Here is a 45,747-nt window from a genome sequence, read left to right on the forward strand (position 1 = left end):
ACGCACCCGTAGCTCAATTGGATAGAGTACTTGACTACGAATCAAGGGGTTAGAGGTTCGAGTCCTCTCGGGTGCATTTCGGGAAGTAGCTCAGCTTGGTAGAGTACTTGGTTTGGGACCAAGGTGTCGCAGGTTCGAATCCTGTCTTCCCGATAGAAACAAAATTATGGGGCCTTAGCTCAGCTGGGAGAGCGCCTGCTTTGCACGCAGGAGGTCAGCGGTTCGATCCCGCTAGGCTCCATTTTTATTAATAACGCGGTGTAGCTCAGCTGGCTAGAGCGTCCGGTTCATACCCGGGAGGTCGGGGGTTCGATCCCCTCCGCCGCGATTTTATTCGAGCCAGGACCTTTAGCTCAGTTGGTTAGAGCAGACGGCTCATAACCGTCCGGTCGTAGGTTCGAGTCCTACAAGGTCCATAGTGACTCTTTTGTGGAGGATTACCCAAGTCCGGCTGAAGGGAACGGTCTTGAAAACCGTCAGGCGGGTAAAACCGTGCAAGGGTTCGAATCCCTTATCCTCCTTTTTAATATTATTATCGCGGGATGGAGCAGTCTGGTAGCTCGTCGGGCTCATAACCCGAAGGTCGTAGGTTCAAATCCTGCTCCCGCAATTAAAAACTAAAAATTACGGTTCCGTGGTGTAGGGGTTAACATGCCTGCCTGTCACGCAGGAGATCGCGGGTTCAAATCCCGTCGGGACCGCCATGCGGGTGTAGTTTAGTGGTAAAACCACAGCCTTCCAAGCTGTTGTCGCGAGTTCGATTCTCGTCACCCGCTTTAGTTTTTAAGAAGGGCCTATAGCTCAGCTGGTTAGAGCGCACGCCTGATAAGCGTGAGGTCGATGGTTCGAGTCCATTTAGGCCCATTAAAATTATGGCCCGTTGGTCAAGCGGTTAAGACACCGCCCTTTCACGGCGGTAACACGGGTTCGAGTCCCGTACGGGTCATTATTTTTTATTTGGAGGATTACCCAAGTCCGGCTGAAGGGAACGGTCTTGAAAACCGTCAGGCGGGTAAAACCGTGCAAGGGTTCGAATCCCTTATCCTCCTTTTTAATACTATTATCGCGGGATGGAGCAGTCTGGTAGCTCGTCGGGCTCATAACCCGAAGGTCGTAGGTTCAAATCCTGCTCCCGCAATTAAAAACTAAAAATTACGGTTCCGTGGTGTAGGGGTTAACATGCCTGCCTGTCACGCAGGAGATCGCGGGTTCAAATCCCGTCGGGACCGTTTCTGGCTCGGTAGCTCAGTTGGTAGAGCAATGGATTGAAGCTCCATGTGTCGGCAGTTCGATTCTGTCCCGCGCCATTAATAGCTTGTTTGCGGGTGTAGTTTAGTGGTAAAACCACAGCCTTCCAAGCTGTTGTCGCGAGTTCGATTCTCGTCACCCGCTTTAGTTTTTAAGAGGGGCCTATAGCTCAGCTGGTTAGAGCGCACGCCTGATAAGCGTGAGGTCGATGGTTCGAGTCCATTTAGGCCCATTAGAAATATATTTTTGGTTTTTTGGGGAAGTACTCAAGTGGCTGAAGAGGCGCCCCTGCTAAGGGTGTAGGTCGGGAAACCGGCGCGAGGGTTCAAATCCCTCCTTCTCCGTTTTTTATTGTTATGGCCCGTTGGTCAAGCGGTTAAGACACCGCCCTTTCACGGCGGTAACACGGGTTCGAGTCCCGTACGGGTCATCCTGAGACGTTTAAAAACGTCTCTTTTTTTTTGTTTTTAGAATGTTTTTGTAAATTACTACTTTTCTTTAAAAAATTATTAGTAACAGGTGGTATTTTTCTGTTATAATCGAGTCGTTGCAAGTTCCCGATAGGCTCTGGAAGCCCAGAGATTCCTTGTAACCGAATAAAATTTAGGGGGAATATTTATAATGGAAGAACGTCGTTTATTTACATCTGAATCTGTTTCAGAAGGACATCCGGATAAGGTTGCTGATCAAATCAGTGATGCAATTTTGGATGCGATTTTAGAAAAGGATCCAAAAGCCAGAGTTGCTTGCGAAACATCTGTAACAACTGGGCTTGTTTTAGTTTTTGGAGAAATATCTACTTCAGCGTATGTAGATATCCAAAAAGTAGTACGTCAAACAATTAAAAGAATTGGTTATACTGATTCAAAATTTGGTTTTGATGGGGATAATGTTGCTGTTTTAGTCGCAATCGATGAACAATCACCAGATATTGCTCAAGGTGTGGACGATGCCTTAGAGACTCGCGGTAAAGAAGATTCATTCGATGATATCGGTGCTGGAGACCAAGGTCTTATGTTTGGTTTTGCGGTGAACGAGACACCTGAATTGATGCCGTTACCTATTTCATTGAGTCATCACTTAGTCAAACGCTTAGCGGATTTACGCAAGTCTGGAGAAGTTGCTTATTTTGGACCAGATGCAAAATCACAAGTAACAGTAGAGTATGATGAAAATGGAAAACCGTTGCGAGTGGACACAGTCGTGATCAGTACTCAACACAACGATCAAGTTGAAAATGAGACGATTCAAAAAGATGTAATGGAAAAAGTGATCAAACACGAAATTCCTGCAGAGTTACTAGATGAACAGACAAAGTATTTTATCAATCCAACTGGCCGTTTTGTAATCGGCGGACCTCAAGGGGATGCTGGTTTGACTGGACGGAAAATTATCGTTGATACTTACGGTGGTTATTCACGTCATGGTGGCGGTGCTTTTTCTGGTAAGGATGCGACGAAAGTTGACCGTTCAGCTTCTTATGCGGCACGTTACATTGCGAAAAATATCGTAGCTGCCGGTTTAGCTGAAAAAGTTGAAGTCCAACTGGCCTATGCAATCGGCGTAGCACAACCAGTTTCTATTTCAGTCAATACATTCGGTACAGCAAAAGTTTCTGAAGAAGCATTGATTGGTGCGATTCGCGAAAACTTTGATTTGCGTCCAGCGGGTATTATTGAAATGCTCGATTTATTACGTCCGATTTATAGCGATACAGCTGCGTATGGTCATTTTGGCCGGACAGATATCGATTTAACTTGGGAGCATACCGATAAAGTTGCTGCGTTGAAAAAAAGTTTGAATTTAGGATAAATCGTACAGACATAAATTATTTATGGAGTTCACGAGGCGGTTTCGATTGGTCTTTGATCAATGGGACCGTCTCTTTTTGTTAGTTTGATTTATGCAGATCAGATAGGAATTTGGAGGGGAAAATGAAGCGGAAAACAAATGTGAAAGTTGTGACTGCCGGAATTTTTATCGCGACATTCATGTCAGCGATTGAAGGAACAATCGTGACGACTGCCATGCCGACGATCGTGGGCAGTTTACATGGGATCGAGATTATGAATTGGGTCTTTTCTATTTATTTACTGACCAATGCTATGATCACACCAATCTATGGCAAGTTAGCCGACAAAATTGGGAGGAAACCAATTTTTATTGTTGGGATTTTATTGTTCGTATTAGGTTCTGCGTTGTGTGGAATGTCCAATGAGATGTTGACGTTGATCATTGCTCGCGCGATTCAAGGGATTGGTGCGGGAGCAATCATGCCGGTCTCATTAACGATTATTGCGGATCTCTATGATCTTGAAAAACGAGCGAAAGTTTTGGGTCTGACGAGTGCTGCTTGGGGAATCGCGAGTGTCTTTGGTCCATTGGCTGGTGGGCTGATCGTGGATACAGTCGGCTGGCATTGGATTTTCTTTATCAATGTACCGATTGGCTTAGGCTTGATCGGTTTATTGCAGTATTTTTTTGTGGAAGAAAAGAAAAGCCATCAAGCTAAAAAGATGGATATTTTAGGCAGTTTATTTTTAATGTTGACGTTATTAAGTTTGCTATTAGGGTTTCAATTGTTAGGTGATGAAGGTCTGTCATTGTCGGTAGGAGCGTTATTCATTGCGAGTGTTCTTTCGTTAGTCTTTTTCATCCAAACAGAAAAAAGAGCGGTTGATCCGGTGATAAACTTAAAATTATTCAGCAATCAAACTTTTGCCAGTGTGAATATCGTCGCGGCGTTAATCAGCGGTTTTTTGATGGGACTAGATGTTTATATCCCGATGTGGATGCAAGGTGTTTTAGGCAAGCCAGCGGGGGTAGGCGGCTTAGTTTTAGCACCGATGTCGATCGTCTGGATGTACGGGTCTTTCTTATCAGGTCGTCTGTTGCGTAAGTATTCTGTTAAATGGATCTTGATAGTTGGATTGGCTATCATTTTATTAGGTGGCGGAACATTGCTAGCCTTACCACAACAAAGTCCATTTTGGTTGTTCTTCATCATTACGGGCGCATTAGGTGTCGGTTACGGGCTGTCTATCACAACAACGACAGTGGAGGCGCAAGCCAGTGTACCAAAAGAAGAAATCGGTGTCGCGACTTCATTTAATACGTTATCGCGGACGATTGGGCAAACAGTCATGGTCGCACTTTTTGGAATCATTTTGAATGTTGCTAACAGCCGCCAGTTAATAAAAGCGGGGATCACTGATCTTGATATCATGAATCGTTTGATCAATCCGCATACAGCGATCCAAATTGAGTTGGAACTGCGGATAAAATTGCATAAAATTCTTTTTGACAGCTTGCATTGGGTCTATTTGGCAGGGCTGTTGCTGATTATTTTTGCACTGATTTTTAGTTTTATGGTTGGGAAACCAGCTAGACGTGTTAAACTAAATGAAGAATAAGGAACTGGAGGCTTTAGCTGAATGGCTTTTTTACAGGTAAATGTCTATTCAAACATTTTACAAATGGAAGTAATGCTGAACGTAATCTTGCCGCAAACGACACATAAAAAAATCGGGACAGCGACGACTGGTGCGGCAGAAGATGTTTCTGTCTTGTATTTATTACATGGGATGGGCGGCAATCATAGTGTTTGGGAACGGCGGACGTCGATCGAGCGCTATGTTGCAGAGTATCAGATGGCGGTAGTGATGCCTTCGACAGATCTTGGTTTTTATACGAACACAACTTATGATATGAATTATTGGACGTTTGTTTCTGAAGAACTCCCTGAAATCGTCCATGAACTCTTCCCGCAGATCACTGACAAACGGGAAAAGACGTTTGCTGCAGGACTATCGATGGGCGGTTATGGCGCGTTGAAATTAGGGTTAGCAAAGTCAGAAAATTTTGCGGCGGTCGCTTCTTTGTCAGGAGCAGTTGTTTTGAATGATGTGAAGAGTCTGTTGGCAGTGCGCAACGAGGCGTATTGGCAAGGGATCTTTGGACCGTTGGAACAGATTCAAGGTTCAGAAAATGATCCGCTTTATTTGTTGGAAGAATTGGTGAGCAGTCAAAAACCTGCTCCGCGCTTTTTCTTAACTTGCGGGACAGAAGATGAACTGTATCCGGCCAGTCAATATATGGCGCATAAACTGAAAAAAAAAAAGCTAGACGTGACTTTTGAAGAGGGACCGGGAAAACATGATTGGGTATTTTGGGATACTTGGGTCAAACGTGTTTTAGAATGGTTCAATGAAAAGAGCGACTGATCAATCAGTCGCTCTTTTTTTCTACGCACAATAAAATCGGCGGATTATTTTTTTGGTTGATGAATTGATAATTCAAGACACTGAAGGTTTCTTGCGGCAAGTCTTGGCAGAAATGCAAAACGTCATTTTTTTCGGCTTCACCGCCAGCATGCCCATAATAGATCACAAGGATCATTCGTCCGCCGATCGTTAAGCGTTCTAAGATCGCCTGCATCGCTTGTTTTGTTGTTTCAGGCAATGTGATGATCTGTTTGTCGCCCTTTGGCAAATAACCGAGATTGAAAATTGCTGCTCGGATCGGTTGTTTGGCTGAAATTTTTTCAGCGATCGTTTCGTGACCGGCAAGATACAAGGTAGTGCGATCTCTATAGTCGGCTAATTTTTCGCGAGTATTCTGGACGGCTTGTTCTTGGATATCAAAGGCTGACACATGACCGGTCGCTCCAACGAGTTTCGCCAAAAATAAAGTATCATTGCCATTGCCCATCGTTGCATCGATCACATGATCGCCAGCCGTCACTACTTCTTCCAACAGTTGGTGACTAAAGCGTAAGGCTGTCAGCAGCATAGCCAAAGTCCTTTCGCAAAGCAAATTTTCCTTGATACGAGTCACGTTGGATCAGTTCTTGATCGATCGCGTTCAAGACTTCCCATTTTTTCAAACTCCACATCGGTCCAATCAATGAATCCCACGGCGCGTCGCCAGTCAGCCGATGGATGATGATCTCTTGCGGAATCATTTCCAGTTGATCGCAGATGACTGAGACATAATCGGCTTTACTCATTAACTGCAGCCGACCTTCGGCATAGTCGCGCAACATTTTTGTATTGCGCATCAAGTGAAGAAGATGAAGCTTGATACCTTGCACATCGGAATCCAAGATTGTCCGGCGTACGTTTTCCCGCATCATCTCTAATGTTTCTCCCGGCAACCCATTGATCAAATGAGTACAGACATGGATGTCGTGTTTCCGCAAGCGTGCCACGGCATCTACATAAGTTGGGTAATCGTGGGCGCGGTTAATGCTTGCACTCGTCGATTCATAAGTCGTTTGTAAACCTAATTCTACCCAAAGATACAAACGCTGATTAAGTTCGGCTAAATAATCGACAACTTCCGGCGGCAAACAATCAGGCCGAGTGCCAATCGATAAGCCGACTACGCCGGGCAGATTGACGACTTGTTCAAAACGTTCGCGAATGACTTCGACCGGCGCGTGCGTATTAGTAAAGTTTTGGAAATAAACGATGTATTGTTCCACATGGGGCCATTTTTGATGCATCATGTCGATCTCTTTTTGAAACTGTAAAGGCAGCGGATCACTTGGCGCCACAATCATATCGCCAGAACCAGAGACACTGCAGAAGGTACAGCCGCCATGTGCCACGGTTCCGTCACGATTGGGGCAATCGAAGCCGCCGTCGACAGGAACTTTAAAAATTTTTCCGCCAAATTCATGGCGCAGCGCATAATTCCATGAATGATAGCGCTTGGTTTTGTCGTCACTATATTGAAAGGTCATCTGTTTCTCCTAATCGCTTTTAGATCATAAGCTAATTTTTTCTGTTTGTAATAAGGATAAGTAAAAAGCAGCCAGCTGCTGCCGAAAAACATTCCGCCGAGTACATCGCTTGGATAATGGACACCCAGATAAATCCGGCTGATCATGATACTAAAGATCAACAATCCTGCAATGATCTGAGCAATCAATCGCGGCGTTTTTTCTTTGAAGAACAACGCCATGACAGCAATCAAGGTGCCGTATAACAAAGTACTGGCTGTCGAATGGCCGCTGGGAAAACTAAAGCTGTGTTCAACTACCATATGGGGCAAAATCGTTGGTCGTTCGCGTTGGAAGAACAGCTTCAGCAGATGGTTGCCGACGCCGCTGACTAACGCCATAGTAGTTACCAGCCACAGTGCGGTGATTTTTTGTTTATTGAAATAAAATAAACCAGCGAAAACAAGCGTCAATAAGACGATCGTAGTCAGATTAGCGAATTTTGTCACCCATAAAAAATAGCCATTCAGTTGCGGATAAAGTTGATGGACTGCCCGAATGATCCCACGGTCAAAACCAGCGAGTGTTTCCGGATAAAAGCGGACGATGTAACAAAGTGCCGCAAAAAAAAGCAGGGTGAAACTGCCGATCAATTGATAGAGTGATTTATTTTTCATTGTTTTGTCTGACTCATCCTTTCTAAACAGAAGTATTATATCATGTTTCAGCGGCGGGACAATTTTTTCCGTGATTTCTTAAAGGGAATTCAATTGAATATTATTTTGGAATCTGCTAAGATAAAACTACTTTAAATATTGTTGCTTGGAAGAGGAGTAGTAGAAACGAACGCATTTTAGAGAGCGCACGGTGCTGGAAGTGGGTATGCGGGACATTCGAACTTACCTTGGAGCATGATCGATTGATCCGGCTAGAGACCGTTATTTCTTTTGAGGTCTGTTTTCTGGCAGATAAAAATAGGTGGTACCACGTTAATTACGTCCTATGAAAGTTTCTTTGAGCTTTCGTAGGACTTTTTTTGCTAGGTCCGCTTCAGCCCGGCTTTTTGCTGTAAAGTTAGCTGAGTGCTGAAGTTAAGACCGTTTTTCCTAGTTTGAAAAATGATTTTTGGAACCTGGGTTAGCTGTCAATTCTATATCATCAAAAAATAAGTTTATCTAAGTAGGAGGAACAACATGAGTTACGATCACAAAGCGATTGAAAAAAAATGGCAAAAATATTGGGCAAAACATAATGTTTTCAATACCCAAGATGACCCTGAAAAACCAAAATTTTATGCATTGGATATGTTTCCTTATCCATCTGGACAAGGCTTGCATGTAGGCCATCCAGAAGGTTATACGGCAACGGATGCAATTTCACGGATGAAACGCGCGCAAGGGTATAATGTCTTGCATCCAATGGGCTGGGATGCGTTTGGTCTGCCTGCAGAACAATATGCATTGGACACAGGAAATGATCCAGCAGAATTTACTAAGAAAAATATCGAAACATTCAAACGCCAAATCAACTCATTAGGATTCAGCTATGATTGGAATCGTGAACTGAATACGACGGATCCTGAATATTATAAATGGACACAATGGATCTTCGAACGGATGTATGAAAAAGGTTTGGCTTATGAAGCCGAAGTTCCAGTCAACTGGGTACCTGAATTAGGAACCGTTATTTCAAATGAAGAAGTAATCGATGGCAAGAGCGAACGAGGCGGCTATGACGTGATCCGCAAACCAATGCGTCAATGGATGTTGAAGATCACCGCTTATGCGGATCGTTTGTTGGATGATTTAGAGACCGTTGATTGGCCGGAAAGCATCAAAGAAATGCAACGAAATTGGATCGGCCGTTCTGTCGGTGCAAACGTCAGCTTCAAAATCGAAGGCAGCACGGAAACATTTACTGTTTTCACGACCCGTCCGGATACTTTATTCGGTGCAACGTATGCGGTCATGGCACCAGAATTGGCTTTAGTTCAAAAAATTACTACTGCTGAACAAAAAGCCGCGGTAGATGCCTATATCGAAGAGGCATCAAAAAAATCTGAATTGAACCGAACAGATTTAGCAAAAGAAAAAACAGGAGTCTTTACCGGCGCATATGCGATCAATCCGGTTAATGGTGAAAAAATGCCGATCTGGATCGGCGATTATGTCCTAGCTTCTTATGGAACTGGGGCGATCATGGCAGTTCCTGCCCATGATGAACGCGATTATGAATTTGCTAAAACATTTGGTTTGCCGATCATCCCCGTCCTTGAAGGCGGCGATATCGAAAAAGCAGCCTTTACCGGCGACAGTGTGCATATCAATTCTGAATTTTTAGACGGCTTGAACAAACAAGAGGCGATCGATAAAATGATTCCTTGGTTAGAAGAACATAATTGCGGGAAAAAAGAAATCAGCTACCGTTTGCGTGACTGGTTGTTCTCTCGTCAACGTTATTGGGGCGAACCAATTCCAGTCATCCACTGGGAAGACGGGACGACTGGCTTAGTTCCTGATTATGAATTGCCATTGGAATTACCAAAAATAACAGACATCAAACCAAGCGGGACCGGTGAATCACCATTAGCCAATATCGAAGAGTGGGTCAATGTAGTCGATCCGGTCACTGGCAAAAAAGGTCGACGCGAAACCAATACTATGCCGCAATGGGCCGGCAGTTCATGGTATTACTTGCGCTTTATTGATCCTCACAACAAAGAAGCGTTGGCAGATTACGATAAATTAGAACGCTGGATGCCGGTTGATCTATATATCGGCGGAGCAGAACATGCCGTGCTGCATTTATTGTATGTTCGTTTCTGGCATAAATTTTTATACGATATCGGTGTTGTTCCAACGAATGAACCGTTCCAAAAACTTTATAATCAAGGAATGATCCTAGGTCAAAGTTTCCGCGATAGCCGAGGAGCGCTAGTTCCAACCAATCAAGTAGAGAAGCGCGATGGTAAATGGTTCAACGTGGAAACTGGTGAAGAATTGGAAGAAGCACCGGCAAAAATGAGTAAATCATTGAAAAATGTCGTGAACCCTGACGATGTTGTTGAGCAATATGGGGCCGATACATTGCGGATGTACGAAATGTTCATGGGTCCATTGGATGCTTCGATCGCTTGGAGTGAAAACGGATTGGAAGGTTCGCGAAAATTCTTGGATCGGGTATGGCGTTTAATCGTTGACGAAGAAGGCAAGATGCGTGATCACATCACGAATTTCAACGACGGTTCATTGACTAAAGTCTACAATCAAACAGTCAAGAAAGTAACGGAAGACATGGAGCAGTTGCATTTCAATACTGCAATTTCCCAACTGATGGTCTTCGTAAACGATGCTTATAAAGCAGAAGCGCTGACTTATGAATATGTCGAAGGTTTCGTACAATTGTTAGCACCAATCGCACCGCATGCCGCTGAAGAACTTTGGGCGATCTTAGGGCATGAGGGAGGCATTTCACATGTGGCTTGGCCAACTTACGACGAAGCGGCGTTAATCGAAAATGAGATCGAAGTGATCTTGCAAGTAAATGGAAAAGTCCGTTCAAAAGTAATGGTCGCTGTTGATTTAGCAAAAGACGAATTAGAAAAACTTGCGCTGGAAGATGAACTTATCCAACGCAATATCGAAGGCAAAACGGTTCGTAAAGTGATCATTGTACCGAATAAATTGGTTAATATCGTAGCAAATTAACCTCTTAGAATTAAATATATGCTGGGGGCCTGTATTATCAAGGCTTCTAGCTTTTTTATTTTATTTTTAGTTTGAAATGAGGTAAGATAAGCAATTAAATAGAGTACTGAATTATCATGGGGGCTTTTTAGGATGGCGAATAAAAAAATTACGGTCATGGCGGGGACACCGGTAGATACAGAAATGGGCTGCCGATTGTTGCAAGCAAATTTCACTTTGGACCTCGATTCAATCGCTGTGGCGGATACACCTGAGAAACAAACCGTTTTCCAAACAAGTGATCCTGCGGTTCGCGCAAGGATCGTTAAGTCAATGATTGCGTCAGCCATTTCTCGCGGCAGCGAATTGATTTTTGTTTATTGCAACTCATTAAGCGCCACGGTAGACTTTGCAGCAATCTCGCATGAATTGCGGATCAAGATTATTACACCATTCAAAGCATATCAGCAAACAGCCAAACAATGTAAAAGAGTCGGCTTGCTGACGGCCAATGCACAAGGAGCGTCAGGAATTGAAAAAGAGCTGGTACAAACGAATGAAGAGCTAAAACTTTATTCCATCAGCAATCTAGACTGGGTCAATAGTATCGAAAATAAAGAAGATGCAAAAACGATCTGCCAAAACTATGGACTGCCTGAATCAGTGCAGTTTTTTGAAACAAACAAAGTAGAAAAAATAATTTTCGGCTGTACTCATTTTCCATATTTCATGGAGGAGTACCAAAGAATGACCGCGATAGAATGTCTGAGCCCGGATGAATACATGCTGGATGAAGTCGTTAAAGCGCTCGAACTTGCAAAAATAAAGACGGAAACTCTGTAAATAGTTACGGAGTTTTTTTGTAGTGAAGAAACTAACTTGTTTTGTTAGTGTGAAGAGTCGGTTTAAACGTAAAAAAGACCGTAGATCAGCGAGATCACGGTCGATGAATGAAATGAATTATTAGTAGTAATTTTTAAGTCAGGACAGAATCACAGAGCAATGAATTTTTCAGCCAATTGATAATCGCCTTCATAAGGCAGATTTTCATCGTTGATAGTCATATATTGATCCGTTCCTTTTCCGGCTAAGACGATAGCGTCGTTAGGACCAGCAGCTTGGATCGCTGCTTGGATGGCTTTTTTACGATCGATTTCAAAGCGCACGTCCACCTGAGGATTTTTGATTCCTGCTTGGATCTCAGCAGCGATTTTTTGCGGATCTTCAAAGTTTGGATCATCGCTAGTCAAAATTGCGGTATTGGCGTATTCGCCGATGGCTTGGCCTAAGCCCGCGCGGCGAGATTCGGCTTTGTTCCCCGTTGATCCAGTGATAACTACGAGCGCACCAGCGGGATGCTGTTCTTTGGCGAACGCCAGCAACGATTTCATGCTTAAATAATTATGAGCGTAGTCGACGTAAATGTGAGCACCGTTTGATTTCAAGAGCAGATTCATCCGTCCAGGAACTAATGCTTCAGCTAATCCTTGTTGCCCGGCTTTTTGATCTGCCCCGACCAGCGCGCTGGCCAGTAAAGCGGCAGCGGCGTTTTCTTTGTTGAAGTCGCCGGCTAACAAGATCTCATACTGTCCATTTAAGGTGAGACGATCAGCTGAGCTTGTTAAGGAAAAGGTAAGCGGATGTGCTAATGGCTGTACGCAGTAATCGGCTTGCTGATTTCCGTAGGTGATGACAGGAATATTTTTTTGTTTGGTTAATTCCAGCAAAAGATCAAAGTGATCGATTTCGTGCTGCAAGATGACTTGCCGAGAATTAGCGACTAGCTGCCGTTTGCAATAGAAGTAATCTTCAAAAGTCGGATGTTCGATTGGCCCGATATGGTCGGGTGAAATATTAAGGAAAACTCCTACATCAAAAGTCAACCCGTAAACGCGGGCGACTTTATAAGCTTGGGAAGAAACTTCCATGATAAGATGGGTCATTCCGTTTTCTACAGCTTCGGCCATCATCCGGTACAAGTCCAATGATTCCGGCGTCGTAAGTTTTGATTTGAAAAAAGTCACGCCGTCAACTGTCGTGTTCAATGTCGACAAAAGGGCGGTTTTTTGATTGGTAGTGATGTCCAAAATTTGTTTTGTGAAATAAGCAACGGTCGTTTTGCCTTTTGTGCCGGTGATCCCGATCAGTTTTAATTTTCTTTGGGGATAATCGTAAAAAGCCATACTCAAAACAGCCAGTGCTTTGCGAATATCCGTAACGATAATTGCTGCTTCGGCAGCGACTTCGTAAGGCTGTTCCGCAAGATAACAAGTCAACCCTTTTTCCAAGGCTTGTTCTAGATAGCGTTGTTGAAAATTATTGCCTTTACAGAAAAAAAGCGTATCCGCATCTGCTTCACGTGAGTCGTAAGCGATTTTGTGAAAATTTTTGTCAAAAGGCACGGTCAACGTCCAACGCGTTGGCGTGATAAACTCCCGTAAAAGGTTTTCTTTTTCAAGGATCTGTTGGATTTGGGTAAGTGTCAGCATGTTGAGACCTCCAATATATAGTCTAGGCTATTATAGCATAGCTCAGTAAGAGAAAAAGTAAAGAGTGATTGTCAGAAGCGTGATTTCGTTTTACTATAAAGATAACAAGTAAAGGAGAAGATTATGGATAAATTCCGATCAAGCGAGCTTTCTTATCAAGAAAAAATGATCCAAGGATCGGCTTGGCTGTCAGTAGGCAATATCTTTTCACGACTGCTGGGTGCGATCTACATTATTCCATGGTATGCCTGGATGGGAGAAAATGCCCGAGCCGCCAATGGATTGTTCAATATGGGCTACACGTTTTATGCATTGTTCATGATGATCTCCACAGCAGGCTTGCCGGGTGCGATTGCCAAACAAGTCGCACGCTACAATTCAATGGGCGAATATCAGACTAGTCGGCGTTTATTTATCAAAGCGTTACAAGCGACCGCGATTTTAGGAATCTTCTTTGGCGGAGTCATGTTTTTGACCGCGCCTTTATTAGCCGGTTTATCCGGCGGCGGAGCGGCGCTGATCCCTGTGATCCAAGCGTTGAGTGTCGCCGTAGTCGCTTTTCCTTGCATGAGTGTCTTGCGCGGTTATTTTCAAGGACAGCAAGACATGCGGCCTTCAGCTATCTCGCAATTAGTTGAACAGGCGCTTCGTGTTTTGTATATGTTGTTAAGCGTCTTTATTATTATGAAAGTGATGAAAGGCGATTATTTGAGTGCCGTGATCCAATCGACCTTTGCCGCATCTTTTGGCATGATCGGTTCTTACGGTGTATTGCTTTTTTATTGGTTCAAGGAACGTAAAATCAGTGACCAGCAATTGAAATACAGTTTGAACAAAGTGACGATCGATACGAAAAAATTATTATTCGAAACTGTCAGACAAGCGATCCCATTCATTTTGCTTGGCGGCGGGATCACGTTTTACAAACTGATCGATCAAGCGACGTTCATCCATACAATGAAAGCGAATACGAATTACAGCCATGCTCAACTAGTAGATCTGTACGCGTTATTCAGTGCCAATCCCGATAAACTAACGATGGTCGTCGTGACTTTAGGGACTTCGCTTGCATTAACGAGTTTGCCGATGCTGACAGAACTTTTTACGCAAAAACGCCGACCAGAGTTGGCTAAATTGGTGAATACCAACATCCAACTTTTTGCCTTTATTATGTTTCCCGCAGTTTCCGGTATGATTTTATTGGCGTATCCGTTGAATACAGTTTTTTATTCAGCCGATGCTTTAGGCAGTCGTGTACTGATTGCTGCTTGTTTGGCGGGATTTGTTTCAGCCCTGTTCATGATGGTATCCACTACATTGCAAGGAATTTCCCATAGTCGGATCGCAGTAAGGTATTGGCTGGCAGGACTGGTCTTAAAAGCGGTGATCCAAATTCCGCTGATCAAATTACTGGAGGTCTATGGTCCATTAGCGGCAACATTTATAGGACTGAGTCTGACCTCTGCCTTGTGTCTGTGGAAGTTGCGAAGAGTCGTTCAAGCAAATTACCGGCTGGCATTTCGTCGTTGCCTCTTGATTTTGATCTTAACGCTCTTGATGTTGGGAGTTGCTGTGATCGTGCGGCAAACAAGTTATCTGGTACTTGATCCTGCCGCCCGCTTTTCGGCCATGTTGATTTGCTTGCTGACAGCTGGGATTGGTGGAGCCGTTTATGTTTATCTGAGTTTGAAGCTGCGATTAGCAGATCAATTAGTCGGAGCGCAAGCAAGAAAATGGCGGCAACGTTTAAGGATCAAATAAAAAAACTTCGACTCTGTTAAATAGAGCCGAAGTATTTTTTTGCGCTCATTCAGACTTAAACAACCAAATTTTTCAAAAATCGTAGTCTAGACTTCTTTACAAAAAGATTTCAATATTTCTGAAAATGATTTTTATAACACAAAAATAAAACAGTTCCAATTACTAGAAACGCTATAAACAGTGAGTTTTATTTTGTAATCGAAAAAATTCCATATTTCAAAGTGACACACTTACGAGTGTTTTGTTACATTGTTTTATCGGATTGTAATATACTGTTACATGATTATTACCCATGAAATACAAAAGGATGATAAAGTATCTCTCGTAGTCAATAAGACAAAAGAAAAAGACAGAAGAAAATTCGGGGGAAATTACATAATGAAATTAGGGAAAACAGTTCTTTTTAGTACAGTATTAGCAGCCGGTGCAGGATTAGCGATGGGTGCTACAGATGCACACGCTTCAGAAACATACACTGTTGAAGCAGGCGATACTTTATCAAAAATTTCTCACAAGTTTGCTGGCAACGACAGCCTAGTTGATAAAATTGCTAAAGCAAATAAAATTTCGAACGTAAACATGATCTTTGCTGGTCAAGAATTAACAATTGACGGCGAAGCTAAAACAGAAACAACAGAAACAACTCAAGCAGCTCCTGCACAAGCAGCAGCAGTTCAAGAAACAGCAGTTCAAGAAACAACTCAAACAGCACCTGTACAAGAAACAGCTGCTCAAACAACAACTACAACCGCAGCAAGCACCAACTCAGCAAAAGAATGGATCGCACAACGCGAATCTAGCGGTTCTTACACAGCTACCAACGGTCAATACATCGGACGTTACCAATTATCAGCTTCATACTTGAATGGTGACTACTCTGCAGCAAACCAAGAACGTGTTGCTGACCAATATGTAACTTCTCGTTACGGCTCATGGGAAGGCGCGCAAGCTTTCTGGCAAGCAAACGGTTGGTACTAAAATTAAAATGAATTCTAAGCTAAGATCCTTGTGATCTTAGCTTTTTTTTATACTAAAAATTACCATCTAAACGGCTATTTTTAAAAATAAATGAAAAAAGTATTGACAAAACCTATATTAAATGTGATTATAGTGAACAAATAATGAAGCTTTGAAGAGAAGAGTAACTGATAAGTAACGAGTACAGAGAACCCGGTCGGTGAAAAAGGGAATTGTAAAAGTCAGTGAAGATGAACTCTGAGCAATTTGGTTTGTTCACGCAAACTAAACGGGAAGTGACCGATATATCACCGGGTATCAACTGGTACCGTTGAGGCATTATTCGCGAGGATAATGTAAATGAGGGTGGTAACGCGAAAACATTCGTCCCTTTATCTATTGCACTGGCAATAGGTAAAGGGATGGGTGTTTTTTTTGTTTTTCATCACCTTTTCTTAAAAGCTAAAAAATGGAGGAATTTTATTATGACAAAACGTACAACATCACCATTTCGCTATGACATCGTGGGAAGTTTCTTACGACCTGATAAATTAAAAACAGCACGGACAGCATTTGAAGCAGGCGAGCTTACACAAGCAGAATTAACAAAAGTTGAAGATGAAGCGATCATCGATTTGATCAATAAACAAGAAGCGGCTGGACTGAAAGCTGTGACCGATGGAGAATTCCGCCGCAGCTGGTGGCACTTAGATTTCTTCTGGGGGTTGCAAGGAATAGCGTTCGCAATTCCAGAACACGGCTACTTTTTCCACGGTGAAGAAACACGACCAGGTACAGTTATCGTCACTGGAAAAGTTTCTGGTGAAAATCATCCGTTTGTTGAACATTTTAAATTTACACGTGCTCATACTAGCGAAGGCATCGAAGTGAAACAAACGATTCCAGCTCCCGCACAAATCTTAGTGGAATTACTAAGACCGGATGTCATCGAAAAAGTTCGTGAAATCTATCCAACCAATGAGCTTTTGATCGCCGATATCGTCACAGCTTATCGCCAAGTGATCGCTGATCTATATGCCGCAGGCGCACGCACAATCCAACTAGATGATTGTACATGGGGTGTTTTAGTCGCACCGTTGCCAGAAGGATTCATTGTAGAAGAAGAGAAAGATGAAAAAGAAGTTCGCAACGAATTGGCGCAATTATATTTAACAATCAATAACGCAGTCTTAGCTGATCAACCAGCAGATTTGATCTTAAACACACATGTGTGCCGCGGAAATTACCATTCAACTTGGGCAGCAGCCGGCGGTTACGATGATGTGGCAGAGCCATTGTTTACCTCTGAAAATGTCCATGCATATTATTTAGAATATGACACTGAACGTTCTGGCGGTTTTGAACCTTTAGCAAAAGTCAGCGGTGACAAACAAGTTGTTTTAGGCTTGATTACTTCTAAAGACGGCAACTTAGAAGATCGTCAACAAGTGATTGATCGGATCAATGAAGCGGCACAATACTTACCGTTGGATCGTTTATCATTAAGCCCACAATGCGGCTTTGCTTCAACTGAAGAAGGAAATATCTTAACGGAAGAACAACAATGGAACAAGATCGCATTGGTTAAAAGTATTGCAGAAGAGGTTTGGCCAGAAAAGTAGGGATAGAGATGGAAGAACAGAAACAACCAGTTATTGAATTACAAGACGCTGTCGTCACCTTCAAACGTAATCAAGAATCGATCACCGCGTTAGACCATGTGTCTTTAGCAATCGAGCAAGGAGAAATCTATGGAATCATCGGCTACTCTGGTGCAGGAAAAAGTACATTGATTCGGGTGATCAATCATTTGCAAGTCCCGACTTCGGGAAAAGTGATCGTGAATGGTCAAGCGCTGGAAGATCTGGATCCGCATCAGTTTCAAAACGCTCGGAAAAAAATCGGGATGATTTTCCAACATTTTAATCTGATGAATTCCCGCACGGTTTTAAACAACGTAGAGTTCCCTTTACTAGGCGAGAAACTTAGTAAAGCGGAACGGCGGGAAAAAGCTTTGGGTTTGTTGAAACTGGTAGAGCTTGAAGAACTTGCAGGAGCGTTTCCAGATCAATTATCCGGTGGACAAAAGCAGCGGGTAGCGATCGCTAGAGCGTTAGCGAATAATCCGGATATTTTAGTCAGCGACGAAGCGACTAGCGCATTGGATCCAAAGACGACTTTATCCATCTTGAAATTACTTCAGCGCTTGAATCAACAGCTTGGATTGACAATCGTATTAATCACACACGAGATCCAAGTGATCCAAACGATTTGTCACCGAGTTGCTGTCATGGAAGCCGGCGAAATCATTGAGCAGGGGAAAGTTGCGGAAGTCTTTATGCGACCGAAAAAACAGCTGACGAGAGAATTTATCGATACGTCGATCAATGTCCAAGAAGCGTTGAAGCGGATTCGTCAAAGCAATTCACAAGATCTTTATGTCCTGAAATTTGTTGGAGACACGACGAATCAAGCGGTGGTGACCGAAATGGCACAAAAATTCCAAGTAGCAGCCAACATTCTTTTTGCCAACGTCGATCAATTCGATAATTTGACAGTCGGAGTCATGATCCTAAACTTGAACGGTGAAGTTTCAGCCGGTGTCGATTACTTACGGCAGCAAGGTGTCGATGTTGAAGTAATCAAAAAGGAGGTGCGGCCATGAGTCAATTATTTCCTCACGTGCTGACCATGCAAGGAACGATTTGGCAAGCGACTTTGGAGACGTTGTACATGACGGTCGCTTCAGCGGTGATCGCCGGCGTGATCGGTCTGCTGACTGGTCTGCTCTTAGTCGTGACCCAACCGGGCGGGATCATTCAAGATCGCAGTTTCTACAGTGTGCTGGACAAAGTGGTCAATGTTTTACGAAGTGTTCCATTTATTATTTTGCTAGCAGTCATTTCACCGTTGACCAGTTTTCTTGTCGGGACAACCGTCGGAACGACAGCTGCACTAGTCCCTTTAGTGATGGGAATCTTTCCTTTTTATGCGCGTCAGATCCAAAATGCGTTGCAAGAAGTCGGTCAGGGAGTGGTCGAAGCCGCTCAGTCGATGGGCTTGAGTAATTGGGAGATCATTTTCCGAGTCTATTTACGGGAAGGATTGGCAGACATCATTCGCGTGTCGACGTTGACGGTGATCAGCTTGATCGGGTTGACGACGATGGCTGGAGCAGTTGGAGCTGGCGGTTTAGGAAATGTGGCGATCAGTATCGGCTATGCTCGTTTTCAAAACGATGTGACTTTTGTCTGTATGATCATCTTATTAATAATGGTATTTGTGATTCAATTTATCGGGGATCGGCTCGCGAGTCGGTTTACTAAGTTTTAATATCGGGTAGGAGAGAAAAGTATGAAAAAATTATTAGCTCTTTTGGGCGTAGTGGTGGTATTGGTAGCCGCCGGTTTTGGGATTCATCAAGTAAGTGGTCAGTCGCAAAAAAAAGAATCGAAAACGATCGTTGTCGGTTCGCAAGGTTCTGATTTCCAAATTTGGCAGCATATTGCTGACAGTCCGGAAGCTAAAGAAGCCGGCTTGAAGATTCAAGTCAAGGAGATCACTGACGGAGTACAATTAAACAAGGCGACAGCAGACGGCAGTGTCGATGTGAATGCCTTTCAGTCGTATTCGTATTTCAAAGCGTTCAATCAAGATAACAAGAAAAATCAATTGGTGAATTTAGGGACAACTTATTTGGAACCATTAGGGATCTATTCTGAAAAAGTTCAATCATTGGATGACCTTGCTGATGGTGCGACAGTTGCGATCGCCAATAATCCAGCGAATACAGCCCGTGGCTTATTATTATTACAAGAAGCTGGCTTGATCACATTGAGCGATGATTTTGGTCCATTGAGCGGAGTGGAAGAAATTGCTGAGAACCCTAAAAAATTGGTTTTCAAACAAATTGATGACACGACGGGTCCACGCGTATTGAAATCGGTCGACGCAGTGTTGATCTCTAATACAGTCGCTTTAGATGGCGGTTTGAACGTATTGGAAGATTCTATCTATCATGAAAAAGTTGATCAAAGTACAAAAAACAATATCAATATCTTGGCGACGGCTAAAGATAATGAAGACAATGCCAACTTCAAGAAATTAGTGAAGTTGTACCACAATAAAACGATTCAAAAATATATCGAAAAAGAATTCAACGGAACTAAAATCGAAGTTGTTAAACCAGTAAGTTATTTAGAAAACTAAAAGGAGTGTTTCAAACATGGCAGAAGTAGAAAGTTTCACATTAGATCATACAAAGGTAAAAGCACCTTATGTACGTTTGATTGCTAAAGAAGACGGCGCAAAAGGCGATGCGATCACAAATTTTGATTTACGTTTTGTTCAACCTAACGAAAATGCGATCCCAACAGCGGGTTTGCATACGATCGAACATCTATTAGCCGATCTATTACGCGATCGTTTAGACGGCGTGATCGATTGCTCACCATTTGGCTGCCGGACAGGGTTTCATTTAATCGTTTGGGGCGAACCGACTGCTCATGAAGTTGCGGTGGCGTTGAAAGAGTCATTGGAAGAAATCGCTGAAAAAACTCAATGGGAAGACGTTCAAGGAACGGATATCATCAGTTGCGGAAACTATCGCGATCATTCACTATTTTCTGCTAAAGAATGGTCGAAAAAAGTCGTTGCCGAAGGAATCAGCGATGATCCTTTTGAACGCCATTTGGTCTAGGTGAGAAAATGTTTCCAGAATTAAAAGAAAAAATCGTATTAGTGATCGGCAGCAGTCAGGGGATCGGTAAAGCGGTCGTTGAGACGTTTTTAGAAAATCAAGCGACTGTGATCGCTGCAGATATCGCCTACGATTTTACAGAACTGCATCCGGCAGATCAAAACTATTTTCAAATACATTTGGATATCAGCCAAGAAGCCGAAGTTTCGGCGTTGAGTCAGCAGCTGATCGAATTGAATTTAGTTCCTGATACCGTCGTGGATGTGGCGGGAATCTCAACGATGGATTTTCTAGTAGAAAGCAAAACGAGTGATTTTGACAAGACCTATCAAGTCAATACTCGTGGCACGTATTTAGCAGCCAAATATTTTACTCGCGCGATGATCGACCACGGTAAAAAAGGGCGACTGATCGTGATCGCTTCGCAAGCCGGTAAAAACGGCTACCGCGGAATGGCGGCGTATGTTGCTTCCAAACATGCGGTACTAGGTTTAGTAAAAACGTTAGCCATTGAAGTTGCACCAAAGCAAATTTTAGTCAACGCTGTTTGTCCAGGAATCATTGAGACAGAGATGAAACAACGAGAAAGAGTTGAAGGCGGTGCGCTGCGAGGATTGAGCGCAGAAGAGATTCGGCAAGAAGACATCAGCCAAGTGCCGTTAGGTCGAACAGGAACGCCGCAAGATGTTGCCAACGTCGTTTTATTTTTAGCAAGTCCGTTGGCAAATTATATGACCGGCCAAGCACTTAACGTTACTGGCGGGATGACGATGCATTAGAAAAGGTTGTGACAAGATTTTTGTCACAACCTTTTCTATGTCCACAATCCCGGTAATGCTTGAACAGAGATCTTTTGATCAGTAAACGGATGTGTCAGATGCAATTCATACGCATGGAGCATCAAACGTTGTCGTTCAGCTTGGCTGTATAACGGATCACCAACTAATGGATGGCCGATACTGGCTAAATGAACGCGAATCTGATGGGTTCGACCGGTTTCCAATTGACAAAAAACAGCGGTTTGATTTGGAAATGAGCGGGCGATCTGCACATGTGTCACGGCAGGTTTGCCGCCTTTGGGATCAATCCGGCGTTTTCTACGATCATGGCGATCGCGCCCAATTTTTTTATTGATCGTCAAATCTTGTGTCAGCTTGCCGTGGACCAATGCTTGGTAACGGCGGAAAATCACTTTTTGTTCCAGCAATCTTCCTAAGATTGGCAGTACAAAGGGATTTTTTGCAAATAAAATCGCGCCGCTAGTTTCTTTATCTAAGCGATGAACGACATGCGGTTGATGATCAGGTGCTAAATACGCCGCCAAATGATTTAATAAGGTGTCTTGTTCAGCGGGCTGATTCGGATGTGTTTTCATACCGACTGGTTTGTTGACGATGATCAAGTGCTCGTCTTCATACAAAACAGTGATCAAAGATGGATCACCCACTAAAATTTGGCGTTCGGGATAGTCGTTTGTTTCAAGCAAGACGGTAATACGATCACCTGGATGAACCGAATCTTGAAAGTGACACGTTGCGCCGTTGATCAACAACCCTTTACGAGTCCGAATAAAATGCCGTACTTTACGCGGTACGAGCCATTCTTTTTCTAGTAAGTCTTTGACGGTCATTTCAGTAAATTGCTGGGGCAAAGTCATCGTAAATTCCATTAGATCGCTCCTTGTTTTGTTCATTGAAAGTAGCAAAAATTTTATTTTCTGGCTTATTGTATCACTTTTAACGGATATTTAAGAAAAAAATCAGCTTTTCCTTGAGAAGCCATGCTAGAATATTGCAAGTGTCAGTCTCAAGACCCAAGCTTTAAGGATGGGTTTTATGGTACACTGTGTCTGAATTTTAATAGAATGGAGATCAAAAAATGGATTTTCAGGAAATTTGGCGTAAATTTAAACAAGGCGCAAAAATTTTTTGGCAGAAATTTAGCAGCGGCACAAAAATATTTTGGCAATGGGCCAAGCCTTACTTGATTCGGTTTCATCATTGGCGCAAACGGATTTGGAAAAAATACCACGTCAATAAAATCTTGCTATTATTAACACTTGTTGGTGTTTTGGTGATGAGTGTCTATTTATTTTTCTTGGCAAAATCAGTCAATGTAGAGACGCTGCAATCCAGCTTGAAACAATCAACGGTGGTCTACGATAAAAAAAATGAGCAGGCCGGTTCACTCTATGGACAAAAAGGAACTTATGTAGAAAGCGATCAAATTTCTTCCTATTTAAAGGATGCGGTCGTTTCAACGGAAGACCGAAATTTCTACAGCCATCATGGTTTTGATATCAAAGGGATCGCACGGGCTGCGATAGGATTGATCACTTCCGGTCATATCACTGGCGGCGGGAGTACATTGACGCAGCAGTTGGCGAAAAATGCTTACTTAAGTTTGGATCAAACCTTAGAACGAAAAGCTAAGGAAGTTTTCATGGCGATCGAGATCGAAAAGAAATACGATAAAGAACAGATTTTAACGATGTATCTGAATAATTCTTACTTCGGCAACGGAGTTTGGGGTGTTCAAGATGCTTCGAGAAAGTATTTCGGCGTAGACGCCAATCAATTATCGCTCGGAGAAGCTGCGACGATCGTTGGTATGTTGAAAGGTCCGAATATTTACAATCCAATCGACAATTTGGAGAATGCCGTGAATCGCCGTGACACCGTTCTTTCAGTCATGGTAGAAACCGGCAAGCTGACTGAAGAACAAGCGGCGCAAGAAAAAGCCGTTGATCTTAGTGGGGAATTGAACGACACGTATTCATCAGCAGATGCGGGGTATCGGTATCCTTCTTATTTTGATGCGGTCATTGATGAAGCAGTCGAATGCTATGGTATTTCAGAGAAAGATTTATTAAATAAAGGCTATAAAATCTACACCGCGTTAGATCAGGATTATCAAAAACAAATGGATGCTGTTTACGAAAACACGGCCAACTTCCCGGCGGATGCAGAAGATGGGGCGATGCCGCAATCTGCTTCAGTGGCGTTAGATCCTAAAACCGGCGGCGTTCAAGCGCTAGTCGGACGGCGCGGTGAACACATCTTCCGTAGCTACAACTTCGCAACACAAATGCGGCGTTCACCAGGCTCGACGATCAAACCGTTGAGTGTTTATTCACCGGCGTTAGAAGCGGGTTATAAGCCAGACAGTATTTTGAAAGATGAACCGCAATCGTATTACGACGCAAAAAATTATGATGGAACAACTCAAGGCGAGGTAGCGATGTATCAGGCGGTCGCTCAAAGTTTAAACTTGCCGGCAGTCTGGTTGCTGCACGAACTTGGCTTGAATAAAGGTTATAACAAAGTCGAGGAATTTGGGATTTCATTAGACAAATCTGATCGATATTATGGCTTGGCTTTAGGCGGATTAGAAAAAGGGACTTCACCGATACAAATGGCGGCGGCTTATGGCGCGTTTGCCAACGAAGGAAAAGTTTATGAACCGCATTTAGTTACTAAAATTATTGATTCGACCGGCGCAGTAATCGAAGACAACAGCTCACCTAAATATGAACAAGTCATCTCAAAAGAAGTCGCAAACGAAATGACCAGCATGTTATTAGGAACGTTCTCAAATGGAACGGCGGCCCAAGCTGCACCGGCTGGCTTTACAGTTGCAGGTAAAACCGGGACGACTGAAACTAATTTTGATGCGAATAAGGTCAATGACCAATGGATCATCGGCTATACACCAAATATCGTGATCTCAACTTGGCTAGGTTTTGAAAAAGTCAGCGAGACCCACTATTTGAGCGGAACGAGCGGCTCTGAGGTCGGTCAAGTCTTCAAAGCAGAAGCAGAATCGATCTTGCCTTATGCCGGACAATATTCTTTTGAAGTGGCAGATGCTTACGCGACAGGCGGTCAAGTGGTAGCAGCCGATCAAGTGAACCAAGGCGATCAAAATGCCGATACAAGCGAATGGCGGGATGAACTAAAAGACATCGGCGGCAAAGCCAGTGAAGGTGCTGCGAACTTCTTTGAAAAAGCCAAAGCTGGCGCTGATAAATTGATGGAAAAAGGGCAAGAATTGTGGCAGCAATATCAACCAGGAAATTAGGGTTTGAACCCGTTTCCATTCATGTTACAATGGAAAAGTAACTTTTATAGAAAATGAGGGAATAAAAAATGGCAAACATTTATGATTCAGCAAACGGATTAGAACGCGAAATTCGCGAACTACCAGAATTCAAATCTTTAGAAGCAGCTTTTGCAGAATTAAAGGAAAATGAAACAGCTTATACAGCATTCAAAGAATTCCAAGCATTCCAACAAAGCTTGCAAGAAAAACAAATGCGCGGTGAAGATTTCAGCGACGAAGATGCAGCGCAAGCACAAGCATTAGCTGAAAAAGTTCAACAAGAAGAATTGATCAATGAACTAATGGTGAAAGAACAAGCCTTCAGCATGATCATCAATGACTTGAACCGAATCATTATGACACCGATCCGTGAATTATACGAAGGTTAGTCTTTAGAAGGTTGTGACAAAATTTTTGTCACAACTTTTTTTTTATAAATCAACTTACTATCTAAAATACGCCAAAAACGTTAGGAAAACTGACTCAATCTGAGCAGCGTTCCTAACGTTTTTATTTAAAAAATTTTTTGAATTGGCCTAATAAATCATCCAATTTATCCGATTTTAGTAAATTTTTGGCTTTGTCATAGTAATCGCCCAACTCTTCTTTGTGGTCTTCGATAAACGTTTTAGCCTTTTCGAGATTGCCCTCATTCAATAATTCTTTAATTTTTTTGATCAGTTCTTCTCGTTCCATCTTCAGCGCCCTCCCTTTTTATTCTAGTTTATAACAGGCAGTCGACTTTGATGAAAAGTTATGCTTGAATCTGCGGTCAATGGATCGAAATAGCAGATAGTTGAATGACAGCTGAAATTATTTTGAAGGAAAAGGTTGGATCCTTTTGTGCAATCATTGTACATTTGTATCAGTTTTCAGACTAAATTTCTTTTTTAAAAGATATTTTTTAAAAGACGCACAGGTCACTGAAATACGAACAAGTTTTCGCTTTTTTATGGTAAAATAAACGAGATTGACGATTCAACAGATTTTTGATCAGTCAACGATTGCTTTGAGCGGACAGCTCGTATTGAATAATTTTGATCTTATGATAGGAGGAAAAAAATGAAATTTTTACATGCAGCGGATCTGCATTTAGATCGCTCATTTGAAGGTCTGACCAGTGTGCCGGAATATTTTCAAGAACAATTGACGACGGCGAACCAAAAAATGTTGAAAAATATCGTTGATACAGCGCTTGTTCAAGCGGTAGATTTCATTTTACTGGCGGGTGATACGTTTCATCAGAATCGTCCGACGTTGCGAACGCAGCGCTACTTTTTTCAAGAGATGGCGCGTTTAGCCGAAGCCGATATTTCTGTTTTTATGAATTTCGGCAACCATGACTTTTACCAAGCTGAACGTTATTGGTTCGCTTTTCCAGATAATATCCAACGATTCACGGGTGAACAAGTCGAGACGAAAAATTTTGTTACAAATGCCGGCGAGAAAGTTGCTATCACGAGTTTCAGTTATCAACATCCGACAATCGAGACAGCGATGGCCGCAAATTTTCCGCGTAAAAGTACGGCGGATTTTCATATCGGAATGTATCATGGTGGACAAATGCCTTATGCACCGTTTCAGCTGACGGAATTGCTGACAAAAGGCTATGATTATTGGGCGTTGGGGCATATCCATGTGCCACAAGTTTTAGCTCAGCAACCGCTTGTGATCTATCCAGGAACACCGCAAGGCCATACCCAAAAAGAAACCGCACTGGCAGGAGTCAGCCTAGTTGAGAGCCAAGGCAATCAATTAATTGCCAAACCGATCCCAGTTGAAGCGGTTCGTTGGGAGAAACGAACGATCCCATTGACGGATGTGAAACGGCCGCGCGAGCTGTTTCCGCTGCTGAAAAAATTGACCGTTGAACTGCCGACATTATTGCAAATCGAGTTTAGCCAGACTGAAGGGTTAGGCGAAGAGCTTGCTTACCAAGTGGCTTCAGGTGAATTATTGACTGCTTTACAAGAAGAAGTGCCCGAAACAATTTTTTTATGGAAAGTATCCTTAGCGGAGTTACCACAAAAACGTCCCTATCTTGCGGTGAATGAAGAGTTGGTCGATCAGTTGATCACAACGTATCAAGCTTCGGCCGTTTTTAATGATCTATTGAGCGAGCTGGAACAAAATCCGCAGCTGCATCAGTTGCTGGATAAAGAATTCAGGAGCGATACGGTTGCTTTATTGAAAGAAAAAATGGCGCGCAGCTATCGTTTTAGGAGGGACGCCGATGTGGATTAAAAAAGCGGAAATCACCAGCTTTGGTAAGTGGCGTCAACAAACATTCTTATTTGAATCAAAAAATCAACTAGTCTACGGGTTGAATGAAGCCGGAAAATCGACATTGTATCAATTTATCCAAGCAATCCTTTTTGGTTTTCCGGCAAAACGAAAAAAAGGGCAAGATTACACGCCAGATGACGGCAGCGGTTTTGGCGGACGCCTGCTGATCGTGCATGCGACGTATGGAACGGTGACGATTGAGCGTTACAAGAACAAAAATAAAGGCAAGGCCAAAGTCTGGTTAGAAGATGGCCAACAAGGTGACGAAGAATTGTTGGAAAAAATTCTCTATCCGCTGAATCTGCAGCTTTTTCGCCAAGTCTTTACCTTTCAACAAGAACAGTTGCAGCAATTAGAAACGTTGACCGAAGAAAATTTACATGAAGCACTGATTTCATTAGGGTTATCCGGCAGCAACGAACTATTTGAACAACGCTTGCAGTTGAAAAATACCTATGAAGGGATTTATCGGCCGCGGGGGCGCAAACAGCCGTTGAACCAAGCGTTGCAAAAGTATCAAAGTTTGCAGCAAAAGATCAGTGAAAAAGAGGCGCAAGAAGCGAGCTTCCAACAATTAGTCCGGCAAGCAGACGAAGAAAAACTGGAAGTGACACAAGAGGCCGCAAAAAAACGACAACTGCAAGAACGTCAATTGATTTTGGAACAGCAACGAATGAATTGGACTAGTTATGCAGAATTTTTAGAACTGAATAAAATGGATCTGTGGTTAATAGCGGATGAAAAACAGCGCGCGGAGCTGCAAACATTTTATCAAGACTATCAACAATTGATGAAGGAACAAGAAAAACTGCATGCGGCATTGCAACAACATAGCGGCAATCAAGATTCCGCCCGGTATTATTTTTATTTAGAAAATGAATTGCGTATCCAGCAGTTATTGGATGAAAAAGTCGCTATCAGCCGGATGTTGGATGAAGAGCAGCGGATCGCTGTCAAATTGGCACAAGCAGGAACGAACGCCGCTCATTGGCAGCAAAATCCGCCGCGGCCATTTGCAGATGAGTCAGCGGTCCAAGCGCTTTTTGCCCCGCTGCAAGCACAGCAAAAAATGCTGGAAGAACAGCAAATTCGTTTGCGTTTAGTCAAAGAACAGCGGGATCAAGCAGAAGCCAGCCTCAATAGTTATGAACAAAAGCATCCTGAACTTTTTAACAATAAAAAAAATCCGCCGTGGTTGTTTGTCGCAGCAGTGATCGGATTGCTTGGAGCATTTTTAGTCCCGGCTCCTGTGCGCTATCTTTTGCTGATTGCTGCCGCAGCATGTGCGATTATAGGTGCCACTAAGCGCAGTCGACCGGCTGATAAAGATACGTGGCAGGAAAAGTTGGGTCAATTGGATGTTTATGAAGGACAGCTGGCGGAAACGACAGAAAAACTCAGCCAAAGTCAGCAAAAAAATCAGCAATTGTTAGAACAAATCCAAAAAGAATTGCGTCAACGAAATTTGACGAGTACCGAAAATGAATTTGCAGTGATCCAAGAAAATCAGCAAGCTAAAAATTATTTGGCACAGCAACAAGTAAGCCAAGAATTACAGCAGCGGCAATCGACTTTACATCAGACGTTGCTGCAGCAAGAACAACGCTTTGCCTTTTTAGCGGAATGGCTGCCGCTGCATGAAAAAACATTGTCCGAAAAACTTTCGACTTTGGAGCAATTCGCTAAAGAAATGGAACAGATTCGTTTTGCACAGACCTATCAGGAAAATACCGTGCTGCAGCAGCGTATCCATGAGACGCAAAGACAGCAGCAACAACTGTTGGCTCAGTCTCAGTTGTTGTTGGAAAAACTAGGGCTCTCGTACCCGGCAGAAATTCCGGCCTTTTTACAGCGAGAAACAGAAGTCCTTCAAAAACAAGTTCGGTTGCAAGAATTGACGGAAAGTGTCGCTCCGTTGTTTACACAAGAGACAACGCTGGCAGAAATCGAAGCTGCGTTAGCCGGTTTAGCTCAAGCAATGCAAGCCAGCGAACAACAGCTGCTTCAATTACAAGAGCACGAGCAAAGATCACGCCTGCAAATCCAGCAAATGCAAGCAGATGGAACGTTAGACAGTTTGTATCAGCAAGCCAGTCAGCAACGAGCGCTAGTTGAAAAATTAACGGCCGATTATGCCGCAGCAAAGTTGGAAAATCAATTATTGCAAGATATCGCGACCGAATTATCCGAGCAGCAATTGCCGGAATTATTGAACCAAGCGACAGATTATTTTCAACTATTGACCAATAATGCACATAGCCGGTTAGATTTTACGGAAGGAGTATTGACTGTCGATCAGTTGAGTCTTTACAATCTTTCGACCGGGACTAAAGATCAGGTCATGATGGCGTTTCGTTTTGCGTATCTAGCATTGCAGCAAAAGCATCCGCTCTGTCCGGTGATCATTGATGACGGCTGGCTGCATTACGATCATCAGCGAAAATATCAATTCGCTAAATTATTGCAACAATTTAGTCAAAATTATCAAATCATTTGTTTGTCATCTGATCAAGAAATGGTAAGCTATTACCAAGAGCTTCACCAGCCTGTCTGGGAATTGAAGGGAGTCCAACGATGAAAAAAATCAAAGAATTAACGGTCGACGAGTTATTTGAGATGTATGTATTGATCAAAAATGCCGATGTCCGTTTAGCTAAAAATGGGAAAAAATTTATCGCGTTTACGTTCCAAGATACTTCAGGAACAGTGGATGGCAAATTCTGGGACGCCTCAGAAGAAGAAATCAAACGCTATAAAGCTGGACAAGTCGTTTTATTGAACGGCAAGCGGGAGATGTATCAAGGCAATCCGCAAGTCAAAATCATCCATCTGCGTACGACAAAACCAGAAGAGCCAAATGATCCTGCGCTATATATGGAACGCGCGCCGATCAAGCGTGAAGAGATGGAAGAAGAGATCAATCAGACATTGTTCGAGATCACGAACGCGCATTGGAATCGAATCGTCCGCTTTTTATTGAATAAATATCAAAAAGAATTTTTTGAATTTCCAGCGGCGAAGCGCAACCATCATGCTTTCGCCGGCGGTTTGGCCTTTCATACATTAACGATGCTGCGCTTAGGCAAAGCGATTGCTAAAGAATATCCGCAGTTGAATGCGTCACTGCTTTATGCGGGGATCATCATTCATGATTTAGGCAAAGTAATCGAGTTGACTGGACCGTCTTCGACTGAATATACAGTAGTTGGAAATCTGGTAGGTCACCTTGTATTAGTTGATGAAGAAATCACTAAGGCGTGTATCGAGTTGAAGATCAACGATGCTGATGAAGACATTGTCATTTTGCGCCACATGGTTTTATCTCATCATGGGTTGTTGGAATATGGGTCGCCTGTTCGACCAAGAATTATGGAAGCAGAGATTTTGCATCAAATCGATAACATTGATGCTTCGATGCAAATGCTTTCCAGCGCGGTAAAAAATGCTGAACCAGGAACGTATACGGAGCGGATTTTCGGCATGGACAATCGCAGTTTTTATGTACCAAAAGATATTTGACCTGAAGCTGTGCCAAATTATTTTGGTACAGCTTTTCGCGTTTAAAAAGACGCGTGGATGTCCGCCTAAAAATATAAGTCGTGTTAAGATAAAGAGAGTAGAACAAATAATCCGAAGTATTGCGATGAGATGAGGTGAAACCGGATGAAAAAGAAGGAAGAAATTCAAACGGTGGAAGAAAATTTTGATGGTGTTGAGATCCCGGCAGACTTAAAAGGGCTGACTGATTCTGAGGTTCAGCAAAAAACAGAACAAGGACAGGTCAATCAAGTTACAGATAATTTGTTGAAAACCGATAAAGAGATCATCAAAGAAAATACGATTAATATCTTTAACATCCTTAACTTTGTATTGGCGTTGCTGGTGCTCTTAGTCGGTTCACCAAAAAATACATTGTTTTTCGGAGTAGTAATCATCAATACGTTGATCGGGATCGTTCAAGAATTACGTGCTAAACATACGATCGATAAATTATCCGTCTTAGCTAAGACCAAGGCCAGCGTGTTGAGAGCAGGACGCCTGCAGCAGATTGCTCAAGAGGCGATCGTTTTAGGCGAGACATTGTATTTGCGAAATGGCGACCAAGTCCCTGTAGATGGGCGTTTGTTAGTGGGAGCTGGAGTCGAAGTAGATGAATCATTATTGACCGGCGAGGCAGATCGTGTGCAAAAAAAACAGCAAGATAAATTATTCAGCGGCAGTTTTGTAACGGCGGGTGAATGTTTTTATCAAGCAACGGCTGTGGGAAAAGATAATTTCGCAGAACAATTAACGAGCGAAGCTAAAACGAAAAAGACTGGAAATTCTGAATTGACGAAAGTCTTGAGTCGCATGATTGCGGTCTTAACGGTAGTGATCATTCCAGTCGGGTTAGGTTTGTTTTATAGTCAATACCAAGCCTCCGATTCGATTCAACAAGCAGTGTTAGGCACTGTTGCGGCGTTAGTCAGCATGATCCCAGAAGGCTTGATGTTATTGACGAGTGTCGCATTTGCGGTGGGCGCAGCGAACTTGGCGCGAAAAAAAGTATTGGTCCAAGCGTTGCCTTCGATTGAAACGTTGGCGCGCGTCGATGTGATTTGTTTAGATAAAACGGGAACGATCACCGATGGCACCTTGGAATTTGAAACCGCATTGTTGGAAGATATTTCAAATGAGCGCTTGAATACAATCATGGGTGCGCTGATGCAGCACTTAAAAGATCAAAATGCTACGGCTAATGCATTACGCAAAGCTTTTCCGGCCGCTGGCAATTGGCAAGCGGAAAAAATTATTCCATTTTCTTCTGCCCGAAAATGGAGCGGCGTAACGTTTAAAGACCAAGGTAGTTTTGCTTTTGGCGCACCAGAGTTTATGTTTAAACAGCTGCCGGAAAAAATGCAGCGGCAGATCCAGCCCTATTTGGAAGAAGGGCAGCGAGTACTGGTTTTAGTTGAATATCCCGGAATGCTGACAGATGAACTGCAGGAAGAACCGCAACTGTTGGCAACGCTGATCATCTCAGATAATTTACGGGAAAATGCACGAGCAACGTTTGGGTATTTTGCCGAACAAGATGTTCAGTTGAAAGTAATTTCTGGGGATCATCCATTGACTGTTTCAAAAATCGCGCAAAAAGCTGGGATCGAAAATGCGGCGGCATTTATCGATATGTCTACTTTGACTGAACCAATCGATTATTCGGCATTGGTGGTGCAAAAGACGGTTTTTGGTCGGGTCACGCCAAAGCAAAAACGTTCTTTGATCCGAGCCTTGAAAGAAAATCATACAGTCTGTATGACCGGCGATGGAGTCAACGATGTTTTAGCATTGCGAGAAGCAGATATCGGTGTTGCGATGGCTAACGGCAGCGGTGCGGCTCGGGCTGCTGCGGATGTGATCTTATTGGATTCTGATTTTGCTCGAATGCAAAATGTTTTGAATGAAGGTCGGCGGGTCATCAATAATATTGAACGGGTCGCCTCGATGTATTTAGTCAAAACGATCTATTCCTTGATCTTAGCGATCATCTTTATGATCATCACTAATCCTTATCCCTTTGAGCCGGTCCAATTGACACCAATCAATGCTTTGACTGTAGGGATTCCTTCCTTTTTCTTAGCATTGAAACCAAGTTATGAACGAATCAAGGGCGACTTTTTAAATAATATTTTACGCGTTTCATTGCCGGGTGCTCTGACTGTGATCAGTGCGGTAATGATCATTCAGCTGGCTGCCTATTTATTTAATCTGGATTATCAAGCGACCTCGACAATGTCGGTCTTTCTGACCGGTTGTGTCGGCTTGCTGGTGTTATACAAAGTTTCTTTTCCGCTCGACAAGAAAAAAATCGCTTTGATCACTTTACTGAGCGTTGCGTACTTGAGCTGTTATTTATTTTTCAGGACGTTCTTCGATTTCGATAAACTTTGGAATCGCAATTTGTTTTTTGTTATTCCATTGACAGTCGGAATCTATTGGCTGTTCAAAGGATTGACTTTTGTAATGGAACAATTGGTCGCATGGCGAATCCGTTGGCAAAAAAAACGGCAAGCAAAAAAGAAAACAAAATCACGTGTTATTTAGAAAAAGTTGGTTAAATTGATAAAAATTCCCGGAAAAGGCTTTCTTTTTCGGGAATTTTGGTATAATAAACTAAAAGTAGAATTATCAGACTTATTTTTCTAAAAGAAAAATAAATCCATAAATAGGAATAAGGATGCCAGTCCAACTTTTCACAGGTGATATATTTAGTAAAATAGAAAAAGTAGATAAACCAACAAAAAGCTTGAGTCACATAGTTGGATGGTATACGGCATGAAAATCGGACTTAGTTTTCTAAAAGAAAAATAAATTCATAAATAGGAATAAGGATGCCAGTCCAACTTTTCGCAGGTGATATATTTAATAAAATAGAAAAAGTAGGTAAACCAACAAAAAGCTGGAGCTACGTAGTTGGATGGTATACGGCATGAAAATCGGACTTGTTTTTCTAAAAGAAAAATAAATTCATAAATAGGAATAAGGATGCCAGTCCAACTTTTCGCAGGTGATATATTTAATAAAATAGAAAAAGTAGGTAAACCAACAAAAAGCTGGAGCTACGTAGTTGGATGGTATACGGCATGAAAATCGGACTTGTTTTTCTAAAAGAAAAATAAATCCATAAATAGGAATAAGGATGCCAGTCCAACTTTTCGCAGGTGATATATTTAGTAAAATAGAAAAAGTAGGTAAACCAGCAAAAAGCTGGAGTCACATAGTTGGATGGTATACGGTATGAAAATCAGACTTATTTTTCTAAAAGAAAAATAAATCCATAAATAGGAATAAGGAGGAATTCATCAATGGAATTATCGAAGTTGCAAAATGGTTCGGATATTCGTGGGATCGCTATCACGACCGAGGACAAAGTAAAAAATTTAGGGGCTGAAGAAGCTCGTTTGATTGCGCAAGGAATTCTTAATTGGTTAGCAGATAAAGGTATAAAGCAACCTAAAATTGGGATCGGTCACGACAGCCGTTTAACGGGTCCGGCATTAAAAACAGCGATGATCGACGTTTTTAAAGCGGCTGGCTGCGAAGTATTGGATTTTGGTTTAGCCACAACACCGGCTTTATTTATGGCGACACAGTTCAAAGAGTTTGCTTGTGACGCGGGGATCATGCTGACAGCCAGTCATCTGCCATTTTATTTCAACGGTATCAAAATTTTCAATCAAGTCAGCGGTGCAGAAAAAGCGGATATCGCTTATATTTTGACTCATACGGAAGCTAGCGAGGCAGCTGAAGGGACAGTTCAGCAAGCCGACTTGTTGTCTCGTTATGCTGCGGATCTAGTTGAAAAAATACAACAAGGCAGCGGCAGCAAACAGCCGTTGAAAGATATGAAGATTATTGTTGACGCGGGAAATGGCGCCGGCGGTTATTTTGCCGACAAAGTTTTAGCTGTTTTAGGTGCGGATACGAGCGGTTCGCAGTTTTTAGAACCAGATGGGAATTTTCCTAATCACATTCCAAACCCTGACAATAAAGAAGCAATGGCGAGCATCAAGCAGGCTGTTTTAGACAATCAAGCCGATCTTGGCGTGATTTTCGATACGGACGTTGATCGTTCGGCAATCGTTTCAAAAGATGGACAAATGATCAATCGAAACAATTTGATCGCGGTATTGGCGGCGATTGTTTTACAAGAATATCCAGGCAGCACGATCGTGACCAACTCGCCGACTTCGGATCATTTGAAACGGTTTATTGAAGAAAAAGGCGGCAAGCAGTATCGTTATATTTCTGGCTACCGCAATGTCATCAACAAAGCGATCGAGCTTAATCAAGAAGGAATCGATTGCCAGTTAGCGATCGAAACTAGTTCGCATGCAGCCTTTAAAGAAAATTACTTTTTAGATGACGGGGCCTATGTGATCGCAAAAGTTTTGATGCTATTGCCAAAATTGCAAAAAGAAAATCGAGAATTGACGGATTTGATGGCTGAGTTGGAACAGCCCGTGGAAACATTAGAGATTCGCTACACGATCTCTGGGGAAGATTATAAAACGATCGGTCAACAAATGATCGATACCTTCCGAACAGAATTGCCCAAACAAGCGGGTTTTGCCGAAAATCCTGAAAATCAAGAAGGCGTACGTTTTTCGGTGACAGATCCCTATGGAAAAGGTTGGATGTTACTGCGTTTAAGCTTGCATGAACCATTGTTAGTGATGCAAGTAGAAAATGATCAAACCGATCAAATCCAAAAACAATTACCGCTTTTCCGCGAGATATTAGCTCAGAATTCTCAAATCGATCTAACCAAACTAGATCAACAATTGACTAAGTAAGATTACTTGCAAAATAAGCCTCTTTGTCTGATGCTATCAGAGAAAGAGGCTTTTTCAGCTCAACACAAGAGTGAATAGATCAAACTAGGAGGGATAAAGATGAGAATTTTATTGGATGAAGCGGCTAAAGCAAAACTTTTGTCATACTTAGGCAGCGACAAGGTGCTGTTATTAACGTTTGAAGATGGCGTCGGGCCTTATTCACAACATGCGATGATCCACATGCAGACACAATTTTCGATCAATATCATTTCAAGTAAGATGGAAAAAAACGATTATAACGAAAAAATTCCATCAGAGATCGGCGATTTTTGGATCAAAGGGTATTCAAAAGAGGAATTACAAGAAGAGCTGCGGATCAAATTCAATCCGCGTCTTAGCACGTTTAGCTTGTCAGGCGAAGGCGGAATGATCGACGACAATTTAGGGTTGATCGATTTTACTAAAAATTAAGCAGAATCGCCTTTTCTTTCGTTTCTGTTCTTTGCTATGATGATAAAAAGAGTCCAAGTACTTGCTCAGTTTTTTTGTTAATTAAGTTAGTAAAACCAGAAAAAGAAAGTGGGGAGATAGAGTGGCGAAAATCATGATCGTTGAAGATGAAGCAGTAATCCGCCAATTGATCGGAGAAGAATTGACGAAATGGCGATTTGATGTGTATCAAACAGCGGATTTCAATCAAGTCTTCGAAGAATTTGAACAAATTGCGCCGCAGCTTGTTTTATTAGATATCAATCTGCCGGTTTATGACGGTTATTATTGGTGTCAAAAGATCCGTGAAGTGTCCAAAGTCCCGATTATTTTCATTTCTTCCCGAAATACCAATATGGATCAAATCATGGCGATGAATATGGGGGCAGACGATTATATCACGAAACCTTTTCAGGTCGATATTTTAGTCGCAAAGATCAACGCACTGCTGCGGCGTTCATACAATTACGCTGAAAGCGGCGAAGCGCTAGAACATAACGGGATCACACTGAACATCGATAACAGCAGCATGACAATCCAGCAAGAAGTTGTGGATCTCAGTAAAAACGAATACCGATTGCTGTTTATTTTGATGAAGCAGCACGGCAAAATCTTGAGCAGAGATAAGTTGCTGAGGGCATTGTGGGATGATGAACGTTTTGTTGACGACAACACATTGACCGTGAACATCAACCGTCTGCGCCGCAAAATCGAACAAGCGGGGATTAAAGATTATATCCAAACAAAAGTCGGACAAGGCTACATCGTCCCATGAGCGAGGAGCGCGTATGACATTTATTAACTACTTAAAGGATCGTTTGCTGGTTTTATTAGGCTGGGCAGTGTTGAGCTTGCTGTTGATCGGGATGGTTTGGTTAACACCGAATCTGCATGGTTTTTGGGACAATCTCAGCTATTTATTGCTCTTGCAGCTGTTTTTGGTTTTTCTTTTTTTCACCATCGACTACCAGCGGCGCAAAAAATGGTACCGATCATTTGACCAATCAGACGATACGCAGCTTCAGCAGTTTATCGAATCCGCAACCAGCAATGAAGAACGGGTAATCCAGGAATACGTAAACCAGCAAGTCCGTCAGCATCACTTGCTGACCGAGCAATTACTGAGCAGTCAAAAAGATCAAAAAGATTATTTAGACTCGTGGATCCACGAGATCAAAGTTCCGCTGGCAGCGGTAGACTTAATCTTAAATTCGATTGAATTTGATATTCCGGATGATAAGTTTTTCTTATTGCAAAATGAGCTTCAGCAAATCGATGAGTATGTTGAACAAATTTTATATTATTCTCGTTCGGATGAATTTGTGAATGACTATTTGATCCAAGAATATTCGTTGAAAAAAATCGTTCAGCCGATCATCCGCAGCCAGGCAAATTACTTTATCCAAAAAAATCTGCAATTAACACTTACAGAAGAGGATGCCAGCGTGTTGACGGATGCGAAGTGGATCGAATTTATCTTCCGCCAACTATTGAGCAATGCGATCAAATACACACCTGATCATGGGCAGATTACTATTGAGATCACAGCGAAAAGTGGGGGCGTTGAATTAAGCTTGCAAGATAGCGGAATCGGTATTCCGCCAGAAGATTTAGGTCGGATCTTTGACAAAGGTTTCACTGGCGAAAATGGCCGCAAAGCACAACAGCATTCTACCGGTCTGGGGTTATATCTGGCTAAGACGCTGGCAGAAAAACTTGGTGTGAGTTTAACCGTACAATCAACGATGGATGTAGGAACGACGATGACTTTATTTTTCCCTCGATTAGATTATTATCATGAAAAACGATAATTTTTTGTTTTTTTGTTGCTAAATTTCCTTTTTTTCGCTAAACTATTCCAGTTGTGAATTGAAGGGAGTAAGTATATGAGTATTTTGATTGCCCTAATACCAATGGTAGCATGGGGAAGCATTGGTTTGGTAAGTGGAAAATTAGGCGGCGACGCTAACCAGCAAACTTTAGGAATGACGATGGGCGCGTTTATTTTTGCATTAGTGACCTTCTTCATCGTTCAGCCGGCAATGAGCGGCTGGATTGCGTTGATTGGTTTCTTATCAGGCTTTTTCTGGTCAATCGGCCAAAATGGTCAGTTTCACGGGATGAAATTTATGGGAGTGTCGGTCGGTTTACCGATCTCAACCGGTTTTCAATTGATTTTGAATACCGTCGCCGGTGCAATATTCTTCCATGAATGGACTAAAACAAAAGATTTTATTTTTGGTTTCATCGCGTTGGCTTTGCTTGTCTTAGGAGCGTACTTAACGGCACGCAAAGATGACGAAAGCGGCGTTAAAGTAGATAATGGGATGTTGGACTTTGGTAAAGGATTTCGTGCATTGATCTTTTCGACCTTGGGTTACGGAGTCTACACGATTATTATCACATGGGCAGGTCTTGATCCATTAGCGATCATTTTGCCGCAAAGTGTCGGAATGTTGGTCGGGGCTAGTTTCTTTGCCTTTCGCAAAGCAAAAGTCGATCGCTATGTTTGGCGCAATATGACTTCAGGCTTATTGTGGGGAATCGGGAATATCTGTATGTTATTGTCTGTCCAAAACATTGGTTTAGCGATTGGTTTCTCATTGTCGCAAATGGGGATCATCATTTCAACGCTGGGCGGGATCTTCTTGTTAGGAGAACACAAAACAAAAAAAGAAATGTATTATGTCATTATCGGCTGTCTGCTGATCATCGTCGGCGGTGTCGTGTTAGGATATATGAAAGCATAAAAAAAGCATGCCTCGGCATGCTTTTTTTGTGCTCCGTCAAACCACGTTGAGGGAGACAAAATTGAATAGAAGTAGTTGTACATCCTTTCGTAAATCGCAAATTTCTATCGGTTGAGCCGAGCAATTTTCTAGTTCAATGATCTATTGAAAGACTCTGTTTGATTTGTTTACAAAAAAATGTTGGTAAAAAACCAGTTGCGATTTTCCACCAACACGAACTATTCTAGCATCATTTTTTAGATTAAGTTAGGAATAGCACTGTCCAGTTTATTGACCGGAGTTTAATTCCATCAGTTTTTGTTTCAAGTCATTTTCCATATGACCAATCTCGATTTCAGCGGCTTGGCGACGTTCACGGCCTTCTTTTTGGATCCGCAAAGTTTCTTCAAGTGTTTCGACTAAATCATTTTGTGTTTGTTGCAGCGTATCAAGATCCACGATGCCGCGTTCATTTTCTTTAGCCGTTTCGATAGTTGAGATTTTCAACATTTCTGAATTTTTCTTCAATAGATCATTTGTCGTCTCAGAAACTTGGCGTTGTGCGGTAGACGCATCTTTTTGGCGCAATAAAGTCAATGCGATCGCCACTTGGTTTTTCCACAAAGGAATCGCCGTATTGATCGATGCTTGGATCTTTTCCGCCAAAGCTTGGTTCGTATTTTGGATCAAACGGATCTGAGGTGCTTGCTGGATCGTGATTTGGCGAGCCAATTTTAAATCATACGTCCGTTTGTCTAAACGATCTAAAAATTGTGTGTAGTCATTTACGATTTGAACGTCCATTTGATCGCCGGAAGCTTGCGCTTTTTCTGTCGCTTCAGGGATCGTAGTCAATTTCATTTCTTCCATTTTTAGTTCTGCGGCGGCGATGTAAATGTTCAAAGCATCGAAATAATCTTTGTTTTTATTGTAAAGCGTCTCTAACATTTGATTGTCTTTCAGCAAACCGTCTTTTTCGACATTCAATTTGGTTGCGATCTTATCGATTTGAGCACCGATCTTTTGATACTTAGTAGTGATCTCATAAATAGACTGTTTGACTTTGCCGAACATTTTTTGGAAAATATTGCCTTCACCGACCCGCAATTCATCGGGGTTGGCTTCATTTAAGCGATACATCAATTGATTCAACGAATCGCCGACAGGTCCGATGTCTTGTGCTGAAACGGTGTTCAACATGGACTGTGAAAATTCACTTAATTTAGTTTGAGTGGTCGCACCGTAACCAATGACTGCTTGCGAGTCATTGATGTCGATTTTTTTAGCTAATTCCCGTGCTTGAGCTTGGCGTTCTGCGGGTAATTTATCGACTAAGCGATCTGCTTGTTCTTGCGACTGCAAGTGAGAGATTTCTTGTTGTTGGACAGGGGTCAAAGAATCGGTGCCGAAAGGATTGCTAAGCAAGTCGTCTAGCGTACTGTCGACGGGTTTGATCGGTTGTTTGTTTTCTGGTTCCACGTTGGTTCCTCCTGTTCAAAAAAATCTAGCTTCAGCTAGATTTTTTTGTTTCGTTATTTTTACTTTGTGGACAGATTAGGATCGTGCTTAAGATTTTTCTTTGCGATCGAGATCTCAACGTCCATCTCGTCTAAGTCTTCGGCTACGAATTGTTGGTAGTCTTTCACGATTAAATCAGCCATTTGATCGATGATCTGTGCGCTTTCTTCTAGTTTACCATAAACTTCTTTCGTCTTGACTTCATGACCGTTGATTTCGACATAATTATCGGTTAGATCAACGATATTCGGTAAATGAGTATAAAGAAATTGGCTCGCTTCCGGCAGACGCTTAGGATCTTTCACCAATTCTTTGAACAAAGCTTTGGCAGCCTTTAACGTATCGTGACGCAAGTCGATCGCTTTTAATTTCGCATTTTTTTGGATGTTGTGTTGCAGACGGAAAATCTGTTGTTTGGAAAGATTCATTGTTTCGCGAAACAATTCGATTTCACGCTCACTCATACCCACTGTTTTATAATAAGCTTCTTTTTCTTTGCTTAGAGATGGCAGCTCCTCTTTTTGCGGCCGCGCTTTTCTTCCCCTAAATCCGCGATAGATCAGCCAAGACCCAACGACCAACATTAAAAAGACGATATAATCATCGAAGTCTCCTCCAAAGAAAGCGAGAACGCCGATTGCTGCGATGATGATAGGGAATAATTTCCTTCGCATAATAATCCTCCTAGTCTAGTAATAACCCTTCACATAAATAGTCTGAATCCTTGATTTCTTTACACGCTCATCATAGCATGAAATTCTATAGAAAGAGTATCGGACTAAAGATGGATTTTTCATATTTAGAAAAAACATAAGAATTTTCTGTGATACAATAGGGCAGAACTATCGAGTGAAAGTCATTCGGACTGTCGGTTCCATTTTTATAGTAATTATGCGAAAAATTTTGAATCGAGGGTTAGAACGAAGGAGGATAAAATGCCGCGATGTTAGAGTATAAAGATTTTGAAGAAAAGACGATTGAACGGAAAGAATTGTTCAAAGGGAAGATCATTGATGTATATTTAGACGATGTTGCGTTGCCGATGGGCGGAGTGGCAAAACGCGAATTGGTTTTCCATCACGGCGGCGTTGGGATCATTCCAATCACGCAGGAAAACAAACTCATCATGGTCAAGCAATTCCGCAAACCGCTGGAAAAAGTTGTGTTGGAGATCCCCGCAGGTAAAATCGATCCTGGCGAAGGACAACAGCCTGAAAAGACAGCGTTGCGCGAATTAGAAGAAGAGACCGGCTATCGGACTGAAAAATTATCCTACATAAATGAAATGTATCTATCACCAGGCTTTTCCAATGAAAAATTATATATTTATAGCGCTACTGACTTAGTCAAAGTTGAAAATCCTCGACCACAAGATGACGATGAAGTCTTAGAACTTTATGAATTGACGTTGGATGAAGCCAAAGAGGCGATCCAAACAGGCTTGATTTGCGACGCCAAGACAATTTTTGCAGTCAATTACTGGGAATTATGGCAATATAAAAACAAGTAATAAATCAGCAGGAACAAGGAGAGGATCACGCATGAGCCAATCACCATTGGTGACGCGCAGCGAATTGAGAAAACGTAAAGAAGAGCAGGAACGTTTGGCCCAAGAACAACGTGAGGCCGCTGAACGAGTCTACGAAAAAAGAGAAAAAGAAATCAGCTCAGTCTATCGGAAGGAACTCAAAAAAAATAAACCAGTCACGAAATCTCGCAGCAGCGAGCGAGTCAAACAAAAAGAACGAGGCAGTTTTTTAAATAAAGCGATCATTTTTGTCTTATTACTGTTGATCGTCGTTATGCTAGCCGTATTCTTTATTTAACGAGTCTACTAAAAATAGTAAAAAAAACAATTTATACGAAATAGGGGAAAGATTATGAAAATCGGTATTATCGGTGCAATGGAACCAGAAGTAAAAGTATTACGTGAAAGTTTGGAACACCCATTATCTTGGGAACAATCAGGCGCATTATTCATTTCAGGCAGTTTGGGTAATCATGAAGTAATTGTCGTCCAATCAGGGATCGGAAAAGTTTTAGCTTCGATCACTACAGCTGTTTTGATCCAACAATACAAAGTCAACATGGTGATTAATACCGGAACAGCCGGCGGGATTGGAACAGGACTAGCTATCGGGGATCTAGTGATCGCCGACAAAGTAGCTTATTTTGACGTAGACGCAACGACCTTTGGCTATCAATTGGGACAAGTTCCTGGAATGCCGCTTTATTACGATGGATCTGCGTATCTAAAAACAGAGATGCTGGAAGCCAGCAAAAAATTAAATCACTCCGCCCATGTTGGACTGATCGTTTCAGGTGATACGTTTGTTAGCAGCCCAGCAAAAATCTATGAGATCAAAGCTGCCTTTCCCGATGCATTAGCCGTTGAGATGGAAGGAGCCGCGATTGGACATACCGCCGCACAATTTGGGATTCCATTTTTGATCGTACGAGCAATCAGCGATACAGCTGACAGCGAAGCAACAGAAACACATGAAGAATTCGTTAATCGGACGGGTACATTATCGGCACAACTAGTAATAGAGTTTGTAAATCATTTAAAATAAAAAAAGCTGAGGAAGAGTAGGAGGAATTTTTGTGCGGGCATTACTTTCGATTGATTACACCAATGATTTTGTAGCAACCGATGGAAAATTGACCACAGGAGCAGCTGGTCAGACGATTGAACAAGCGTTAGTAGCTGTAACAAAAGATTATTTCCAACAAGGAGATTTAGTCGTTTTTGCAATCGATGGTCATGATCCCAACGATCGCCACCATCCAGAAAATAAACTCTTTCCACCGCACAATGTGATCGGGACTAGCGGCCGCAAACTTTATGGGTCACTGGCTGATTTTTATCAAGCAAATCAAGCAGATGAAAAAATTCTCTGGCTCGATAAGCGCCATTATTCTGCATTCAGCGGCACGGATCTAGATATTCGGCTGCGTGAACGCGGAATCACGGAACTTTGTTTGACCGGCGTGTGCACAGATATTTGTGTGTTGCATACCGCTGTAGATGCCTATAATCTTGGCTATCAATTAACCATTCCAGAAAAAGCCGTCGCAAGTTTTGATGAGATCGGCCACACGTGGGCACTGAATCATTTCAAAAACACATTAGGCGCAACAATCAGCTAGCTAAAAATAACTTTTCATCAAAAAGATACGCAAGGGGATGTGACAAAATTTTGTCACATCCCCTTTTCAAATAAACGGTGTTCCAGCAGTTTCAAAAAATAAGCTGAGATTTCATGAAGAGACGCAGCTTTCGGAAATCCCTGCTGATTTCTTGAGACCGCTCAACTGTCGCACCCTCAAATTTTTATTGCAAATAAGTTGGAATAAACGTCGTGAAATCTTGAATGATCCCGTCTTGAGTCAATCCTTCTGCTGTGAAGACGGATTGATTTTTGCCAAACGGATCGATCGCTACGATCGTTCCAATCTCCGCATTTTGTGCCGCCTGCAATCCGGAGTAAGAATCTTCGACCACTAAACAATTTTCAGGATCCAGCGCAATTTTTTTTGCGGCGACCAGAAAAATATCTGGCGCAGGTTTTCCAGGAAATTCGCCAGTGTGATACACGACTTTATCGTAATCAAACCAATCACCCAACTTCAAATAGTCAAAATAGAAATCGATATTGACTTTTGGCGACGCCGAAGCGATTGTCATGGGAATCTGTTCCTCCTTCGCATAATTCAGTACATCCCTCAAACCCTTCGTAAACTCATTATGACCAGGACTAGCTAAAACCAGTTTGCGATAATACGCTTCTTTTTCATCCGCCAATTTATCGACCTGATCATCCGCTAATTCTGCTGAAATAAAGTGCCGTAAAATAACGTCATTTGTTTTACCATGAATATTTTTCAAAATATCTTCTGCAGTCATCTGTTTCTCCGAATACTTCTGGATCAAATGCAGCCAAGCCGCCTCATGAAGATCAGAATCCATAAACATCGTTCCGTTGAAATCAAAAATAATCCCTTTCATAAATACCCTCACTTTTTTACCAAGATAACCATAGTTTAGCACGTTTTGAAAACAGAAGATGAAAAAAATAGACAGCTTGCAATTTTAAGTGGATTATTCTGATTAAAAAATGCATGCAAAGCAACTTCGGAAAAGCGAAGCGAATGGATTTATTCTTCAGTATGAAAAATATTATTCTTAAATAATTGTCAATATGGTGTTATTTTGCAACAAATATTTGCAATCAGAAGATATAGAAAACGGTTTCTGTTTATGAGATAATTAGTTGTGAAATAAAGCACAAAAAGGGAGAGAAAATCAATGACAGTAAACAGAATGATTTTAAATGAAACTTCTTATTTTGGTAAAGGAGCGATCCAAGAGGTAGCAAACGAAGCAATCAAACGTGGATTCAAAAAAGCGTTAGTTGTTACTGATAGTGGATTATTAAAATTCAAAGTCGCGACTAAGGTGATCGATGTTTTAAAAGCTGCAGGACTTGATTATGAAATCTATGATGGAATCGTACCGAATCCTACGATTGAAGATGTTCAAGCGGGTGTGAAAGCTTGTGCGGCAGCTGAAGCAGACTATCTTGTAGCGATTGGCGGCGGGTCACCGATTGATACGGCTAAAGCAATCGGGATCATCACAACCAATCCTGAATTTTCAGATGTGATTAGTTTAGAAGGCGTGGCAGATACGAAAAATCCCGCTTTACCTATTCTTGCTGTACCGACGACTTCAGGAACTGCTGCCGAAGTAACGATTAATTATGTGATCACTGATGCAAAAAATCATCGTAAATTTGTTTGTGTTGATCCGCATGATATTCCAGTGGTAGCTTTTATTGACAGCGATATGATGATGGGTATGCCTAAAGGGCTTTGTGCATCAACGGGAATGGACGCATTGACGCATGCGATTGAAGGATTTATTACTAACGGTGCGTGGGAAATGTCGGATATGCTGCACATTAAAGCAATCGAAATCATCAGTCAGTCATTGCGTGATTCTGTTGCTGGAGAACAAACTGCACGTGAAGAAATGGCGTTGGGTCAATACATCGCTGGAATGGGATTCTCAAATGTTGGCTTGGGTTTGGTTCACGGGATGGCGCATCCATTATCCGCTTGGTATAATACACCTCATGGGGTAGCTTGTGCGACGTTATTGCCATTGATTATGGATTTCAATAAAGAATATACGGGTGAAAAATATCGTGAGATTGCTATTGCGATGCGCATTCCAGGAGCTGCTGAAATGGCATTGGCAGAAGTTCGAGAGGCGGCCGTTCAAGCGGTGAAACAATTAGGGATCGATGTTGGTATCCCACAAAGTTTATCAGAACTTGGAGTGAAAAAAGAAGACGTGGCACAAATCGCTGAGGATGCGGCACGTGATGTCTGCACACCCGGAAATCCGCGTGAGGCATCATTAGAAGAGATCATTGCTTTATATAATTCAATGCTCTAAAAAAATTGTTTGTCGTTAGTTATTTGAAAGGAAGAGGGCGATGAAATATCTTGTACAAGTGGAAACACTTGCTGGTGAACAACAAGAAAAACGATATCAGACATATCGTGAAGCCTTATGCTGTGCAACCAATTATGCACAGTACAAATCCAGCAAAATAATCCGACAAGGTGAAGTAATCAATCAATTTAAATTTTAATAATCTTAATTGTCAAATTAAGTTAGACAAATCATCAATACTTACGTAACTCAAAAATACTTCCAAAGGTGTTCGATA

The 45,747-nt window shown here is 42.2% G+C and carries 39 protein-coding genes, 19 tRNA genes, 1 riboswitch and 1 other annotated feature; of the genes, 49 read left to right on the forward strand and 9 right to left on the reverse strand.

The genetic code is table 11. The features are described from left to right. The first annotated feature begins 2 nt into the window (after window positions 1–2). The 22 genes from FFM63_RS08325 to FFM63_RS08430 all read left to right on the forward strand — a co-directional run bounded on the left by FFM63_RS08325 (window position 3) and on the right by FFM63_RS08430 (window position 5,471). Window positions 3–76 (forward strand) — tRNA-Arg (locus FFM63_RS08325). A 3-nt stretch (window positions 77–79) separates the two neighbouring features. Beyond that, window positions 80–153, forward strand: a tRNA-Pro gene (locus FFM63_RS08330). 15 nt (window positions 154–168) lie between these two features. Further along, window positions 169–241: transfer RNA gene (locus tag FFM63_RS08335), tRNA-Ala, on the forward strand. A 13-nt stretch (window positions 242–254) separates the two neighbouring features. After that, window positions 255–328, forward strand: a tRNA-Met gene (locus FFM63_RS08340). A 14-nt stretch (window positions 329–342) separates the two neighbouring features. Then, window positions 343–416 (forward strand) — tRNA-Ile (locus FFM63_RS08345). Window positions 417–431: 15 nt separating this feature from the next. Next, window positions 432–521: transfer RNA gene (locus FFM63_RS08350), tRNA-Ser, on the forward strand. A 15-nt stretch (window positions 522–536) separates the two neighbouring features. Further along, window positions 537–610 (forward strand) — tRNA-Met (locus FFM63_RS08355). Between the two features lie 18 nt (window positions 611–628). Further along, window positions 629–704 (forward strand) — tRNA-Asp (locus FFM63_RS08360). A gap of 1 nt (window position 705) precedes the next feature. Continuing rightward, window positions 706–776, forward strand: a tRNA-Gly gene (locus tag FFM63_RS08365). A 14-nt stretch (window positions 777–790) separates the two neighbouring features. Next, window positions 791–864, forward strand: a tRNA-Ile gene (locus FFM63_RS08370). Window positions 865–874: 10 nt separating this feature from the next. Next, window positions 875–946: transfer RNA gene (locus tag FFM63_RS08375), tRNA-Glu, on the forward strand. 13 nt (window positions 947–959) lie between these two features. After that, window positions 960–1,049 (forward strand) — tRNA-Ser (locus FFM63_RS08380). 15 nt (window positions 1,050–1,064) lie between these two features. Further along, window positions 1,065–1,138 (forward strand) — tRNA-Met (locus FFM63_RS08385). Window positions 1,139–1,156: 18 nt separating this feature from the next. Then, window positions 1,157–1,229, forward strand: a tRNA-Asp gene (locus FFM63_RS08390). A gap of 5 nt (window positions 1,230–1,234) precedes the next feature. Continuing rightward, window positions 1,235–1,307 (forward strand) — tRNA-Phe (locus tag FFM63_RS08395). Window positions 1,308–1,321: 14 nt separating this feature from the next. Beyond that, window positions 1,322–1,392 (forward strand) — tRNA-Gly (locus tag FFM63_RS08400). Window positions 1,393–1,406: 14 nt separating this feature from the next. After that, window positions 1,407–1,480: transfer RNA gene (locus FFM63_RS08405), tRNA-Ile, on the forward strand. 24 nt (window positions 1,481–1,504) lie between these two features. Further along, window positions 1,505–1,592, forward strand: a tRNA-Ser gene (locus tag FFM63_RS08410). Between the two features lie 14 nt (window positions 1,593–1,606). Continuing rightward, a tRNA-Glu gene (locus FFM63_RS08415) sits at window positions 1,607–1,678 on the forward strand. 112 nt (window positions 1,679–1,790) lie between these two features. After that, window positions 1,791–1,872, forward strand: a riboswitch (SMK box riboswitch). Further along, window positions 1,870–3,060, forward strand: coding sequence for a methionine adenosyltransferase (gene metK / locus FFM63_RS08420; protein WP_137609848.1), 1,191 nt, complete (start codon window positions 1,870–1,872; stop codon window positions 3,058–3,060). It overlaps the preceding riboswitch by 3 nt. Before the next feature lie 122 nt (window positions 3,061–3,182). Next, window positions 3,183–4,661: an MDR family MFS transporter gene (locus FFM63_RS08425; RefSeq protein WP_137609849.1), complete on the forward strand. Its 1,479-nt coding sequence runs from the start codon at window positions 3,183–3,185 to the stop codon at window positions 4,659–4,661. Window positions 4,662–4,682: 21 nt separating this feature from the next. After that, window positions 4,683–5,471 (forward strand): alpha/beta hydrolase, encoded by a 789-nt coding sequence (locus FFM63_RS08430; protein WP_137609850.1) that lies wholly within the window; start codon window positions 4,683–4,685, stop codon window positions 5,469–5,471. 4 nt (window positions 5,472–5,475) lie between these two features. Here the strand turns inward: FFM63_RS08430 and mnmM are convergent, their stop codons facing one another. Genes mnmM through FFM63_RS08445 form a run of 3 tightly spaced genes read right to left on the reverse strand, consistent with a single transcriptional unit; the run spans window position 5,476 to window position 7,650 of the window. Beyond that, the gene (gene mnmM / locus FFM63_RS08435; RefSeq protein ID WP_137609851.1) at window positions 5,476–6,039 is read right to left on the reverse strand and encodes a tRNA 5-(aminomethyl)-2-thiouridylate-methyltransferase MnmM; all 564 of its coding nucleotides are present in this window, start codon (window positions 6,037–6,039) and stop codon (window positions 5,476–5,478) included. Beyond that, window positions 6,014–6,994 (reverse strand): tRNA modification radical SAM protein MnmL/YtqA, encoded by a 981-nt coding sequence (gene mnmL, locus FFM63_RS08440; protein WP_137609852.1) that lies wholly within the window; start codon window positions 6,992–6,994, stop codon window positions 6,014–6,016. Before mnmL ends, mnmM begins: the two co-directional genes overlap by 26 nt. Continuing rightward, window positions 6,991–7,650, reverse strand: a complete 660-nt coding sequence (locus tag FFM63_RS08445) for a phosphatase PAP2 family protein (protein WP_137609853.1) — start codon at window positions 7,648–7,650, stop codon at window positions 6,991–6,993. Before FFM63_RS08445 ends, mnmL begins: the two co-directional genes overlap by 4 nt. Before the next feature lie 137 nt (window positions 7,651–7,787). Continuing rightward, window positions 7,788–7,979: a binding site (T-box leader), on the forward strand. A 187-nt stretch (window positions 7,980–8,166) separates the two neighbouring features. Here FFM63_RS08445 and leuS point away from each other — a divergent pair. Together leuS and FFM63_RS08455 are read left to right on the forward strand one after the other, a co-directional pair. After that, the gene (leuS, locus tag FFM63_RS08450; protein WP_137609854.1) at window positions 8,167–10,680 is read left to right on the forward strand and encodes a leucine--tRNA ligase; all 2,514 of its coding nucleotides are present in this window, start codon (window positions 8,167–8,169) and stop codon (window positions 10,678–10,680) included. A gap of 132 nt (window positions 10,681–10,812) precedes the next feature. Further along, window positions 10,813–11,502 (forward strand): aspartate/glutamate racemase family protein, encoded by a 690-nt coding sequence (locus tag FFM63_RS08455; protein WP_137609855.1) that lies wholly within the window; start codon window positions 10,813–10,815, stop codon window positions 11,500–11,502. Window positions 11,503–11,651: 149 nt separating this feature from the next. On the opposite strand, the gene FFM63_RS08460 is transcribed toward FFM63_RS08455, so the two are convergent. Next, window positions 11,652–13,148, reverse strand: coding sequence for a UDP-N-acetylmuramoyl-L-alanyl-D-glutamate--L-lysine ligase (locus tag FFM63_RS08460; protein ID WP_137609856.1), 1,497 nt, complete (start codon window positions 13,146–13,148; stop codon window positions 11,652–11,654). A 123-nt stretch (window positions 13,149–13,271) separates the two neighbouring features. Here FFM63_RS08460 and FFM63_RS08465 point away from each other — a divergent pair, with 123 nt between their 5' ends. The 8 genes from FFM63_RS08465 to FFM63_RS08500 all read left to right on the forward strand — a co-directional run bounded on the left by FFM63_RS08465 (window position 13,272) and on the right by FFM63_RS08500 (window position 21,344). Further along, complete coding sequence (locus FFM63_RS08465; protein ID WP_137609857.1) at window positions 13,272–14,909, forward strand: putative polysaccharide biosynthesis protein; 1,638 nt, start codon at window positions 13,272–13,274, stop codon at window positions 14,907–14,909. Between the two features lie 378 nt (window positions 14,910–15,287). Next, a complete protein-coding gene (apf, locus tag FFM63_RS08470; protein ID WP_137609858.1) occupies window positions 15,288–15,887 on the forward strand; it encodes an aggregation-promoting factor in 600 nt (199 codons plus the stop codon). A gap of 464 nt (window positions 15,888–16,351) precedes the next feature. Next, window positions 16,352–17,488, forward strand: a complete 1,137-nt coding sequence (locus FFM63_RS08475) for a 5-methyltetrahydropteroyltriglutamate--homocysteine S-methyltransferase (protein WP_137609859.1) — start codon at window positions 16,352–16,354, stop codon at window positions 17,486–17,488. Window positions 17,489–17,496: 8 nt separating this feature from the next. Then, window positions 17,497–18,531 (forward strand): methionine ABC transporter ATP-binding protein, encoded by a 1,035-nt coding sequence (locus FFM63_RS08480; protein ID WP_137609860.1) that lies wholly within the window; start codon window positions 17,497–17,499, stop codon window positions 18,529–18,531. Then, complete coding sequence (locus FFM63_RS08485; RefSeq protein ID WP_137609861.1) at window positions 18,528–19,199, forward strand: methionine ABC transporter permease; 672 nt, start codon at window positions 18,528–18,530, stop codon at window positions 19,197–19,199. Before FFM63_RS08480 ends, FFM63_RS08485 begins: the two co-directional genes overlap by 4 nt. 21 nt (window positions 19,200–19,220) lie before the next feature. After that, entirely contained in the window at window positions 19,221–20,075 is an 855-nt protein-coding gene (locus tag FFM63_RS08490; RefSeq protein ID WP_137609862.1) for a MetQ/NlpA family ABC transporter substrate-binding protein, read from the forward strand. 16 nt (window positions 20,076–20,091) lie between these two features. After that, entirely contained in the window at window positions 20,092–20,565 is a 474-nt protein-coding gene (locus FFM63_RS08495; protein ID WP_137609863.1) for an S-ribosylhomocysteine lyase, read from the forward strand. Window positions 20,566–20,573: 8 nt separating this feature from the next. After that, window positions 20,574–21,344, forward strand: coding sequence for an SDR family oxidoreductase (locus FFM63_RS08500; protein WP_137609864.1), 771 nt, complete (start codon window positions 20,574–20,576; stop codon window positions 21,342–21,344). A gap of 35 nt (window positions 21,345–21,379) precedes the next feature. On the opposite strand, the gene FFM63_RS08505 is transcribed toward FFM63_RS08500, so the two are convergent. After that, window positions 21,380–22,234, reverse strand: a complete 855-nt coding sequence (locus tag FFM63_RS08505; protein ID WP_137609865.1) for an RluA family pseudouridine synthase — start codon at window positions 22,232–22,234, stop codon at window positions 21,380–21,382. A gap of 209 nt (window positions 22,235–22,443) precedes the next feature. On the opposite strand from FFM63_RS08505, the gene FFM63_RS08510 reads away from it, so the two are divergent. Both FFM63_RS08510 and FFM63_RS08515 read left to right on the forward strand, forming a co-directional pair. After that, window positions 22,444–24,645, forward strand: coding sequence for a PBP1A family penicillin-binding protein (locus tag FFM63_RS08510; RefSeq protein WP_137609866.1), 2,202 nt, complete (start codon window positions 22,444–22,446; stop codon window positions 24,643–24,645). Between the two features lie 68 nt (window positions 24,646–24,713). After that, the gene (locus FFM63_RS08515; protein WP_137609867.1) at window positions 24,714–25,055 is read left to right on the forward strand and encodes a YlbF/YmcA family competence regulator; all 342 of its coding nucleotides are present in this window, start codon (window positions 24,714–24,716) and stop codon (window positions 25,053–25,055) included. A gap of 121 nt (window positions 25,056–25,176) precedes the next feature. Here the strand turns inward: FFM63_RS08515 and FFM63_RS08520 are convergent, their stop codons facing one another. Then, window positions 25,177–25,362 (reverse strand): hypothetical protein, encoded by a 186-nt coding sequence (locus FFM63_RS08520; RefSeq protein WP_137609868.1) that lies wholly within the window; start codon window positions 25,360–25,362, stop codon window positions 25,177–25,179. A gap of 366 nt (window positions 25,363–25,728) precedes the next feature. Here FFM63_RS08520 and FFM63_RS08525 point away from each other — a divergent pair, with 366 nt between their 5' ends. The 9 genes from FFM63_RS08525 to FFM63_RS08565 all read left to right on the forward strand — a co-directional run bounded on the left by FFM63_RS08525 (window position 25,729) and on the right by FFM63_RS08565 (window position 38,509). Continuing rightward, window positions 25,729–26,910 (forward strand): metallophosphoesterase family protein, encoded by a 1,182-nt coding sequence (locus tag FFM63_RS08525; protein WP_137609869.1) that lies wholly within the window; start codon window positions 25,729–25,731, stop codon window positions 26,908–26,910. Continuing rightward, complete coding sequence (locus tag FFM63_RS08530; protein WP_137609870.1) at window positions 26,900–29,530, forward strand: ATP-binding protein; 2,631 nt, start codon at window positions 26,900–26,902, stop codon at window positions 29,528–29,530. The genes FFM63_RS08525 and FFM63_RS08530 overlap by 11 nt, the downstream gene beginning before the upstream one ends. Further along, on the forward strand, window positions 29,527–30,471 hold the full coding sequence (locus FFM63_RS08535) for a 3'-5' exoribonuclease YhaM family protein (RefSeq protein ID WP_137609871.1): 945 nt from the start codon (window positions 29,527–29,529) through the stop codon (window positions 30,469–30,471). Before FFM63_RS08530 ends, FFM63_RS08535 begins: the two co-directional genes overlap by 4 nt. Window positions 30,472–30,615: 144 nt before the next feature. After that, window positions 30,616–33,036 carry an HAD-IC family P-type ATPase gene (locus tag FFM63_RS08540; protein WP_137609872.1) on the forward strand — a complete coding sequence of 807 codons (2,421 nt, stop codon included), beginning with the start codon at window positions 30,616–30,618 and terminating at the stop codon, window positions 33,034–33,036. Window positions 33,037–33,797: 761 nt separating this feature from the next. Then, window positions 33,798–35,288 (forward strand): phosphohexomutase domain-containing protein, encoded by a 1,491-nt coding sequence (locus tag FFM63_RS08545; RefSeq protein WP_137609873.1) that lies wholly within the window; start codon window positions 33,798–33,800, stop codon window positions 35,286–35,288. A gap of 99 nt (window positions 35,289–35,387) precedes the next feature. After that, entirely contained in the window at window positions 35,388–35,741 is a 354-nt protein-coding gene (locus tag FFM63_RS08550) for an iron-sulfur cluster biosynthesis family protein (RefSeq protein WP_137609874.1), read from the forward strand. Window positions 35,742–35,862: 121 nt separating this feature from the next. Beyond that, a complete protein-coding gene (gene sapR, locus FFM63_RS08555; RefSeq protein ID WP_137609875.1) occupies window positions 35,863–36,534 on the forward strand; it encodes a two-component system response regulator SapR in 672 nt (223 codons plus the stop codon). A gap of 13 nt (window positions 36,535–36,547) precedes the next feature. After that, a complete protein-coding gene (sapS, locus tag FFM63_RS08560) occupies window positions 36,548–37,570 on the forward strand; it encodes a two-component system sensor histidine kinase SapS (RefSeq protein WP_137609876.1) in 1,023 nt (340 codons plus the stop codon). A gap of 75 nt (window positions 37,571–37,645) precedes the next feature. Further along, on the forward strand, window positions 37,646–38,509 hold the full coding sequence (locus FFM63_RS08565; protein WP_137609877.1) for a GRP family sugar transporter: 864 nt from the start codon (window positions 37,646–37,648) through the stop codon (window positions 38,507–38,509). Window positions 38,510–38,776: 267 nt separating this feature from the next. Here the strand turns inward: FFM63_RS08565 and FFM63_RS08570 are convergent, their stop codons facing one another. Both FFM63_RS08570 and FFM63_RS08575 read right to left on the reverse strand, forming a co-directional pair. Further along, a complete protein-coding gene (locus tag FFM63_RS08570; RefSeq protein ID WP_137609878.1) occupies window positions 38,777–39,967 on the reverse strand; it encodes a toxic anion resistance protein in 1,191 nt (396 codons plus the stop codon). Window positions 39,968–40,026: 59 nt separating this feature from the next. After that, complete coding sequence (locus tag FFM63_RS08575) at window positions 40,027–40,680, reverse strand: 5-bromo-4-chloroindolyl phosphate hydrolysis family protein (protein ID WP_137609879.1); 654 nt, start codon at window positions 40,678–40,680, stop codon at window positions 40,027–40,029. 269 nt (window positions 40,681–40,949) lie between these two features. Here FFM63_RS08575 and FFM63_RS08580 point away from each other — a divergent pair, with 269 nt between their 5' ends. Genes FFM63_RS08580 through FFM63_RS08595 form a run of 4 tightly spaced genes read left to right on the forward strand, consistent with a single transcriptional unit; the run spans window position 40,950 to window position 43,156 of the window. Continuing rightward, window positions 40,950–41,516, forward strand: a complete 567-nt coding sequence (locus tag FFM63_RS08580; protein WP_137609880.1) for an NUDIX hydrolase — start codon at window positions 40,950–40,952, stop codon at window positions 41,514–41,516. A gap of 31 nt (window positions 41,517–41,547) precedes the next feature. After that, window positions 41,548–41,832, forward strand: coding sequence for a cell wall synthase accessory phosphoprotein MacP (macP, locus tag FFM63_RS08585; RefSeq protein ID WP_137609881.1), 285 nt, complete (start codon window positions 41,548–41,550; stop codon window positions 41,830–41,832). 54 nt (window positions 41,833–41,886) lie between these two features. Next, complete coding sequence (locus tag FFM63_RS08590) at window positions 41,887–42,579, forward strand: 5'-methylthioadenosine/adenosylhomocysteine nucleosidase (protein WP_137609882.1); 693 nt, start codon at window positions 41,887–41,889, stop codon at window positions 42,577–42,579. Window positions 42,580–42,610: 31 nt separating this feature from the next. Continuing rightward, window positions 42,611–43,156, forward strand: coding sequence for a cysteine hydrolase family protein (locus FFM63_RS08595; protein WP_137609883.1), 546 nt, complete (start codon window positions 42,611–42,613; stop codon window positions 43,154–43,156). 184 nt (window positions 43,157–43,340) lie between these two features. Here the strand turns inward: FFM63_RS08595 and FFM63_RS08600 are convergent, their stop codons facing one another. After that, on the reverse strand, window positions 43,341–44,015 hold the full coding sequence (locus FFM63_RS08600) for an HAD family hydrolase (RefSeq protein WP_137609884.1): 675 nt from the start codon (window positions 44,013–44,015) through the stop codon (window positions 43,341–43,343). Window positions 44,016–44,315: 300 nt separating this feature from the next. On the opposite strand from FFM63_RS08600, the gene fucO reads away from it, so the two are divergent. Both fucO and FFM63_RS09805 read left to right on the forward strand, forming a co-directional pair. Continuing rightward, complete coding sequence (gene fucO, locus FFM63_RS08605) at window positions 44,316–45,470, forward strand: lactaldehyde reductase (protein WP_137609885.1); 1,155 nt, start codon at window positions 44,316–44,318, stop codon at window positions 45,468–45,470. A 40-nt stretch (window positions 45,471–45,510) separates the two neighbouring features. Next, complete coding sequence (locus FFM63_RS09805; protein WP_171000218.1) at window positions 45,511–45,669, forward strand: hypothetical protein; 159 nt, start codon at window positions 45,511–45,513, stop codon at window positions 45,667–45,669. Window positions 45,670–45,747 lie beyond the last annotated feature (78 nt).

Source organism: Enterococcus pingfangensis, assembly GCF_005405205.1.
GTDB classification, from domain to species: domain Bacteria; phylum Bacillota; class Bacilli; order Lactobacillales; family Enterococcaceae; genus Enterococcus_A; species Enterococcus_A pingfangensis.

Excerpts from the sequence above, each read along its gene's own strand:
- FFM63_RS08495 (WP_137609863.1), top strand. The coding sequence starts at position 20,092 with ATGGCAGAAGTAGAAAGTTTCACATTAGATCATACAAAGGTAAAAGCA.
- macP (WP_137609881.1), top strand. The coding sequence starts at position 41,548 with ATGAGCCAATCACCATTGGTGACGCGCAGCGAATTGAGAAAACGTAAA.
- FFM63_RS08485 (WP_137609861.1), top strand. The coding sequence starts at position 18,528 with ATGAGTCAATTATTTCCTCACGTGCTGACCATGCAAGGAACGATTTGG.
- fucO (WP_137609885.1), top strand. The coding sequence starts at position 44,316 with ATGACAGTAAACAGAATGATTTTAAATGAAACTTCTTATTTTGGTAAA.
- FFM63_RS08460 (WP_137609856.1), bottom strand. The coding sequence starts at position 13,148 with ATGCTGACACTTACCCAAATCCAACAGATCCTTGAAAAAGAAAACCTT.
- FFM63_RS09805 (WP_171000218.1), top strand. The coding sequence starts at position 45,511 with ATGAAATATCTTGTACAAGTGGAAACACTTGCTGGTGAACAACAAGAA.
- FFM63_RS08515 (WP_137609867.1), top strand. The coding sequence starts at position 24,714 with ATGGCAAACATTTATGATTCAGCAAACGGATTAGAACGCGAAATTCGC.
- FFM63_RS08445 (WP_137609853.1), bottom strand. The coding sequence starts at position 7,650 with ATGAAAAATAAATCACTCTATCAATTGATCGGCAGTTTCACCCTGCTT.
- FFM63_RS08575 (WP_137609879.1), bottom strand. The coding sequence starts at position 40,680 with ATGCGAAGGAAATTATTCCCTATCATCATCGCAGCAATCGGCGTTCTC.
- FFM63_RS08500 (WP_137609864.1), top strand. The coding sequence starts at position 20,574 with ATGTTTCCAGAATTAAAAGAAAAAATCGTATTAGTGATCGGCAGCAGT.
- FFM63_RS08565 (WP_137609877.1), top strand. The coding sequence starts at position 37,646 with ATGAGTATTTTGATTGCCCTAATACCAATGGTAGCATGGGGAAGCATT.
- FFM63_RS08540 (WP_137609872.1), top strand. The coding sequence starts at position 30,616 with ATGAAAAAGAAGGAAGAAATTCAAACGGTGGAAGAAAATTTTGATGGT.
- FFM63_RS08580 (WP_137609880.1), top strand. The coding sequence starts at position 40,950 with ATGTTAGAGTATAAAGATTTTGAAGAAAAGACGATTGAACGGAAAGAA.
- leuS (WP_137609854.1), top strand. The coding sequence starts at position 8,167 with ATGAGTTACGATCACAAAGCGATTGAAAAAAAATGGCAAAAATATTGG.
- FFM63_RS08550 (WP_137609874.1), top strand. The coding sequence starts at position 35,388 with ATGAGAATTTTATTGGATGAAGCGGCTAAAGCAAAACTTTTGTCATAC.
- sapS (WP_137609876.1), top strand. The coding sequence starts at position 36,548 with ATGACATTTATTAACTACTTAAAGGATCGTTTGCTGGTTTTATTAGGC.
- FFM63_RS08520 (WP_137609868.1), bottom strand. The coding sequence starts at position 25,362 with ATGGAACGAGAAGAACTGATCAAAAAAATTAAAGAATTATTGAATGAG.
- FFM63_RS08465 (WP_137609857.1), top strand. The coding sequence starts at position 13,272 with ATGGATAAATTCCGATCAAGCGAGCTTTCTTATCAAGAAAAAATGATC.
- FFM63_RS08505 (WP_137609865.1), bottom strand. The coding sequence starts at position 22,234 with ATGGAATTTACGATGACTTTGCCCCAGCAATTTACTGAAATGACCGTC.
- FFM63_RS08425 (WP_137609849.1), top strand. The coding sequence starts at position 3,183 with ATGAAGCGGAAAACAAATGTGAAAGTTGTGACTGCCGGAATTTTTATC.
- FFM63_RS08590 (WP_137609882.1), top strand. The coding sequence starts at position 41,887 with ATGAAAATCGGTATTATCGGTGCAATGGAACCAGAAGTAAAAGTATTA.
- FFM63_RS08430 (WP_137609850.1), top strand. The coding sequence starts at position 4,683 with ATGGCTTTTTTACAGGTAAATGTCTATTCAAACATTTTACAAATGGAA.
- FFM63_RS08530 (WP_137609870.1), top strand. The coding sequence starts at position 26,900 with ATGTGGATTAAAAAAGCGGAAATCACCAGCTTTGGTAAGTGGCGTCAA.
- FFM63_RS08600 (WP_137609884.1), bottom strand. The coding sequence starts at position 44,015 with ATGAAAGGGATTATTTTTGATTTCAACGGAACGATGTTTATGGATTCT.
- FFM63_RS08525 (WP_137609869.1), top strand. The coding sequence starts at position 25,729 with ATGAAATTTTTACATGCAGCGGATCTGCATTTAGATCGCTCATTTGAA.
- FFM63_RS08480 (WP_137609860.1), top strand. The coding sequence starts at position 17,497 with ATGGAAGAACAGAAACAACCAGTTATTGAATTACAAGACGCTGTCGTC.
- apf (WP_137609858.1), top strand. The coding sequence starts at position 15,288 with ATGAAATTAGGGAAAACAGTTCTTTTTAGTACAGTATTAGCAGCCGGT.
- FFM63_RS08510 (WP_137609866.1), top strand. The coding sequence starts at position 22,444 with ATGGATTTTCAGGAAATTTGGCGTAAATTTAAACAAGGCGCAAAAATT.
- FFM63_RS08545 (WP_137609873.1), top strand. The coding sequence starts at position 33,798 with ATGGAATTATCGAAGTTGCAAAATGGTTCGGATATTCGTGGGATCGCT.
- FFM63_RS08490 (WP_137609862.1), top strand. The coding sequence starts at position 19,221 with ATGAAAAAATTATTAGCTCTTTTGGGCGTAGTGGTGGTATTGGTAGCC.
- FFM63_RS08455 (WP_137609855.1), top strand. The coding sequence starts at position 10,813 with ATGGCGAATAAAAAAATTACGGTCATGGCGGGGACACCGGTAGATACA.
- FFM63_RS08535 (WP_137609871.1), top strand. The coding sequence starts at position 29,527 with ATGAAAAAAATCAAAGAATTAACGGTCGACGAGTTATTTGAGATGTAT.
- FFM63_RS08475 (WP_137609859.1), top strand. The coding sequence starts at position 16,352 with ATGACAAAACGTACAACATCACCATTTCGCTATGACATCGTGGGAAGT.
- mnmL (WP_137609852.1), bottom strand. The coding sequence starts at position 6,994 with ATGACCTTTCAATATAGTGACGACAAAACCAAGCGCTATCATTCATGG.
- mnmM (WP_137609851.1), bottom strand. The coding sequence starts at position 6,039 with ATGCTGCTGACAGCCTTACGCTTTAGTCACCAACTGTTGGAAGAAGTA.
- metK (WP_137609848.1), top strand. The coding sequence starts at position 1,870 with ATGGAAGAACGTCGTTTATTTACATCTGAATCTGTTTCAGAAGGACAT.